The organism is Vibrio sp. 10N.261.54.A5 (genome assembly GCF_041471145.1).
GTDB classification, from domain to species: Bacteria; Pseudomonadota; Gammaproteobacteria; order Enterobacterales; family Vibrionaceae; genus Vibrio; species Vibrio crassostreae_C.
The window spans coordinates 1-40,626 of record NZ_JBFRNU010000061.1 but is presented as its reverse complement, the minus strand read 5'-3'; the positions used below and the strand labels follow the sequence as shown (position 1 = coordinate 40,626).

Genomic DNA, 40,626 nt, shown 5'->3' with positions numbered 1-40,626 from the left:
CGTATTTTAGGACGAGACATTCACTTGCTGTCATTTGCTTACTGTTATTGGAAAGTAAGCGAGCAACAAGATTGTTTACTGCTCTTGTTCGCGCGCAATCGCACGGTAACCAATATCATTGCGGTGGAACATACCATTCCAGCTAACTTGCTTCGTCAACGCGTAAGCGCGCTCTTGAGCCTCAGAAACCGTATTGCCCAGTGCTGTTGCACAAAGTACACGACCGCCGTTTGTCACAACGTCGCCAGCTTCATTATTTGTCGTACCCGCGTGGAAAACCTTTTGGCCTTCAACTTCGCTTGTTGGTAGTGAAATAACGTCACCTTTTGCGTAGTCAGCAGGGTAACCGCCAGCCGCAAGAACAACACCGATAGAAGCGCGTGGATCCCACTTCGATTCTGCTTCGTCGAGCTTCTCGTCGATAGCCATTAGGCAAAGTTCAACAAGGTCTGACTCCATACGCATCATGATAGGTTGCGTTTCAGGGTCGCCAAAGCGGCAGTTGTATTCGATAACTTTAGGTGTGCCGTCAGCATCGATCATTAGGCCAGCGTAAAGGAAACCTGTGTAAGGTGCGCCTTCTGCGTCCATACCACGTACCGTTGGGTAGATAACTTCCTCAAGGATACGGTTGTGGATTTCTGGAGTTACAACCGGCGCAGGAGAGTAAGCACCCATGCCGCCCGTGTTTGGCCCAGTGTCTTTGTCGCCAACACGTTTGTGATCTTGGCTGGTGGCCATAGGAAGCACGCTAGAGCCGTCAACCATTACGATGAAGCTTGCTTCTTCGCCTTCGAGGAACTCTTCGATAACAACGCGGCTGCCTGCTTCGCCAAAGGCGTTGCCCGCTAGCATGTCTTTGATTGCGTCTTCTGCTTCTTCAAGGGTCATCGCAACGATAACGCCTTTACCTGCCGCAAGACCGTCAGCTTTCACTACGATAGGAGCGCCTTGCTCGCGAACGTAAGCGATAGCTGGCTCAATCTCAGTGAAGTTTGAGTAGTAACCTGTTGGGATATCATGACGAGCTAGGAAGTCTTTAGTGAATGCTTTAGAGCCTTCAAGCTGTGCTGCAGCTTGAGTAGGGCCGAAGATTGGCAAACCTACTTCGCGGAATGCATCAACCACACCGATAACCAATGGTGCTTCAGGGCCCACGATAGTCAGCTCGATTTTTTTATCTTGAGCAAACGCGACTAAACCAGCGATGTCTTCAACGCCGATGTTTACGTTCTCTAGTTTTGGCTCAAGTGCAGTACCTGCGTTACCTGGAGCGATGAATACTGTTTCAACGTTTGGGTTTTGTGCTGCTTTCCAACCTAGTGCATGCTCACGACCGCCAGCACCAATAATTAATACATTCATTTTATTTTACCTTTGATAGCTTCATCAGATTACCTATTTCGGCGTCAAACATGCTCACTTATAGTCATAAGCTCCGCGTGTTTTCCTTGAACTAGGCAATCTGATTTTGCTCTAAAAATTAAAATTTCTATTAACGTTGATGAGTAAAACGCCAACATTAATGAACGGTTAAACGAATAAAAAAGGCTCTAGGAAAACCTAGAGCCTATTCTGATTAGTGGCGGAAGTGACGCATGCCCGTAAAGATCATCGCCATGCCGTGTTCGTCTGCTGCTGCGATAACTTCGTCATCACGCATAGAGCCGCCCGGTTGGATAACACACTTGATGCCAGCCTCTGCAGCCGCGTCGATACCGTCACGGAATGGGAAGAATGCATCTGATGCCATCACACAGCCTTCAACCTGTAGACCTTCGTCTGCAGCTTTGATGCCTGCGATTTTCGCAGAGTAAACGCGGCTCATTTGGCCAGCGCCAACACCAATTGTCATGTCGCCTTTCGAGTAAACGATAGCGTTAGATTTAACGTATTTCGCTACTTTCCAGCAGAATAGAGCATCTTTCAATTCTTCAGCTGTAGGTTGGCGCTTAGAAACCACTTTAAGGTCATCTTCAGACACCATGCCTTGGTCGCGGTCTTGAACTAGCAAACCACCGTTAACGCGTTTAACGTCAAAGCCAGTTGTCTTCGTTGTCCACTCACCACACTCAAGTAGGCGAAGGTTTTTCTTAGCCGCTACGATTGCTACTGCTTCAGCAGAAACTGATGGTGCAATGATAACTTCAACGAATTGACGCTCAGTGATAGCCGTTGCTGTTGCAGCGTCTAGCTCACGGTTGAAAGCGATGATGCCGCCAAATGCAGACGTTGGGTCTGTTTTGAATGCACGGTCGTAAGCTTCTAGGATGTCTTCACCTAGTGCAACACCACATGGGTTAGCGTGCTTAACGATCACACATGCTGGCTGGTCGAACTCTTTCACACACTCAAGTGCTGCGTCGGTGTCAGCGATGTTGTTGTAAGAAAGGGCTTTACCTTGAATCTGGCGAGCTGTAGAAACTGATGCTTCTTCAGGGTTTGCTTCAACGTAGAATGCGGCTGCCTGGTGGCTGTTCTCACCGTAGCGCATGTCTTGCTTTTTCTCGAACTGTTGGTTGAACGTGCGGGGGAATTTGCTCTTGTTTTCAGGAGAAGGTTCGTCACCTTCTTTGTTCTCACCGTAAGATGGAACCATAGTGCCGAAGTAGTTTGCGATCATGCCGTCGTAAGAAGCGGTGTGCTCGAATGCTGCGATAGCGAGGTCGAAGCGAGTCTCTAGTGTTAGAGATTTATCGTTCGTGTCCATTTCAGCGACAACGCGCTCGTAGTCGTGTGCGTTAACAACGATCGTTACGTCTTTGTGGTTTTTCGCTGCAGAGCGAACCATTGTAGGGCCGCCGATGTCGATGTTCTCAACAGCATCAGCAAGGGTACAACCTTCTTTAGCAACGGTTTCTGCGAATGGGTATAGGTTTACAACAACCATATCGATAGGGTTGATACCGTGAGTTTCCATCACGTCATCATCTTGGCCACGACGGCCTAGAACACCACCATGAACTTTTGGGTGCAGAGTCTTAACACGGCCATCCATCATTTCTGGGAAACCAGTGTAGTCAGATACTTCTGTAACAGAGATGCCTTTTTCAGCAAGCAGGCGAGCAGTGCCACCGGTAGATAGGATATCTACACCACGGTTAGCAAGAGCTTGTGCAAATTCAACGATACCAGTTTTGTCTGATACGCTGATTAGAGCGCGGCGAATTGGACGAGCGTTATTCATGCTTCCATCTTCCTCAAATTCATGGGGTTAAAATAAAGATATTTGCCAAAAAAGAACTTGTTTCTATCTTCTTAGCGTGGATTATCTTAGATACCAGTAAGAGATAAAATATTGGCCAGTTTTGGTAAAGACCTTTTGGGTTAGTCTTATGATTAAGCTATAAGATAACCAACTCCAAATTTGATGGCGCAGATTCTAACTAATTTATTACAAAAAAGCTCGCGCAATCGTTTGGCATCTCAAAATTAATTATGAAAAGTGCCATTTCAGCCTGAAAAGTAACGATAAGGTTAATTGTGGAATGGACGAAACAGTAGGAAAAAACATGTTTCAGATCGGTGAATTAGCGAAGCGATGCGGTGTGACAGCCGATACCTTGCGATTTTATGAGAAGAATAACCTGATCGCGCCAGCCAGTCGCAGTGACTCGGGTTATCGCCTATATGATGAAAATAACCAGAAACAGGTGACGTTTATTCTCAAATCTAAAGCGTTGGGGCTGAGTTTGGACGAGATTAAAGAATTGCTTGAGATTCGCCTCGAGGCCACACAGCACAGTTGCGCTGAAGTGAAGTCGATTACCTCAGCAAAGCTAGAGATGATTGATGAGAAGATTACCGAGTTAACTAAGATTCGCACCGCACTTAAAAAGATTAATGATGCGTGTTGTGGTCACGTAGACGATGATGCAAGCCATTGTTCGATTCTAGCAGCCTTGGACTCAGCAAACGTCGACAAAGGTCGCTGCTGTCGCACTGGAGAGTAATCAGCGACTATCACGGATCGACAAGCCAAAAAAAAGCCAAACTCAACAATGAGCTTGGCTTTCAATTCAATAAATTACGAAAGAACGATTAGTTCATGCCGTATTTTTTAAGTTTCTTGCGAAGAGTACCGCGGTTAATACCCATCATGGTTGCTGCGCGAGTTTGGTTACCGCGAGTGTACTGCATGATAGTGTCTAGTAGTGGCTGTTCAACTTCAGCTAATACTAATTCGTATAACTCGCTGACTTCTTGACCGTTTAATTGAGCAAGGTAATTTTTCAATGATGCTTTAACTGAGTCACGTAGTGGCTTCTGCGTGATTTGGTCTTGTGATGTAACTGTAGTTACTGTCAATGCTTCTGAAGTCAGATTTTGTTCGAACATATTCGGTCTAGCTCTTCTCGTAATTATGGTGCAACGTTATCAAAAAAACCTTCTAGCGCTTCAAGCTGCAGATCACCTGCTTCGAATGCGTTGAAGGTACGGCGAAACTCACTCGCTTGTTCATGTTCTTTTAGATACCAACCCACATGCTTACGAGCGATGCGAGGGCCTAAAAACTCTCCATAAAATTCATGTAGAGCGTGCACATGACCAAGCATGATGTCTTTCACTTCCGAAATCGGGAGTGGGTCCATCGTGGTGCCGTTTTCCAAATAGTGTAGGATTTCGTTAAAAATCCAAGGACGTCCTTGGGCAGGTCGACCTATCATTAAAGCATCAGCGCCGGTGTACTCCAGCACAAACTTCGCTTTTTCCGGACTATCGATATCACCGTTAGCGATAACCGGAATAGATACTGCTTGTTTCGCTGCTTTAATGTGTTTGTATTCTGCCTCACCTTTGTACATACAAGCGCGAGTTCTTCCATGGAGCGCAAGAGCTTGTATGCCGCAGTCTTCGGCTATTTTCGCGATTTGGACACAGTTTCTATTGTCTGTATCCCAGCCTGTGCGCGTTTTCAACGTTACTGGAACGTCGACAGCATTTACCACCGCTTTCAGAATGTCTTCAATGAGTTCTGGATGCTGCAGTAAGGCTGAGCCCGCAAGCTTCTTATTCACTTTTTTGGCTGGACAACCCATGTTGATATCGATGATTTGCGCACCGTTATCGACATTAAATTGAGCAGCCTCGGCCATAAGCTGTGGATCTGCACCAGCGATTTGTACTGAACGAATGCCCGATTCGCCTTCATGTACCATACGCTGCTGAGACTTTGACGTTTTCCAAACTTTCGGATTGGAGGACATCATTTCACTGACTGCCATCCCCGCACCGTAGCGAAGACACAACTCACGGAATGGTCTATCCGTTACGCCAGCCATAGGAGCGACGATTAGATTGTTCTTAAGTTGATAATTTCCGATTTTCAAAAATGTCATCACAGTTCTGTACCAGCAAGGGCGCGCATTTTACGCATTTTTTCGCTGCGTGAAAAGACTAATATTTGAGCATTTACAATTTGTTTTTGTAATTTGTTTAAATTTCAGTCAATTAGCGCCCAAAGTCTTGTCTAGCCTTGCTTGCGACCTGAGATTCGACACCATTCTTGTTGTTCGATGATCGGATCAATGTGAAGCTCATCACGATAATAAGTGGCAACATCTTCTGCTTGTGTATCTAAAACACCCGACATCGCAAGTACACCATTTGGCTTAACTAGGCCCTTGATGATGCCAGAAAGGTCGCGTAATGGACCCGCAAGAATGTTGGCAACAACAACGTCTGCTAGCAAACCTTCCGGTTGATCTTGTGGCAAGAACACCTCTAGTTGCTCAGCAACGCCATTGCGTTGTGCGTTGTCTTTTGATGCAAGCAGAGCTTGAGGATCAATGTCGATCCCGATAACTTTTGCTGCGCCTAGTTTGATCGCAGCGATCGCTAGGATGCCTGAGCCACAACCGAAGTCGATCACGGTTTTGCCTGCAAGGTCTAAGCCTTCAAGCCACTCAAGACACAATGCCGTTGTCGGGTGAGTACCTGTACCAAATGCAAGGCCAGGGTCTAGCATTACGTTAACAGCGTCAGGTTCAGGGATATCGCGCCAGCTAGGGCATATCCATAAACGCTCACCAAACTTCATTGGGTGGAAGTTGTCCATCCATTCACGCTCCCAATCCTTGTCTTCAATTTGCTCTACTTTATGAGCAAAGTCTGCAGGGAACATGTTGCTTGCTTTAATCTGCGCTAGAACGACACCAGTATCAGTCTCAGCGTCGTAAAGCGCGAGAATGTCAGTATCACCCCAAAGGCGAGTTTCGCCTGGCAGAGGCTCAAATACAGGGGTATCTTGTGCATCCAGGAAAGTTACAGAAAGAGCACCAGTCTCTTCCATTAACATGTCGCCGATTTGTTCGGCATTTTCATTGGTAGCATTAAGCTTGATTTGAATCCAAGGCATGGCTGCATCTTCTATATGAGAAAAATTGGATGGCGAGTCTAGCAGAAAATATGAGCAAATTCACCAAAACCCCACGGAATATAATGGGGATTAAAGATTGATTTTTTCGGCGGTTCAAAAACAAAAATGCTCACCGCAGTGAGCATTTTGACTGTTCTTAAACGAACGGATTATGACAAACCAAGTTTCTTCTCAAGGTAGTGGATGTTTGCACCACCGTGTTGGAAGTTTTCGTCGTTCATAATAGACAGTTGAAGCTCAGTATTAACGTTAATACCTTCAACAATCATTTCACCCAATGCGTTCTTCATACGAGCGATAGCAACATCACGGTTCTCACCGTAAGTGATCAGCTTACCAATCATTGAATCGTAGTGTGGTGGCACTGTGTAACCCGTGTAGATGTGAGATTCCCAACGTACGCCCATGCCGCCTGGTGCGTGGAAACGTTCAATCTTACCTGGTGAAGGTAGGAAACGAACTGGATCTTCAGCATTGATACGACATTCGATTGAGTGGCCACGCAGCTTAATGTCATCCTGAGTGAATGATAGAGGCTGACCAGCTGCAATACGTAGCTGTTCTTTCACTAGGTCGATACCCGTTACCATTTCAGTAATCGTGTGTTCAACCTGGATACGAGTGTTCATTTCGATGAAGTAGAACTCACCGTTCTCGTATAGGAATTCAAATGTACCTGCACCGCGGTAACCGATCTCAATACATGCACGAGTACAACGTTCGCCGATGTACTTACGCATCTCTTCAGTGATACCTGGAGCTGGCGCTTCTTCCACAACTTTCTGGTGACGACGCTGCATTGAACAGTCACGCTCACCTAGGTGGATAGCATTACCTTGGCCATCTGCAAGCACTTGTACTTCAATGTGACGTGGGTTTTCTAGGAATTTCTCCATGTAAACCATGTCGTTGTTGAAGCATGCTTTTGCTTCAGCACGAGTCATCGCGATAGCTTCTGTTAGTTCTGCTTCAGAACGAACAACACGCATACCACGACCGCCGCCGCCGCCAGATGCCTTGATGATAACTGGGAAGCCAATGCGCTTAGCGTGCGCTTTGTTTTTTGCTTCGTCGTCGTCAAGAGGGCCGTCAGAACCTGGTACACAAGGTACGCCAGCTTTTTTCATTGACGTGATAGCTGACACTTTGTCACCCATCATGCGAATGGTTTCAGCTTTAGGACCAACAAAGATAAAGCCACTGCGCTCTACCTGTTCTGCAAAATCTGCATTTTCAGATAGGAATCCGTAGCCAGGGTGAACAGCCACTGCACCTGTCACTTCAGCTGCGCTGATGATACGAGGGATGTTTAGGTAGCTATCGATACCACGAGCTGGACCGATACAAATGGTTTCGTCTGCAAGCAGTACGTGCTTAAGATCACGGTCAGCAGTTGAGTGAACCGCTACCGTTTTAATGCCAAGCTCTTTACATGCACGCAGAATACGTAGTGCAATCTCACCACGGTTCGCGATTACTAATTTATCTAACATAATGAGTGCTCTCTATTATTCGATAATTACTAGAGCTTGGTCGAATTCTACTGGTTGACCGTCTTCAACTAGGATAGCTGTTACAACACCAGATTTATCAGCTTCGATTTGGTTCATCATTTTCATTGCTTCAACGATACATAGCGTTTCGCCAGCCGTTACAGATTGACCAACTTTAACGAATGGTTTTGCGTCTGGGCTTGGAGCGCCGTAGAAAGTACCAACCATTGGAGAAAGAACTTGGTGACCCGCTGGAACTGCAGGAGCCGCTGCTTCTGCTGCTACAGGTGCCGCCGCAGGAGCTGCTGCCGCTACAGGTGCTGGAGCAGCTGCATATTGAACAGGTGCTACAGGTGCAGTGCTGTTACGACTGATTCGTACTGACTCTTCACCTTCAGAGATTTCTAGCTCAGAAATACCAGACTCTTCAACCAATTCGATTAGCTTTTTGATTTTGCGAATATCCATTGTTTCTTTCTCTTTATCTGTTAATTGAACTTACTCTATGACTGAGTAGGTTAGTAATAGTTCGTTGTTTATGTTTACTTTGAGTTGAGCTTGCTGAGCGCAGCGGTCAAAGCAAATTGATAACCTTGGGCACCTAAGCCACAAATCACACCTTCTGCTTTATCAGATAGGTAAGAGTGGTGACGGAATGGTTCACGCGCGTGAACATTCGATAGATGAACCTCAATAAATGGTATGGCAACGCCAAGTAGTGCATCACGCAGTGCCACACTGGTATGTGTAAAGGCTGCTGGGTTGATAATAATAAAATCAACATTTTGATAAGCACTATGGATAGCTTCAATCAGTTCGTACTCACGATTTGACTGTAAGTGAGATAGCTCAACATCGTGTGCTTTCGCTTGCTCGGTCAGTGAGCTAATAATCTGGTCAAGTGTTTGAGAACCGTAGTGTGCGGGCTCTCTAAGGCCTAACAGGTTAAGGTTTGGGCCATTTAAAACTAGAATGCGAAACTTTGTAGACATCGTGGGGCTATCTTCCTTTATCGTGTTTACGAACGTGAATGTTGCCATTTTATTGAAAATTTGCGGTTAATTTCCAGTGAGAAAAACCCAAATTTAAAAATTAGAACCAGATTATAGCTAATTCAGCGCAAATCGCAGCAATTTACTGGTCTAATCTCCTATTGATACAGCTTGGAATTGTTACCAACTTAACAAAAAAGCGTCTTAGCCTTAATTTGGGGCGGGATATTTGAGATCAAGATCAGCCATAAAAAAAACCGCCACATAGGTGACGGTTTAGAAAGTGCTGTTTTAAACAGTGATTAGCTGCTGTGACTGGTTGCTTATGCCAGTTCTGCTTTCTCGGCAATCAGCTTATCAACCACACTTGGGTCGGCCAGTGTCGAGGTATCACCTAGGTTACCTGTATCGCCAGTCGCGATTTTACGCAGGATACGACGCATGATTTTACCCGAACGAGTTTTTGGTAGAGAGTCGGTCCAGTGCAGTACATCTGGCGTTGCAATTGGGCCAATCTCTTTACGTACCCAGTCTTTTACTTCTTTATGAAGCTCTGCGGTTGGGAACTCACCATCATTCAGCGTGATGTAAGCGTAAATCGCTTGGCCTTTAATATCATGAGGGATGCCCACAATCGCGGCTTCTGCAATCTTATCGAACGCGACTAGAGCCGATTCAATCTCAGCAGTACCCATACGGTGACCTGATACGTTAAGTACATCATCGACACGCCCCGTAATCCAGTAGTAACCGTCTTCATCACGACGAGCGCCGTCACTGGTGAAGTACATGCCTTTAAAGGTCGAGAAGTAAGTCTGTTCGAAGCGGTCATGATCGCCATGAACGGTACGCATTTGGCCTGGCCAAGAGTCAAGAATCACTAGGTTGCCGTCTGTTGCACCCTCAATGATGTTACCCATGTTATCAACCAGTGCCGGTTGCACACCGAAGAATGGACGAGTTGCAGAGCCCGGTTTCAGGTCTGTTGCGCCTGGTAGCGGTGCAATCAAGATACCGCCCGTTTCTGTTTGCCACCATGTATCAACAATTGGAGATTGCTCATTACCGATTGTTTTGTAGTACCACTCCCACGCCTCTGGGTTGATAGGTTCACCCACTGAGCCCATGATTCTTAGGCTGTCACGAGAAGTACCTTCAACGGCTTCATTGCCTTTCGCCATCAATGCACGAATAGCCGTTGGCGCCGTATAAAGAATATTAACTTGGTGCTTATCGACCACTTCGCTCATGCGGCTGGTGTTCGGGTAATTTGGCACGCCTTCAAACAGAATCGTTTTTGCGCCATTAGCAAGCGGTCCGTAAACAAGATATGTGTGACCGGTAATCCAACCCACATCGGCTGTACACCAGAAAGTCTCGCCTTCTTGGTAATCGAATACGTATTTGAAGGTCATCGCAGCATAAACAAGGTAGCCACCTGTGGTGTGCATAACGCCTTTAGGTTTACCTGTTGAGCCTGACGTATAAAGGATGAATAGTGGATCTTCTGCGTTCATCTCTTCTGGTGGGCAATCTGCAGATACATTAGCAATAGCATCGTGCCACCACACATCGCGATGTTCGTGCCATGCCACATCACCGCCAGTGCGTTTGAATACAACAACCTTCTCGATGTTTTTCACTTCAGGGTTCGTCAGTGCTTCATCGACATTCTTTTTCAGTGGAACAGCACGGCCGCCACGCACGCCTTCATCGGCAGTGATAACGACTTTAGAATTTGAATCGATAATACGACCAGACAGTGCTTCTGGTGAGAAACCACCAAATACGACTGTGTGAACCGCACCGATACGGGTACACGCCAGCATGGCTACTGCCGCTTCTGGCACCATTGGCATGTATAAACAAACCACATCACCTTTGCGCACGCCTTGCTCTTTTAGAGCATTCGAAAACAGGCACACTTCTTTATGCAGTTCATTAAAAGTTAGAGTTTTATCATCTGCCGGGTCATCGCCTTCCCAGATGATAGCGACTTCATCACCGCGCTCAGCAAGGTGGCGGTCGATACAGTTAGCCGAAACGTTAAGCGTGCCATCTTCAAACCAGCGAATATCAATGTGGCCAGGATCGAAAGAGGTGTTTTTTACTTGTGTGAAAGGTTTGATCCAATCAACGATTTTTCCGTGTTCACCCCAAAAGCCTTCAGGGTCAGAAACAGATTGCTGGTACATGGCTAGGTAAGTGTCATTATCCGCGTGTGTGGTTGATTTAATATTTTCTTTTACCGGATAAACGTGGGCTTCACTCATTGCATCTCTCCTTGTGCCTACATTCCTAATGAACTGGCAACTTCCTTTGTGTTCAGTTTCTAGGTCTATTACAGAACCGTCTTTGTGTTATCACTCTCGGCTAGGACGGCGATTTCCACAATTAGACTTTAGGATGAGACGCTGCTTTTCACTTACAAAATAGCGAGTTAAGTTCAATTTTGAGATGTTGCTCTCTATGTGAAGCGCCAGTGGTTGAATTAAGAATAAGAAGAGTTGAAACGGGGAAGGTCACCATGTTTCAGGCGCACAAAGATCAGCGCAGCGGAGATAGCGTCTTGTAATGCATCATGTTTATTGACCGGGATAGGTAAATCGAGTTGGCGACAGATGGCGTCCATACTGAGATCAAAATAGGCATTGGGCAGCTGTCTTTCGAGTTTGTCTTGATAGAGTTGGCTCACTTCGACTAATCGGTTAGGCAGTGGAAATCCAAGCTGTTTTAAACAGGCGCGGTCGAGAATTTTTTTATCATAGCGGATGTGATAGCCGACTAAAGGACGATTTCCAATGAAGTTCAGTAGCTCGATTAAAGCCTGTTTTTCTTCGATGCCGTGCTTTAGATCTTGATGACGGATACGGTGGATTTTTATTGAATTGCAATCGAGCGATTGGGGGGCGCGCAACCGGACTTCAAAAGGTTGGCTGGTAATGATTCGGTTACCGATGATCTTGGTCGCGGCAATGGTAACTAATTCTGCCTGATTGGGATCTAGGCTGGTGGTTTCACAATCGAGCGATACATATTCATGATCAATAGGCGCGGTAAACAGAGGCTGATAGAGGGAGCCTTTGAGCTTGTGATGCCAGTAATAGCGAACCAACCTATTCATCGTTCAATGCCTAATCCCGTATCTGATAGTGGTAGCCGAGCCATTGCTTGAATTTCTTCACCACGTGCAGGCTATGACGAAGCAGATCCCTGTCTGCTCGTTCCATCAGTTTGACGTTAATCTTGTTGCTGCTGTGCTGCTGAGAAAGCCTTTGGGCTAAGCGCCACTTAAAGAATTGCTTGAGTGCTTCACTGAGATTATCGGCAGTACTTTGCTCTAATACTTTCTTGCTGACCAGCTGCTCAATGCGTTCGAAGGTGTTGTTGACCGTGACACCATGTTCTAGGCAAAGCGCTCTCACACCATGCACGATAGGGAAAATACCGCCTTGTTTGATATCGAGTCCGGACTTAGATTGCTTCACATTACCAAACAGGGTCAGGGGAACTGAGAAGTTCAGCGCCGGGCGGCAGAACTCCGTCAGAATCAATTCTTGTCCGAGCATTAAATCACTGAGGTGCTGCTTTACAGGTTTTAATAACTCTCTATTCCCCGCTACTGCGTGTGCATCTGCCATGATCGCGATATCCATCACGGTGTCTGGCGTGGCTTTTTTTACCCAATGGGTGAGGGTTTGTTTCCACTCTTGTTCTGAATGCACCCATTTCGGATTGTTGACCATTACGTTGCCCGGGCACAGTGGGTAACCCAATTGTTGAAGGGTATGGGTGAGGTCGTTCATGGCACTTTGGCATTGATGCCATTCCAAACCATCTTGAATAATCAGAGCGTTGTCTTGATCGGTTTTGAGAATTTGCTCTCCACGCCCCTCAGAACCCAACACGATTAGGCAGCAATGATTATGCAGTGCAGGTGGGATCACCAACTCAAAAGCCTTCTCTATGATCTGTTCGTTGACCGCAGAAATCAGCTCCATGATAAAGCGTGTGCGAATCCCATTACTGAGCAAGCTCTCGACCAGTTGACGTTGTTTGTTGGATGCCATTGCCAATTCTTCAACGCTGGTGGCGCGCGCAATACGCAAAGTAAGAACGTGGGAGTGTGTGGAGAATGCACTGAGAATCTGTGTCATATCCACCATGCCGACCGCATTTTTACCATCACAAACCATCAACCTTTTTACTCGATTTCTGGTCATGGTAATCATGGCGTTAAATAAGAAATCGCCTTGGTTCACGTGCATCACCGGAAACGTTGCGATCTCACCGACAGGCGCATCCAGTGTGAAATTATCGAGCATCACAGCATGCAATAAATTGGTTCGAGTGACGATTCCATACGACAAGGAACACGATGATCCAAAAGCTTTTGGAACATTATGTTCCAAATGGACTAGGGCCGAGTCTAACCCTTGTTCTTTAAGGGTTTGAGTGACTTGGTTGATCGGTTGGTTTGGTTCAAGTATCAGTGGTGGGTGATAGATAGAGTCATCCACTTTGGTTAATATAAACTCGGCAAGATTCTGTTGCTGCTGGGCGGCTTCTATCAAAGCTTTTCGTGTTGATAGGTTGCTATCAAAGTAGGCAGCGAATTGGCCATTGGCGTGGTAAAGCTCAAGAAAAATATCGGTGGGCAGCAGATAACTTAATGTATCTTCGAGTGCGATATATTGGTGTTTGGTGTGGGGTTCAAACTGGCTGCGGACATCAAAAATATCGTCATTGGCATAGTGTGCGTAAATCTCACCATCACTGCTCGCGCGCTCTTCAACAGCTCCTTTGATCAAAATATGCAGGTGTCGGCTCGGCCTTTCAGCTTCCAGTATCACTTCTTGAGAGCGGTAATACACCACGTCTAATGAAGAGCGAAGCTTCAACTGTTCGGCGTCGGACAGGCTATCGAAGGGCGGGTGCTGCATATTAAATTTGTCAGGCATAAGCATCACAAGAAGAAATGGGAGTCTTTAATCAGTCTGACAAAATACCAGCGAAGCTCCAGACGACTTTAGTCTAAATGCGAGTATGAGTATTGATGAGCGTGAAATCTCTTGTTGAAATGCGATATCCAGACCCATTGAATATGGGAATACTATCCCAGTAATAATTCCCTTTTTCATCGTATGCGAGATAGGCATAATTGGTGCTGCCTTTTTCCGCACACTTTATAGGTCATTTATGTTTAGCCCTTCACCCTATGGCTGGATCTCTCAGTATTTTCTTGGTTTCTTTTTTGCGTATGGCGTGTATTTGCCATTTTGGGCGTTGTGGTTTGAAGACCAAGGCGTGTCTGCTGGTGATATTGGCGTATTGATTGGTATCGGCTTTGCGACTCGTTGTGTGGCCAACTTAGTGATTACGCCGCGTATCCATAAAGTGGAACACTTGATGCCAGCGCTACGCTGTTTGAGTTTCGCTGCGCTGCTGTTTGTCGGTTTCCACTTCTTCACCGGTGGCAGCTTTATACTGATGTTGTTGGCAACGGTACTGTTTAACCTCTGTTGTGGGCCGATCATTCCTCTTTCTGATGCGATGGCTAACCATTACAGTCGTTTGAAAATGCTCGACTACGGCCGAACTCGTCTTTGGGGATCAATTGCCTTTATCGCAGGTTCAACGGTTGTTGGCTATTTGGTGGCACAATTCGGCACTGACATGATTTTGTATACTGCGCTTGCCGGTGTGTTGCTGTCATTGATTCTTGCGATGAGAAACCCCAATGTGATGCCAGTAACACAATCTGAGCAACAAGCGGCGCGACCAAAACTAGGTGAACTGCTGCGTGAGTCGTCAGTGGTAAAGTTTTTAGCCTTGATGGCGCTGCTGCAAGGTAGTCATGCGGCTTACTACAGTTTTAGTGCGATTTATTGGAAAGAAGCGGGTCACTCAGAAGCTATCATCGGTTATTTGTGGAGTTTAGGTGTTGTTGCTGAAGTGGCCGTATTTGCTCTGAGTAAGCGATTATTCTCAGGCTGGTCACTGCGTACTTTGTTTGTCGTCGCGGCTATTGGGGTGATGGCGCGTTGGGGTATTACCGCATCAACCACGGCGATTTTTGCACTGGTGATGGTGCAGTTGCTGCACGGTGTGACATTTGCCATGGCACACATCGCCGCGATTCAATACATCCAATCTGAAGAACAAAACAAGATGGTTGCGCTACAAGCCCTGTATAACGCGATTCCATTAGGTGCCTTTATTGCACTGATGACCACCTTAAGTGGTTGGGGTTATGAGCTTTGGGGCGCAAATATCTTCTGGGGCATGGCTGCAATGGGTGCACTTGCTCTGTTCATTAAGTTGGATGAAAGAAGTTCAGTGGTTGAGATTAATCAATCAGATTCGGAACAGTCAGAATCTCACAGCAAATGCTGATAATTAGAGTCTAAAGCACAGAATTTAAGCGATGCGATTGAGTTAATCACCCATCCTTAGTTAAATGAAACCTCTCCCTTATGGAGAGGTTTTTTTATGGATGAAAAAAGGGTTTTCAATGCAAGGATGGATAGTAATTCCAGTCTCTTTAGCCTACTTGGGCGTGTTATTTCTGATCGCTTGGTATGGAGACAGGCAGGTTCGTTGGCTATCGCGTTGGCGCCCGTGGATCTATAGCCTTTCGATTGCCGTGTATTGTACCTCTTGGACCTTCTATGGAACGGTCGGGCAGGCGAGTAACAACCCTTGGTCTTTTTTACCCATTTACCTCGCCCCGATTCTAGTCTTTACACTAGGCTGGCGGATCTTGGCGCGGCTGATCCTGATTGCGAAGCGGGAACATATCACCTCCATTGCCGACTTTATCGCGGCTCGTTATGGAAAATCTCAGGGCTTAGCGGTGGCGGTGACGGTTATCGCCGTGGTTGGTATCCTTCCTTATATTGCTCTGCAACTGCGTGGTATTACCATGGGGTTGGATATTGTTGCACCCAACCTAGCGGCTGACTTCGGTTATCAGGACTATCATGTGTCTTGGTTTGTGGTCGGTGCTTTGGCTATTTTCACCATGCTGTTTGGTACAAGACACATTGATAACACAGAGCATCACCGTGGCATGATGATGGCGGTGGCGTTTGAATCCATCGTTAAGCTCGCGGCATTCCTGATCGTTGGCCTATTCATCATGTATCTGGCGATGAGCAGCGACAAGATCGACTTGCTTGATGTGGCGGCTTCCACCTACGAATCACCCAATATTCCGACCTTAATTATTCATACCGTTTTGACCATGTTGGCGATTGTCTGTCTGCCACGCCAGTTCCATACCATGGTGGTAGAGAACGAACGTCCTCAAGACCTGCATACCGCTCGTTGGTTGTTTCCGCTTTACCTGATTTTGATGGGACTGTTCGTGCTGCCAATTGCTTGGGCAGGACAAGGACTACTTACTGGTATGCCAGCGGATACCTATGTGATCAGTGTGCCAATGTCAGAAGGCGCTAATCACATTGCCTTGCTGGCTTTCCTTGGTGGTACGTCTGCGGCAAGTGGCATGGTGATAGTGTCGACCATCGCCTTGGCGATCATGGTGTCGAATGATTTAGTGATGCCATTGTTACTGCGCCGTATGCGCCTAACTCAAAGAACCCATCGACACTTTTCTGGCCTGCTATTGGTGATTCGCCGCGGGCTAATTTTACTGCTGTTACTGGGTGCTTGGCTGTTTTATCAGGCGCTCGATACCATCCATTCACTGTCAGCGATTGGCTTTCTTTCCTTTGCTGCGATTGCTCAATTCGCGCCAGCACTTATTGGTGGTTTGTACTGGCGCCCGGGTAACCGCAAGGGCGTGTATGTCGGCTTAATGGTGGGCTCGTTGATTTGGCTGATTACCTTGATGAGCCAAACCAGCATGTTGGCTGGCGACAGTGAAAGTAACCTTTTACTGTGGATTATCACGCCGCCAGAACTGCTCAGTAGCTGGAATATCAGCAGTTCAAACTGGGGCATTGTGCTGAGTATTGTACTTAATACCTTGTGCTATGCCGTGGTTTCGATGACGACTCGCCCAAGCCTAAGTGAGCGCTTACAATCAGCAGCATTTGTTGGCACGCCGCTGCCTGAAAACGAGAATATCAGCCTTTACCAGAACCGAGTGACGGTCGCTGAATTAGAGATGCTGGCGTCGCGTTTTGTGGGCCGTAAGCGTGCGAAAAGTGCTTTACACAGCTATTGGCAACAACACGGGCAGCCGCTGCTTCCTAATCAACAAGCGCCTGCGAGTCTGATTCGACACGCAGAGCGCGTGCTCGCCGGTGTATTCGGTGCTTCATCTGCTAAGTTAGTACTTACTTCTGCTTTGCAGGGAAGAAACATGCAGCTTGAAGAAGTCGCGACCATCGTTGATGAAGCCTCGGAGCTGTACGACTTCAGTCGCGGTTTACTGCAAGGCGCGATTGAACATATTGGCCAAGGCATCGCAGTAATCGACAAACAAATGAGGCTGGTTGCATGGAATCAGCGTTACCTAGAATTGTTTGAATTCCCTGCGGGTTTGATTCAGGTTGGGCGACCCATTTCAGACGTGATTCGTCATAATGCCGAGCAAGGGTTGTGTGGCCCAGGTGACCCGGAAGATCACGTTCGCCGCCGTGTTTATCACCTTGAGCAAGGCACTCGACACACCTCTTCTCGTATTCGTCCTGATGGCCGAGTGATTGAGGTGCAAGGTAACCCAATGCCAAGTGGTGGTTTTGTGATGAGCTTTACCGACATCACGGTATTCCGACAAGCAGAGCAAGCGCTAAAAGATGCCAATGAAAGCTTGGAATCGAGAGTGCATGAGCGAACTCAAGAGCTCGAAAAACTGAATCATCGCTTGGTAAAAGCCACGCAGATTTCGGATCAAGAATCACAATCTAAGAGTCGTTTTCTAGCCGCGGTAAGCCACGATTTGATGCAGCCGCTCAATGCCGCACGTCTATTTGCTTCGTCACTGTCTGAGGTGGCAAAAGAGCAAGAGGTGAAGCAATTGTCATCTCACATCGAGAGTGCACTTGGCGCCGCAGAAGATTTGATTGGTGACTTGCTGGATATCTCTCGATTGGAGTCCGGAAAGTTAGAAACCAACATTCACGCGATTGCCGTGCATGACGTATTAACCAATTTGAACGCGGAATTTAGCGCTCTAGCGAGACAACAGAAAATTGAGTTTAAGATGATTCCGTCGTCATTGTTCATTCATTCAGACCCTAAGCTGTTGAGGCGTGTGATTCAGAACTTTTTGACCAATGCGTTCCGCTATAACCCGGAAGGGAAAGTGGTACTGGGTGCGAGAAGAGTGAATGGACAGGTTCGAATTGATGTGTGGGATAATGGAACCGGTATCGATGAAGACAAGCAACAAGAAATCTTTGAAGAGTTTACTCGTGGCAGCCAAGTACGAGCCGATCAAGGATTGGGGTTAGGGCTGGCTATCTCGAAAGGTATTGCTCATGTGCTTGGCCATCAAATTTCGATGCGCTCATGGCCGGGGCAAGGCAGTGTCTTTTCCATCACCTTAGCTAGAGCGGAAAAAGTGGCTCCAGTTGTGCAAGCTTCGACGCCAATGGCGACCAGCGACATCGAACATCTCAAGATATTGTGTGTCGATAATGAACGAGAAATCTTAGTCGGTATGGAAAACCTGATCGGACGTTGGGGCTGTGAGGTTAAGACGGCGGTTGATTTGGTCGAAAGCTTGCAGTGCCTAGATGAGGGTTGGCTACCTGATGTGATTTTCTCTGATTACCGTTTAGATAATGGCAGAACGGGTCTCGAAGTCCTGCAGCAGTGTCGCTTGCGCCTAGGAGACTCTTTTGAAGGGGTCATCATTAGTGCCGATAGAACCGATGACATGTTGGCAGCGATAAAGGCCAACAGCTTTCGCTTTATTGCCAAGCCAGTGAAGCCACTTAAGTTAAGAGCGGTCTTGAATCGAGTGAGCTAGTTTGGGTTAACAGGCTCGGATTAGTACGTTCGTGAGCGGATAGTGAAAAGGCCTCAGATGAGGCCTTTTTTGTCTCTGTTTTTTTTGCGAACGCCGATTCGCTTGTTAATTCAATAACTAACCAGCAATGCCACCTTGTGTCAGTGTGGTTGGATCAAGCAGTTTACTGAGCTCTTCTCGGCTAAGATCGGTTTCTCTTTCTGCGACATCCAGAATTGGTAAGCCTTCTTTGTAAGCTTTCTTGGCAATATCAGCCGCCTTCAAGTAGCCAATCACAGGGTTAAGTGCGGTCACTAGGATTGGGTTCTTTGACAGTGCCAAATCGAGATTGTCTTGGCGTACCGTGAAGGTCGCGATGGCTTTGTCCGCTAAAGCGACTGAGCTGTTTGCCAATAACTCAATACTTTCCAACACGTTATGAGCAATCACTGGCAGCATCACATTAAGTTGGAAGTTACCTGATTGTCCGGCTACGGTAATGGTGGTGTCGTTGCCAATGACTTGCGCCGCCGCCATAGCTGCAGCTTCTGGAATCACAGGATTTACCTTGCCAGGCATGATCGATGAGCCTGGTTGTAGAGCCTGTAATTCAATTTCCCCTAAGCCAGCCAACGGCCCAGAGTTCATCCAGCGAAGATCGTTTGAGATCTTCATGATCGCAACTGCTGCCGTTTTGAGCTGACCTGACAGCGCAACGATCGCGTCTTGACTGCTGAGGCTAAAAAAGAAGTTTTCACTCGAGCTAAAACTGATCTTTGTCGATTGAGACAGGTTACTCGCAAACTTATCGGCAAAGCGTGGGTCAGCATTGATCCCTGTTCCAACCGCAGTACCACCTTGTGCTAAAGCCTTGATAGCGGGCAGGGTGTTCTCTATTGCTTGCTTAGCGTGTTCTATCTGAAATTTCCAACCACCTAGCTCTTGAGCAAAGGTCATTGGCATCGCATCCATTAGATGAGTTCGGCCGGTCTTCACGACCTCCGCAAGTTCCTGTTGTTTGATGGTGAGTGCTTCAGAAAGGTGAGTTAATGCAGGTAATAGCTTATTTTCAGCCATCAAAGCAACGCTCACTTGAATTGCGGTTGGCACCACATCGTTACTGCTTTGGCCCATGTTGACGTGATCATTGGGGTTCACGTCGCCTTGCAAGCTTCTTGAGGCAAGCGTAGCAATCACTTCATTGGCATTCATGTTGGAACTGGTACCTGAACCGGTTTGGTAGACATCGATAGGGAATTGATCGAGGTGTTTACCCTCAATGATCTCTTGGCTGGCTTCGGCTATCGCGTTGGCAATATCACCTTCCAGTAGACCTAACTGAGCATTGGTATCTGCCGCTGCCTGTTTAATTAACGCCAGTGCTTGAATAAAACTTGTCGGCATCTTGTGAGAGCTAAACGCGAAGTTATCCGCTGCACGCTGAGTTTGTGCTTGGTATAGCGCATCGGCAGGGACTTTCACTTCGCCCATGCTGTCTTTTTCAATCCGAAATTGTAGGGTCATGTTCTATCCTTGTTAGCCAAGTGGGGCTTGGACTTGTTTTAGTGTTTGGCTGAGATTCAAAAAACGCGCTTGGCCTTGAGGTTGCTGGCAGTAGTGGCGCTTCAAATAAAATAGTGGTGAGTGAATAGAGTCTAGGCAGATATGACGAAAGGCGAAACTGCGCTGAGGAGACTCAATCGCTTCAATCAAATGAAAGAAAACTTGGCGTAGATACAGCTCGCACAACAAGATGTTTTCTTGAGCGGCATGCTTTTCATAGTAAGCCGAAAGCGTCAGTGCACACTCGATATACTCTCGAATTACAAACGGCTCATGGCCTTGAACTTGTTCTAATGAAGCAAAGCGATCCTGTGCTTTGTAAAATCTCGAATAGAGAACCTGCTGCTCTTTCATCATCATCTGCATCTCTTTATTGGATGTTAATGATAATTATTATCAAATAAAATTTTAAAAACAACCCTTTGTTTATCTTTTTATAAAGTGAGCAGAAAAAGAAAAAGCCGATACACGAAGTATCGGCTTTCTGGAGTCAGTACCTAATCCCTACAATGTAAGTACTGATTCATTTTTTGCTAAACATCTTTGTTTAATGGTCGTGCTTAGTGGTCGTGAGCTTCACCTGCACCTTTCGGGTAACGGATGTTCTCAACCATATCTTGTACATCTTGTGGTACTTCAGCAGTTACTTTATTTACAGCAATCGATACTACGAAGTTTAGACACATACCTAGCGTACCGATGCCTTCTGGGCTGATACCAAACCACCAGTTTTCAGGTGTGCTTGCTGCTGGGTTAATGAACTTGAAGTAGATGATGTAGCTTGCTGTGAAGGCAATACCTGACAACATACCTGCAATTGCGCCTTCCTTGTTCATCTTCTTGTAGAAGATACCTAGGATAATCGCTGGGAAGAAGGATGCTGCGGCTAAGCCGAAGGCAAACGCTACTACCTGTGCTACAAAGCCTGGTGGGTTAATACCTAAGTAACCGGCACCGACAATCGCGACCATGGCTGCCAGACGAGCGGCTAACAGCTCCTGCTTGTCGGTCATGTTTGGTCTGAAGCCTTTCTTCAACAAGTCATGTGAAATCGACGTTGAGATGACCAATAGTAGACCCGCGGCTGTTGATAGTGCGGCTGCTAGGCCACCGGCTGCAAGCAGTGCTACAACCCAGTTTGGTAGTTTCGCTAGCTCTGGAGAAGCCAGTACGATGATGTCACGGTTAATCTTCATCTCGTTGCGCTCATCGCCCGAGTAGAACATTTTGCCATCGCCGTTCTTATCTTCCCAACCTACTAGGCCAGTGCTTTCCCAGTTTTTGTACCAGCTTGGTGCGTCCGCTGCAGCGACACCTTGCATGTCAGGGCCGTTGATTGTTTCGATCATGTTTACACGAGCGAATGCTGCAACGCCTGGTGCTGTTGTGTATAGCAATGAGATGAACAGTAGTGCCCAACCCGCTGAGATACGAGCATCACGTACTTTTGGTACCGTGAAGAAACGAATGATTACGTGTGGAAGACCCGCAGTACCGACCATTAGAGCCGCACAGATGAAGAATACATCTACCATGCTCTTGTTACCTTCGGTATAGGCGGTAAATCCGAGTTCTTCGGTCAGTCCATCCAGTTTATCAAGAAGGTAAACATCTGTGCCTGATAGCGTAGAGCCCATACCAACTTGTGGAAGTGGGTTACCTGTCATCATGATTGAGGTAAAGATTGCTGGAACAAGGAAGGCGAAAATGAGGACACAGAATTGAGCTACCTGCGTATAAGTGATGCCTTTCATGCCACCTAGTACTGCGTAGAAGAACACAATACCCATACCAATGATGATGCCTAGGTTAATATCAACTTCTAGGAAACGAGAGAATACAACGCCCACACCACGCATCTGGCCTGCAACGTACGTAAACGATACGAAGATTGCACAGAATACCGCTACCATACGTGCCGTTTTCGAGTAGTAACGCTCACCGATGAAATCAGGAACCGTAAACTGACCGAACTTACGTAGGTAAGGTGCTAAACATAGCGCAAGTAGTACATAACCACCTGTCCAACCCATTAGGTAAACCGCACCGTCGTAACCAACGAATGAGATGATACCTGCCATTGAGATGAATGATGCTGCCGACATCCAGTCAGCGGCGGTCGCCATGCCGTTTGCTACTGGGTGTACACCACCGCCAGCAACGTAGAACTCACTAGTAGACCCTGCACGAGCCCAGATTGCGATGCCGATATATACCGCGAAAGTAATACCGACGAGAATAAACGTCCAAGTTTGAATATCCATGTTCTAGCCTCTAGTCTTCCTGTACGTTGTATTTTTTGTCGAGCGCATTCATGCGGACAACGTAAATAAATATCAGCGCCACGAAGGTGTATATCGAACCTTGCTGAGCGAACCAAAATCCTAGCTTGAACCCGCCAAACTGAACGGTATTGAGGGCATCCACAAATAAGATGCCAGCGCCGTAAGACACCGCAAACCAGACCGCGAGCAGTGTTCCCATAATTCCCAAGTTTTCCTTCCAGTAGGCTTGAGCATGTTCCGTAGATTCGAACGCCATTGCCTTCTCCTTTATTCCGTTTTCGTAGAAACTGTTTTTGTGAAACCGTTTTGTAAAATAGCGTGTTAACGTAATGTTACGATTTAGAATGTAGCAAGGATAAGTCAAGGGATCTGTGCAACTTTAGTCGGGATGGTATTAGCGCTAATGTACTGAAATATGGGAGCTAGGAGACATAACCATAGAAAAATGTGATGTTACAATGTTGTTAAATTAGCCAAAGGTCTAACAAAAAGGGATGAATTAGACTGCGAGTCATAAAATTTAACAACTAAATGACCGAGAAACGGTATTTAGCCCTGCTTATGACACGAAGCGAAACATAAGTTTGTTATAGTAACAACGGCACTTTCACCGACCGTGCCTTGCTAAACGGCAGAAGATCAACATGCTTATATCTTGAGTTTTATTCTTTGGGGGAACGAATTGGACGCAATAACTATCAACCACTTATTTTTAACTGGTGCGGTGCTCATCGCCATCAGTGTGCTTTTCTCACAAGTGTCCTCACGATTGGGCGTTCCGATTCTTTTGATCTTTTTATTCGTTGGTATGTTAGCGGGTGAAGATGGACCCGGTAATATTCATTTCGATGATTACTCACTGACCTACTTGGTGAGTAACCTTGCGCTTGCCGTGATTCTGTTGGATGGCGGTATGCGAACCAAGGTGGCGAGCTTCAAGGTCGCTTTCTGGCCTTCGCTCTCGCTGGCGACGATAGGTGTCGCATGTACAGCAACCTTAACCGGATTAATGGCGGCTTGGCTGTTTGACTTGTCATTAATGCAGGGCATCTTGGTCGGGGCGATTGTTGGTTCAACCGATGCGGCAGCGGTATTCTCTTTGCTGAAAGGACAGAGTCTCAATGAGCGTGTTGGCTCAACCCTAGAGATCGAATCGGGCACTAACGACCCAATGGCGGTCTTCCTGACGGTGACCTTAATTGCGCTGTTAGGTAACCCTGACGCTGAGATGGGAATGAACTTCCTACTGCAAAGTTTTGCGATGCAGTTTGGTATCGGTACTCTTGTTGGTATTGGCGGCGGCTGGGTTCTATGGAGCTTAATCAATCGAGTACAATTGGCTGATGGCCTTTATTCCATTCTGGTACTCAGTGGGGGCGTGGCGCTGTTTGCGTTCTCTAACATGCTTGGCGGCAGCGGCATCTTATCGATTTACCTAGTGGGCTTGTTCATTGGTAATCGTCCGACGCGCTCTCGACACTCTATTCTTAATGTTCTTGATGGCATGACGTGGCTAAGCCAGATCGTGATGTTCTTGGTATTGGGTTTATTGGTGACGCCATCAACGTTGATGGACATTGCTCTGCCTGCGCTGGCACTGGCCTTCGGTATGATTTTGTTTGCTCGTCCGCTGTCGGTTTGGTTGGGTTTACTGCCGTTCAGAAGCTTTTCCACCAAAGAACGCTGGTTTGTTTCTTGGGTAGGTTTGCGTGGTGCAGTACCAATCATCTTAGCGGTATTCCCGATGATGGCAGGCCTGCCCAATGCTCAGCTGTATTTCAATATCGCCTTCTTCGTGGTTATGGTTTCGCTGATTGTTCAAGGCGGTAGCTTGATGAAAGTTGCAAGACTCGCTCAAGTGACTTTACCACCGACGCCAACACCGATTTCTCGTACCGGTATGGAGATTTATCCGACCAGTGAGTGGGAGATGTTTGTTTACAAATTGAAAGACGAGAAGTGGTGTGTCGGCGAGCCGCTTAAACGCTTATCTATGCCAGAAGGGACGCGCATTGCGGCAGTGTTTCGACAAGATGCCATGCTTCACCCATCAGGCAGCACCGTGTTAGAGGCGAACGATATCTTATGTGTGCTTGGTCAAGACAAAGATTTGGACAGCTTAAGTTCGTTGTTCAGTGAGGCGCCTCTAGCAGAAGAGGCGGCACGATTCTTTGGTGACTTCTTCTTGGATGTTGAGCTATCAGTTGCGGCAGTGAGTGATTGTTATGGTATTGAACTTGGCTCGGAAGAAGAGCGAGAAATGACGCTAAAACAATTGGTTGCTCAAGAGCTTGGCGCACACTCTGTATTGGGTGATAGCTTTGAGTGGCATGACATCACTTGGGTGGTTGCAGAGATAGATGATCATAAAGTCGTCAGGTTGGGTTTATGTTTACCTAAGACGACTTTAGAAGAGGATATCAGTGAAGCTTAATTGTGGACTTCTTGTAGCAAGATAACCGCTTGAGTACGATTTTTCACATCCAGTTTACGGAAGATGGCCGTCATATGTGCTTTGATGGTCGCTTCCGAAACATTCAATTCATACGCGATTTGCTTGTTAAGCAAGCCGTCAGAAAGCATCCCTAATACCTTGTATTGCTGAGGCGTCAGTGTGGAAATCTTTTCTGCAAGGTCGCTACACGCTGCATTATTGGTGATAAGCCCTTCAGGGAAGAACGGGTCGCCATTCAGCACTTGATTCAGTGCACTCACCAACTCACGCATATCACTCGACTTAGGAATAAAGCCAAACGCACCGTGGCTCTTCACCTGAGTGACCACGCTGGCATCTTCACTGGCAGAAACCACCACAATCGGTAGATCTGGGTATTCAGCGCGCAGTTGAATTAAGCCTGACATGCCATTGGCGCCCGGCATTTTCAGATCGAGCAGTAATAGATCCGGCTCGCCTTCTTTCTTTAGCAGAGTCAGTAAGGCATCGAGAGAATCGGCCTCAAGCAGGTTCGCACCACTGATCGCCATATGAACTGACTGAAACAGGGCGTTGCGAAAGAGAGGGTGGTCATCAGCAATGATGATGGTATAGGTCGAGTCCATGACGTTCATACTTTTAACAATTTAGTTAATATTTATTATCATCCTGATTGAGTATGTGGACAATCTCTATGCATTAAAAGTCTGAACCATATCGACTTTTATCCCCGGAATAAGAAAGCGTTACTCTGAATAGCAAAAAAGCCGCACTGCCATCTCGTTACGGAGGGGCGGTGCGGCTTTCGATTCGGCTTATATTTTAGTGAATATTGCCGTTATAGCTGGTGGTTTTGCATGTGTTTTAAGAATACATCAGCAGGCATAAAACCGGTTACACGAGCATTTGGAACATGGTTACCCTCGCCATCCCAGAACTCAATCGTCGGTAAGCCAAGTACCTGTAATTGTTTAAGCAGTTCAATGTCTTGAGGCATGTTTCTCGTTACATCGGCTTGTAGCAGTACAAAGTCAGAAAGCTTGTTTTCCACATCAGCTTGATGGAAGGTGTACTTCTCGAACTCTTTACACGCCACACACCAATCGGCGTAGAAGTCGAGCATCACAGGCTTACCGAGTTTCTTCGCTTCGATGAGCTGGATTTCTAGCTCTTCAACCGTGTTGATGCGTGCAAATTGGATGTGCTGTTGTTCTACCGTTACGCTCTTCTCCGCAAACCAATAGTTCAATGCAGGCTGTGCCGAAGCAAACAAGCCAAGCATCGCGATGATGCCTACCGCACTCTGCTTCCAGCCGCCGAATGGCAGTGCATTCTTGCTATGGTACAGCCAACCAAAGGCGATGAAGCCAAGGCCAGACCAAAGCACGGTTGCCCACAATTCAGGAATGATGCGCTCTAGCAGGAAGATAGGTGCTGCCAGCAAGATAAAGCCGAATACGATCTTCACCTTGTCCATCCAGCTGCCCGCTTTAGGCAATAGCTTATTACCAAATACCGCAACTAAAATCAGCGGAATACCCATACCCATGGCTAATGCATACAGAGCAATCGCACCGGTAAATAGGTCGCCACTCTGAGCCACATACAGCAGCGCGCCTGACAATGGCGCCGTGGTACAAGGTGAACACACCAAGCCAGAGATAGCGCCCATTGCGAATACGCCCAAGGTATTGCCACCTTGCTGCTTATTGCTTTGATTGTTGAGCCAAGTTTGAATGCTGCTTGGCAGTTGCAGGTTATAAACGCCAAACATCGACATTGCCAACGCCACGAACAGAACACTCAGCGCGATCAGCACGTAAGGGTGCTGCATAGCGGCTTGGAACTGCATGCCTGCTGAAGCAACCACTAAACCTAATAAGGTGTAGGTTAACGCCATGCCTTGCACGTAAATAAAGGACAGCATCAGCGCGCGACCTTGGCTGAGTTTGCCACCACCTAAAACGATACCCGTTAGAATCGGATACATAGGCAGCACACACGGCGTAAAGGCTAAACCAACACCGAGTGCTAAGAATAATAGAGGGGTCCACCAACTGTCACCGAGCTTATCGGCTAAGCCTGCTTCTTTTGAAACAGGGGCATTTGGCTGTTGAGTCGTGTTACTTACAACGTCTGCTTTCGGAGATGTTGGTTGCGTAGAAACATCGGTTTCGTTGCCAGCAGAAGATGAAGCTTGTGAGTCACTACCTTGCGAATTAGCAGAATCTGTTGCTGTGAAAGGTTCAATGTCGATGATACGAGTCTCTGGTGGGTAGCAGAACCCTGCGTCCGCACAGCCTTGATACTTAACGATCAGCTGTGAGCCATCTTGGTAACTCTGCAGAGGAACTTGCACGAATAACGGCTGAGTATAAATGCTCACCTCACCGAAGAATTCATCTTGGTGCGGCTTACCATCTTCTAATTCAACATTACCGATAGCGAGATTTTTCCCGGTGAACGAGAGGCTATGTTGATAGAGGTAGTAGCCCTCTTTTACTTGCCAGTCGAGAAGGACTTTGTCGTCTTGCTGGTAGTAATTGAAAGGGAAAGCTTGGTCTACAGGGACAAAACCATTGTTATTGCCTCCGAAGCTTGGCTCGGCGTTGTCGTTCCCAAATAGCGCCCACGCAGGCTGGGTGAATAGGGAAACACAAACAAAAAGTAATGTGGCAAGTCGTCGCATACTATTTAGTCATCAAAATGGAGTTGAAGGTATCTTAACTCAATCAGACCGTAATAGTTTGCTATTAGTTTCATCGGCAAACAAATATCCCCTAAGGCGGGATAGCGATTTTATTGGGTAATCGAGTGGGGAGCTGCAATTCAACTTGAGTGACTTGCCTTTGTAAAAGAGACATTTAAGCTACACCCAAGCGTGCTTTTACTACTTGTTCGCAAGCATCAATATTCATCGTATCTTTTGGAATAATAAGCACGGTATCATTACCGCCAACGGTGCCGATAATCTCAGTATGTGGGTCGATATCGACTAATCTTGCGACTAATTGAGCACAACCTGGATGAGTTTTTACGATGACCATCGCTTGGTTATGAGTGATGAATTCGATTTGCGATGAGATGGATGCATCGACACGAACCGGTGCACTTTCAACCGTGATGCAGTAAACCTTTTTACCGCAAGCATTCTGAATTTTGACAACACCAAGCTGTGACAAAATACGAGATACGGTCGATTGGCTGATACCGGTATAGCCAATATCGACGAGTTTCTCTCGCAGTTGATTTTGGGTCGAGAAGCTTTGTTGTTGTAGTAAGCGTTTGCACGCTGCAGTCAGTGTTTTATCTTCAGCTGAATACAAGCAACCGTGCTCAGTGATTGGGTTCATGAACAACTCCTTAAGGTCAACATGTGGTTATCGCTTGTCCATAGCGCCGAGCGTACTCCCAAAGCCGTAGAGTACGATTGTTAAATAGGGCTTACCGATGAATCCCGAAATAAAGAGGGAAGGTATGCGTGATGTATGATCGTCTACCCATTGAGTCTACCACTAAAGGATAGTTATCTTTTTGAAGGGGATCACCAAATAAAATTCTAGTTAATTGCTTTTATTTTGGAGCTTTATTCTTTTGTTAAATGGATGTTTATTCCAAGTTTGGCATAAATATCCATCGGTATTAGGGTGCTTTGGAGACCGTGATAATGGCGCTAAGGGTTAGCGAATTTCACTCATGATCTCGCGAGAGAATACTTTTTCACAGTAGTGACATTTTAGCTGCACGTTTTCCTGTTTTAGCTGCACTTTAAAGCTGCTTTCGACAGGTTCACCGTGCGAAATACAGTTGCTATTCGGGCAAGAGTAGACACTGTGGATTTGCTCTGGCAGCACAAGGGTTAGCTTATTAACCACTTTATACTCTTCAATCTGATTGACCGTTGCCTGCGGAGCATAAAGAGCCAATTGGTTGGCTTGTTCCTTGGTCAGGAAGATGTTCTCAATCTTGATTAGATCTTTATGGCCAAGTGCCGATGATGGCAGGTTTAAGCCCATAGTGATGCGCTGTTCTGTCTTGTGTAGCTTAAACAGTTTAAGGATTTTGATACCAAGGTGAGCAGGGATGTGGTCAATCACGCTGCCGTTACGGATCGCTTCTACTTGTAGCTGAGTTTGTTTAACCATGACTGTTTCTCCTGCTTATAAAGTGTCGTTAAGAACTAGGGCCAATAGGGCTTCGCGAGCGTATACACCGTTTTCAGCTTGTTCGAAGTAGTAAGCGTGTGGCGTTTTATCAACGTCGGTGGTGATTTCGTCGACGCGTGGCAGCGGGTGAAGTACCTTCATGTTTTGACGAGCGTCTTTCAATGTATCGGCGGTGAGGATGTAAGCCGATTTCATGTGTGCGTATTCCGACGCATCAAAGCGCTCTTTCTGCACGCGAGTCATGTACAGAACATCCAGTTCCGGCACGACTTCTTCAATGCTGCTGTGAGTGCTGTATTGGATGCCCATCTCTTCCAATTCTTCACAGATGTAATCTGGCATCTCTAAGACTTCTGGCGCGATAAAGAAGAAACGCACGTTATTGAATTTCGATAGTGCTTGGGTCAATGAGTGCACGGTACGGCCATATTTTAGGTCGCCGACGAACGCCACATTGAGGTTATCGAGCGTGCCTTGTGTTTCGTAAATCGAGAACAGGTCCAGCAAGGTTTGCGTCGGGTGCTGGTTAGCACCGTCGCCGCCGTTTACTACCGGCACACCGTTAGAAAATTCAGACGCTAAACGTGCTGCCCCTTCTTGTGGGTGACGCATTACAAAGGCATCGACGTAGGATGAAATAACCTGCACTGAATCGGCAAGTGTTTCGCCTTTCTTCGCCAGTGAGGTGTTACCGCCATTATCAAAGCCAATGACCGTGCCACCAAGGCGCTGGACGGCGGTCTCAAATGAAAGGCGAGTTCGAGTTGAAGGCTCAAAGAAGCAGCTCGCAACGACTTTATTTTTCAGCAACTCTGGGTTTGGCTCGGCCTTGAGTCTTGCTGCTGTGTCGACGATAAGCTCCAGTTCATTACGAGTGAGCTCAGGTATGGAGATGATGTGCTTGTTAAATAACGAATGCGCCATAACGGGTCTTCCTTCTATGCATACAGTCAAATTGCGGACAAAAAAAAGCCCCCTAAAAATAGGAGGCTTCGAAACGATCAATAGAGCAAAATAAAAATGACACCACCGCCACTCTTTGGCGTGTAGTTTGACAATCATGTGCGACAGAATTGCAGTTCATTTTTTGCTCTCTTAAGACAAATTGCGGAGGATTATACTCAGATAAAAACGGCATGCAATACTTTCTGTAAAGTATTCATTTAATGGATTTTTATGCGAAATAACCTCTACATTTTGCTTTGATTTAAGCCCTTGTTGAAACAGAAAATCTCAGGGTTTTTGGGGCGATAATGCCCTCAAGTACATGAAAAAAAATGCGGGCTTTATCCAAGGGCTAAATCCCAAGTTCGCCGCCCGCATTTCCCTGTCATTACACTTAACTTGTCAACGTCTCGCGAACAAGTGAGTGCTTAACTTCTTAGTTGTTTCGATTCTTAGCTGTTTAGGTAATTAACTGCCTAGTGTTGCAACCATTACTGCTTTGATGGTGTGCATGCGGTTTTCAGCTTCATCGAACACGATTGAGTATTCAGACTCGACCACTTCGTCCGTCACTTCTACGCCATCTTTAAGCTGCGGATATTCAGCAGCAAGTTGTTTGCCGACGGTTGTATCTTCGCCGTGGAAAGCCGGTAGGCAGTGCATGAATTTCACATGTGGGTTGCCTGTTGCTTTGAGCATTTCCATGTTCACTTGGTAAGGCATCATTAGGTTAATACGCTCAGCCCATGCTTCTTTTGCTTCGCCCATTGATACCCAAACGTCGGTGTACAGGAAGTCACAACCTTGCACGCCTTCTTGAACATCTTCAGTCAGTGTAATTTTGCCACCTGTGTGCTCTGCGATTTCACGACACTGAGCCAATAGTTCTTCTTGTGGCCAGAACTGTTTTGGAGCAACAAGGCGAATGTCCATGCCCATTTTCGCTGCGCCAACCATCAGAGAGTTACCCATGTTGTTGCGAGCATCACCTAGGTAAGCAAAGCTGATTTCATGCAGTTGTTTACCACGGCCGTATTCCGTCATGGTTAGGAAGTCAGCAAGAATTTGTGTAGGGTGGAATTCGTCAGTCAGACCATTCCATACTGGAACTCCAGCGTAAGCGCCTAGCTCTTCAACAATCTCTTGACCGAAGCCGCGGTATTCAATGCCATCGTACATACGGCCAAGAACGCGAGCGGTATCTTTCATTGATTCTTTGTGGCCAATTTGAGAGCCAGATGGGCCTAAGTAAGACACGCGAGCGCCTTGGTCGAATGCCGCTACTTCGAATGCACAGCGAGTACGAGTTGAGGTTTTCTCAAAGATAAGCGCAATGTTTTTGCCAGTTAGTGTTGGCTGTTCGTAACCGTTGTACTTCGCTTTTTTTAGCTCCATAGAAAGATCTAATAAGTGTTGAATTTCGCGTGGAGTGAAATCTAGTAGTTTTAGGAAGTTACGATTGCGTAGGTTAAAAGCCATGATGTATTCCTTCTTAGATTTAGGCGCTTTCTTGTTACAGGGAAAGAAAATTCAAGAAAGCGCGATTCAATTTTTGTGTATTAATTTCAGTTCAAACGGTGATTCAGTTTTCTCGCAAGGTTTGAAAAGCTCGCGAGTAGATTAATCTTTGGTGATGTTGGTGCCCGCCAAGCCTTGCAGGATTTGCAAACCATCTTCGAGTGCACCAATACCGACGACTTTGCCGCCTTGCTGAATGAATTCGCACGATGCTTCAATTTTTGGCCCCATTGAGCCTGCATCAAATTCGAATTGCGCCAGTTCACTTGGTGTGGTGCTGCGCAGTGCGTGTTGAGTCGGTTTGCCCCAATCCAGGTACACAGCGTCTGCATCGGTCAGAATCAGTAGCGCATCCGCATCCAGTTGTTTCGCTAAGAAAGCCGCAGACATGTCTTTGTCGATAACAGCTTCCACACCGACTAATTTGCCGTTCTCTTTTTTCACTGGGATGCCGCCGCCGCCAGTACAGATCACTAGGTGGCCTGCATCGATAAGCTGAGTGATCGCTTCGTGTTCAACAATGCCGGTAGGGCGTGGGCTTGGTACTACACGGCGGAAATGTTGGCCATCGGGTTTTACGATCCAGTGGAATTTCTCCGCCAATTCACGCGCTTCCGCTTCTTCGTAGATCGGGCCAATCGGCTTCGTTGGATCCGCAAACGCAGGATCATTTGGATCAACCGTCATTTGGGTCAACATGCACGAGATGTTGCGGTTAGGCAGGTAGTTCTTGAACTCTTGCATCAACATGTAGCCGATCATGCCTTGAGTCTCACTGCCCAACACATCCAGCGGGTATGGATTGACTTTCTTGTATTCCAAACCTTGCAGAGCAAGTAAGCCAACTTGTGGGCCATTACCGTGTACTAACACCACGTTGTACACTTTTGCGATTTCAGAGATGGTTTTCACCGCCGTTTCAATATTGCGGCGTTGAACATCGGCTTCTAACGGCTCACCGCGACGAAGTAAGGCATTACCGCCGAGTGCAACAACAACAGTTTGCTTAGTCATAATTGTGTTCTCTCATTTTGGCCAAGCTGAGATTATTTAAGATCATTCAACTTGGCCGTTTTCGTCTTAGTGATTAGATACCATCACGCTCAATTGGGCAGCTCATGCAGCGTGCGCCACCGCGACCGCGGCCAAGTTCATCTCCAGGGATAGGAAGAACTGTGATGCCTGCTTTATCGTATTTTTCATTGGTGTAGGTGTTGCCTTCGTAGCCAATCACAACGCCAGGTTTAACCGTTAGAACGTTGTTTGCATCGTTCCACTGCTCACGTTCTGCATGGAAGTTGTCACCACCGGTCGTGATTAGGTTTAGCTTGTCTACGCCAAGTGCTTTTTCGATAGCTGTTACGAAGTAGCCTTCTTCTTTCACTTTCACTGCGCCAGACTCATCACCAGTTAGGTTCCAGCACTGTACGTCTTTACTCACCACTTCAGGGTAAACAGAGAACGTATCTTCGTTCATGTGCGTCATAACGGTGTCTAAGTGCATGCAAGAGCGGTGTTTTGGTAGCTGCATTGCGATAACTTGTTTCGCTTGACCGTGTTTGAATAGGCTAGATGCTAAGTGCTCAACACCTTGTGCTGTTGTACGCTCAGACATACCGATAAGAACCGTACCGCGACCGATTACAAGAACGTCACCGCCTTCAATGGTTGAGTTGTCGTAGCTGATGTTTTCTTCATCGCCGAAGTACTTAATGAAGTCTTGGCCAGCAAATGTTGGGTGCCAGCGGTAAATAGCGCGAACGTGGTTGGTTTCACGTTGACGAGCAGGTTTCGCCATCGGGTTGATGGATACGCCACCGTATACCCAGCAAGATGTGTCACGAGTAAATAGGTGGTTTGGTAGCGGTTCGATAATGAAGTCGGTTGGTGCGTGCATGCCTTGCATCATTGAAGATGATTTCATTGGCATCTCAGCGTAAGACAGACCACCCGTTAGGATTTTTGCTAGTTCTAGGTTTGGTAAGTCGCCCAAGTAGCAGCGCACATCGTTAGCAAAAGTTTTGCCTAAGCGGTAATCAGAAACTTGATGATTCAAAAGCCAATCTTTCGCTTCTGGCACTGCTAGCGTGTCTGCTAGTAGGTCAGTAAGAAGAAGAACTTCAACACCTTGATCACGCAGCGTTTGAGTAAATGCGTCATGCTCTTTACCAGCACGTTCAACAGCCAGTACGTCATCAAATAGTAAATCGTGACAGTTAGAGGGTGTTAGGTGAGTCAGTGCGCGTCTTGGACGGTGAACTAGAACGCGGCGTAATTGACCTATTTCAGAACCTACATAGAACTTACTCATGATCGTCTCTCTCTTATATATTTGAATTACTTTTATCGCTAAGAGTAATTATTTATTTTCAGTTGAGAAGAATGAATTATTTATTCATATCTCTTGTCTGGAATTAATATTACGCCTGCTAGTCAGGTATTCTTAGAGATCTATCACAAATCGTTTTTTATCCCGCAGCCCTTTAAAATTAAGGGTTTTAACAAACTTTATGCACTTTCAGTTATGAATAATACATTCTAAATAGTTAGCAGTTAGGGAACTTTATGCACGCTTTTTTGACGAAACTTACTAGAATCTAATTTACGAGGGATTATATGCAGAATAGTTTTATTGATAAGAGTGTACTTAGCTTGGAAGTATGCAGTGTTTTTATTTAGATATTTAATTTTGGATGTGGAATTAATTGTTTATTAACAAAGTAAATGCGAATAAAGCTGTTGCGATCACATTTTAAAATCGGCTGTTTAAGTGTGTTTTTTGATAGAAAAGGGCATTAATCCTCGTCTGTTTATTAGGCTATTAATTACTTTAAATATAATTAACGCTAATAAGTGACTAACTATTTGTTTAAACATCATGGTTGAAAATAGAGTGTTATTTCATCAAGAAAATTAGATGTTTAAAAGTAGGATTGATTCTTCTATTGCGAGTGCTTTGAGTTTAGTTGAGCTTGGCTACGAACAGAAGAACCTTGAATATCGCGTGTATGGCTTTGAGGAGCTGTTTCAGTGGCAGAGGGTTACATTGAGAGGGAACAATAAAAAAGCCGCTGTGAGAAGCGGCTTTGGATGAGAAAGGAGTGAAGTGCTGTTAGTTAGATCAGCGCACCAATACTCAGTACAACAATGCAGAACACCATCAATATACCGACTAGTGGCATCACCCATTTAACCCAGCGCACGTAAGGGACACGAGCAATCGCCAAACCACCCATCACCACCGCAGAGGTTGGGGTGATTAGGTTCACCAAGCCAGATGCAGATTGGTACGCAGTGATAACCAAGTCACGACCTACGCCAGCAAAGTCGGCCAGTGGTGCCATGATTGGCATGGTCAGTACCGCTAAGCCAGAGGTCGATGGCACTAAGAACGACAGTAGAATCTCTAAGAAGAACATCACGTTAATGAAGATAACCGAAGAAAGCCCCGTTACCATCTGTTCTGCTGAGAAGAGAATGGTATCGGTGATCATACCGCGGTCCATCACCACTACGATACCACGTGCAATACCTATGATGAGAGCAACGCCAAGTAGGTCGCGGGCACCATCAATGAAGCTGGTGGTAAACTCTTCTTCGCTCATGCGAGCCACAATACCAACGATGATGGTTGCTGCTAAGAACATCGCTGAGATCTCAGCCATCCACCATCCAGCAACGGATACACCATAAATCATTACAGCGAACGAGCCACCAAAAATGGTCAGAATCAGTTTGCGAGTCGCGGTGAATTCAAGTTTTTCGCCGCTCGCATTACCTAAGAAGTGCGCTTTGTTCTCTTCGTATTTGTCGTAGACAATTGATGTTGTTGGATCGGCTTGAACCATTCTTGCGTAACGCATTACGTAGGCAACACAAATACCCCAACCAATAATCAACATCGCAATGCGCAACACGATACCGTCTGTAAATGGAATACCAGAGGCGTTGGCAGCGATCACGGTTGCGAATGGGTTAATCGTTGAACCCAGCACCCCAATACCTGCACCAAGCAGTACGGTCGCAGCGGCAACAAGAGGGTCGAAGCGAGCTGCCATCATTACCGGCACTAGCAATGTATAGAAGGGCAGTGATTCTTCCGCCATGCCGTAGACGGTACCACCTGCGGCAAATAGCGCCATCAGTATTGGTATCATCAACTCTTCTCGCCCTTCTAAGCGGGCGGTGACGCGCTCGATACCGGCATCAATGGCACCCGTTTTGGTTACTAGCCCTAAGAAGCCACCAATGATTAAGATGAACAGCGAAACGTCGATAGCCGCCGCTTCATAGCTATTGTGGTCATAGAAGCCGTCAATAGGCGCGAGCAGTACATCAATCACGCCTTGAGGGTTACCTTCTACCGCTTGATAGGTTCCGGTTACGGGTACTTCTCGGCCTAGCTCTTCATTCATTGCACGGTCGTATTGGCCTGCTGGAACAATCCAGGTAAGCAGTGCGACGAACGCAATCAGAATAAATAGAATGGTGTAGGCAGAAGGGAATTTAAAGTTGGCAAAGAAGCCGCCCTTTTTTTTCTCGCTTGGTATCGTTTGAGTTGTCATGGCTATCTCCTTACATCATCTTAAATAGAAGTGATGTGAATTAGCGACTAATGATTTATAGATTGTAAATACACGGACACTTATAAAGCACTCAACGATATAAAGTTGCTGACTTTAAATTAAGGTTGTTTTTATATTTACTAATCCAAATGAAGTTAGATTTAATTTAGCTGCGGTTATTTTATTCCTTACTCCGGTATTTAAGTTTGGTGCTGTTCACAAAAATAATGGCTAATGAAAGGGCTAAAAAATGGCAGAAAATCGTCAAGGTTTTTTGGTTAGTTAGCTTGGATTAATATTCGTTGTGGATTAACTGGAAGTGGAAGGAGATTGATTTGGTAGGTGTTGTTTATGATTAGGCAGAATAATCTTGGAATTTTATTCAAACTTTATTTTTAGGCGGTTTTTAAAGTTTATAATGGTTATTTGATGCGTATCAAATAACACATTGAGCAGAAAACAAAAAAGGAAGCCGAAGCTTCCTTTTAAATGTTCAATCACCAGCGAATGTTAGATAAACAGACCGCCGAATGCGAAGCCGAGTGCTACCGCAGTACTGATTGTTACCACACCTGGAATGAAGAATGGGTGGTTGAATACGTAGTTACCGATACGCGTTGAGCCTGTGTCATCCATCTCAACCGCTGCTAGTAGCGTAGGGTAAGTTGGAAGTACGAACAGCGCACTTACCGCAGCAAAAGAAGCAACGGCTGTTAGTGGTGCTACGCCAATCGCTAGTGCTGCAGGCATCAGTGCAACTGTTGTTGCGCCTTGAGAGTAAAGCAGCATAGAAGCGAAGAACAGAACAAGAGCCAGCATCCATGGGTAGTCAGCCAGTAGAGCGCCTGCTACGTCTTTGATTTCAGCAACGTGTGCGTTTACAAACGTTGAACCTAACCAAGCCACACCAAGTACACATACACATGCCGTCATACCAGAACGGAACGTTGGTGCTGAAGAAATCTTCGCTGCATCAATCTTAGTGAACATCACGATAGCCGCTGCTGCTGCCAGCATTACAGACATGATCGCTTCGTTACGACCTAGCGCCGGGTTTTCAATTAGGCCAACAGAGCTAGAGATAGCCGCTGCGTAACAAACCACGAAACCAATTGCAGCTAGGAAGATGTACGTTGCTTTCTTCGCTGTAGGTAGAATTTCGCGTTTCTCTTCTGTTGCTAGCTTGATTAGACCTTTCTCTAGACGTTCTTGATAAACAGGATCGTCTTTCAATTCGCTACCCATGTAGTTAGCAACAACCGCACCAACCATACAAGCGATGAAGGTTGTTGGGATACAAACCATCAATAGCGTTAGGTAATCAACACCAAATGGTGCCAACATTGCTGCGAAAGCCACAACTGCAGCCGAGATTGGCGAAGCTGTGATAGCAATTTGAGAAGCGACAACTGCGATAGACAGTGGACGAGAAGGACGAACACCTTGGCCTTTTGCTACTTCTGCAATAACAGGCAACGTAGAGAATGCTGTGTGACCAGTACCCGCCATTAGTGTCATTACAAAGGTCACAATCGGCGCGTAAAAGGTGATGCGTTCAGGGTGTTTACGCAAAAAGTTTTCGGCAATTTGTACCAACCAGTCCATACCGCCAGCAACTTGCATTGCAGCAATTGCGGTGATAACTGACATGATGATCAAGATTACGTCGATCGGGATGAAAGATTGGCTTGTTGGAACGCCAAGAATAAGTGAAAGGGCAATAACACCAGCACCACCGGCAAAACCAATACCGATACCGCCAATTCTGGCCCCCAAAAAGATAAAGAGCAGGACGACAAACAGTTCTACTGCAATCATAAGTAACACCTCATTTAGATTTTATTATGTGAACATTCGCCGCTGGAATGTTCACATAATAGTTCTATGGTTTAGATTCAATTTGGCAAAAGCGCAACCAACGGAAATCCACAAAATAATCATGGTTAACCGTATTGGAGCCTAAAAAAGGGCTCCGTTTGGAACCCTTTCTCGCTAACTTTATTCGTAGCGCTTCGCTTTATACTGAGGATGCATCAAATTTTCAACAGAGAAAATGTCATCAAGTTCTTCTTCGGTTAATAAACCGCGCTCTAGAACCACATCACGAACGCTCTTACCTGTCTCAGCACAGATCTTACCAACAATGTCACCCTCGTGGTGGCCAATGTATGGGTTTAGGTAAGTGACGATACCGATAGAGTTAAATACGTGTGATTCACATACTTCTTTGTTCACCGTAATGCCGTCTACACACTTGTCGCGTAGGTTCACACAAGCGTTTGTTAGGATGTCTAGAGACTCAAACATGCTTTGTGCAATAACAGGTTCCATTACGTTCAGTTGAAGTTGACCACCTTCCGCAGCGAAAGAAACCGTGTTGTCGTTACCTAGAACTTTGAAGCAAACTTGGTTTACTACTTCAGGTACAACTGGGTTTACTTTAGCAGGCATGATTGAAGAACCTGCTTGCAGTTCAGGTAGGTTTAGCTCGTTCAAACCAGTACGTGGACCTGAAGAAAGTAGACGCAAGTCGTTACAGATCTTAGATAGCTTAACTGCTAGACGCTTAAGTGCGCCGTGCGTCATTACGTATGCGCCACAGTCAGACGTTGCTTCGATTAAATCTTCAGCCGCTACACACTCTAGGCCTGTTACTTCTGCTAGGTGTTTCACTGCTAGGCCTTGGTAACCCGGTGCTGCGTTCAGACCTGTACCGATAGCCGTTGCGCCTAGGTTTACTTCAAGCAGTAGTTTTGAAGTGTATTCTAGGTTTTTGATTTCTTCATTGATGGTTACAGCCCAAGCGTGGAACTCTTGGCCAACCGTCATTGGAACTGCGTCTTGAAGCTGAGTACGACCCATCTTCAAAATCGTGTTGAATTCTTGGCTCTTAAGCTCGAATGCACCTTTTAGGTATTCGATCGCATCAATCAGTTTACGAACGCTGTTGTAAACAGAGATACGGAAGCCAGTTGGGTAAGCACAGTTTGTAGATTGGCTGCGGTTTACATGGTCGTTCGGGTTGATGAACTCGTATTGGCCTTTTTCTTTGCCCATAAGTTCAAGAGCCACGTTCGCAACAACTTCGTTTGCGTTCATGTTTACAGAAGTACCAGCACCACCTTGGAAAACGTCCGATGGGAACTGATCCATGCACTTACCCGTGTCTAGAATTAGGTCACAAGCTTGGATGATGTATTTAGCCACTTCGCTTGGAATTACACCTAACTCTTTGTTTGCTAAAGCCGCTGCTTTCTTAGTCATCACCATACCGCGAACGAATTCAGGTACATCTGAGATCGTTACATTTGAGATGTTGAAGTTTTCAACTGCGCGTAGAGTGTGGATGCCGTAGTAAGCATCAGCCGGAACATGACGTTGACCTAATAGATCTTCTTCGAGACGAGTAGCTTGAGGAGCTTCAACTTGAGCTTCTGATTGAGTAGCCATAACAGGATCCTTAGAGAATTATTCTGATTATATAGTTAGTTATTAGCCTATTCTGTGTGCAAATACTCCGTTCGCTAGAATATTGGGCTGATAAATCCGTCCTGACTTATGTGGCACATGATACTGTACTTAGCGCATAAAAATATTAAGTGGATCACCTTTTTCGGTTTTGTTTCGTCAATATTTTGCAAAGTTATTCTTGGTCAATAAACACGCTTATTTACAGGATAAATTTGAGATTGTTAGGGCTTTCAGCGTAAACTGCAAGTAACAAAGGAGGGCGTGTGTTTCCTATCTTATTATTACTATTTATCTTCGTACCCATCATTGAGATTGGGCTATTTATTCAAGTTGGTGGCTTCTTAGGATTGTGGCCAACTATTGCGTTGGTTTTGATCACTGCATTTGTGGGTGCATCGCTGGTTCGTAGCCAAGGCATTCAGACACTTATGTCTGTGCAAGGTCGTTTGCAACAAGGCGAAATGCCAGCACAACAGATTCTTGAAGGCGTGATGCTTGCAGTTGCCGGTGTATTGCTGCTGACTCCGGGTTTTATGACGGACGCACTCGGTATGTTGGTATTATTGCCAGCACCAAGAGCGATGATTGCCAAGAAAATGATGGAAAAAATGGTGGTGACCAACATGTCTGGTGGTTTCCATGCCGGTGGACAAGCTGGTTTTGGCCAGAGCCCATTTGGACAAGACCCATTCAATCGCGATCCATCTGACCAATCAAAAGACGGCAACACCTTTGAAGGTGAGTTTGAGAAGAAAGACGACGACAACGATCGTAACCGCTTAAACTAATTAATTTTTTCTCTCTTTATATAGAGGGAAAACAGAAAAGGCTCTTACCTTTATCCTTCGCAAGAAAGTGATAATGGTAAGAGCCTTTTTTATGGTTCATCG

The 40,626-nt window shown here is 46.2% G+C and carries 31 protein-coding genes; 5 read left to right on the top strand and 26 right to left on the bottom strand.

Annotation, left to right across the window (positions count from 1 at the left end):
* Window positions 1-75 precede the first annotated feature (75 nt).
* Together purD and purH are read right to left on the bottom strand one after the other, a co-directional pair.
* Window positions 76-1,365, bottom strand: coding sequence for a phosphoribosylamine--glycine ligase (gene purD, locus AB4329_RS18875; RefSeq protein ID WP_017062702.1), 1,290 nt, complete (start codon window positions 1,363-1,365; stop codon window positions 76-78).
* 214 nt (window positions 1,366-1,579) lie between these two features.
* Window positions 1,580-3,187 (bottom strand): bifunctional phosphoribosylaminoimidazolecarboxamide formyltransferase/IMP cyclohydrolase, encoded by a 1,608-nt coding sequence (purH, locus tag AB4329_RS18870; protein ID WP_017062703.1) that lies wholly within the window; start codon window positions 3,185-3,187, stop codon window positions 1,580-1,582.
* A gap of 325 nt (window positions 3,188-3,512) precedes the next feature.
* Between purH and zntR the strand changes: the two genes are divergently transcribed.
* Window positions 3,513-3,953, top strand: a complete 441-nt coding sequence (gene zntR, locus AB4329_RS18865) for a Zn(2+)-responsive transcriptional regulator (RefSeq protein WP_017062704.1) — start codon at window positions 3,513-3,515, stop codon at window positions 3,951-3,953.
* An 88-nt stretch (window positions 3,954-4,041) separates the two neighbouring features.
* Here the strand turns inward: zntR and fis are convergent, their stop codons facing one another.
* The 9 genes from fis to AB4329_RS18820 all read right to left on the bottom strand — a co-directional run bounded on the left by fis (window position 4,042) and on the right by AB4329_RS18820 (window position 13,831).
* Window positions 4,042-4,338, bottom strand: coding sequence for a DNA-binding transcriptional regulator Fis (fis, locus tag AB4329_RS18860; RefSeq protein ID WP_004729744.1), 297 nt, complete (start codon window positions 4,336-4,338; stop codon window positions 4,042-4,044).
* 23 nt (window positions 4,339-4,361) lie between these two features.
* Entirely contained in the window at window positions 4,362-5,330 is a 969-nt protein-coding gene (gene dusB / locus AB4329_RS18855; protein WP_032546269.1) for a tRNA dihydrouridine synthase DusB, read from the bottom strand.
* 140 nt (window positions 5,331-5,470) lie between these two features.
* Window positions 5,471-6,358, bottom strand: a complete 888-nt coding sequence (prmA, locus tag AB4329_RS18850; RefSeq protein ID WP_017055901.1) for a 50S ribosomal protein L11 methyltransferase — start codon at window positions 6,356-6,358, stop codon at window positions 5,471-5,473.
* A 170-nt stretch (window positions 6,359-6,528) separates the two neighbouring features.
* Complete coding sequence (gene accC, locus AB4329_RS18845) at window positions 6,529-7,872, bottom strand: acetyl-CoA carboxylase biotin carboxylase subunit (protein ID WP_017062706.1); 1,344 nt, start codon at window positions 7,870-7,872, stop codon at window positions 6,529-6,531.
* 15 nt (window positions 7,873-7,887) lie between these two features.
* Window positions 7,888-8,340, bottom strand: a complete 453-nt coding sequence (accB, locus tag AB4329_RS18840; protein WP_017062707.1) for an acetyl-CoA carboxylase biotin carboxyl carrier protein — start codon at window positions 8,338-8,340, stop codon at window positions 7,888-7,890.
* 74 nt (window positions 8,341-8,414) lie between these two features.
* Window positions 8,415-8,864, bottom strand: coding sequence for a type II 3-dehydroquinate dehydratase (gene aroQ, locus AB4329_RS18835; RefSeq protein WP_010435475.1), 450 nt, complete (start codon window positions 8,862-8,864; stop codon window positions 8,415-8,417).
* Window positions 8,865-9,187: 323 nt separating this feature from the next.
* Window positions 9,188-11,137 carry an acetate--CoA ligase gene (acs, locus tag AB4329_RS18830; protein WP_009844693.1) on the bottom strand — a complete coding sequence of 650 codons (1,950 nt, stop codon included), beginning with the start codon at window positions 11,135-11,137 and terminating at the stop codon, window positions 9,188-9,190.
* A gap of 218 nt (window positions 11,138-11,355) precedes the next feature.
* Window positions 11,356-11,988, bottom strand: a complete 633-nt coding sequence (locus AB4329_RS18825; protein WP_017062708.1) for a 3'-5' exonuclease — start codon at window positions 11,986-11,988, stop codon at window positions 11,356-11,358.
* Window positions 11,989-11,998: 10 nt separating this feature from the next.
* Entirely contained in the window at window positions 11,999-13,831 is a 1,833-nt protein-coding gene (locus AB4329_RS18820) for a DUF294 nucleotidyltransferase-like domain-containing protein (protein WP_372139005.1), read from the bottom strand.
* 232 nt (window positions 13,832-14,063) lie between these two features.
* Here AB4329_RS18820 and AB4329_RS18815 point away from each other — a divergent pair, with 232 nt between their 5' ends.
* Together AB4329_RS18815 and AB4329_RS18810 are read left to right on the top strand one after the other, a co-directional pair.
* Window positions 14,064-15,260 (top strand): 3-phenylpropionate MFS transporter, encoded by a 1,197-nt coding sequence (locus AB4329_RS18815; RefSeq protein ID WP_017062710.1) that lies wholly within the window; start codon window positions 14,064-14,066, stop codon window positions 15,258-15,260.
* Window positions 15,261-15,378: 118 nt separating this feature from the next.
* The gene (locus tag AB4329_RS18810) at window positions 15,379-18,810 is read left to right on the top strand and encodes a PAS domain-containing hybrid sensor histidine kinase/response regulator (protein ID WP_136974344.1); all 3,432 of its coding nucleotides are present in this window, start codon (window positions 15,379-15,381) and stop codon (window positions 18,808-18,810) included.
* 117 nt (window positions 18,811-18,927) lie between these two features.
* On the opposite strand, the gene AB4329_RS18805 is transcribed toward AB4329_RS18810, so the two are convergent.
* From AB4329_RS18805 to AB4329_RS18790, 4 genes are all read right to left on the bottom strand, one after another.
* Window positions 18,928-20,313 carry a lyase family protein gene (locus tag AB4329_RS18805; RefSeq protein WP_017062713.1) on the bottom strand — a complete coding sequence of 462 codons (1,386 nt, stop codon included), beginning with the start codon at window positions 20,311-20,313 and terminating at the stop codon, window positions 18,928-18,930.
* 12 nt (window positions 20,314-20,325) lie between these two features.
* Window positions 20,326-20,712, bottom strand: coding sequence for a hypothetical protein (locus AB4329_RS18800; RefSeq protein WP_017068852.1), 387 nt, complete (start codon window positions 20,710-20,712; stop codon window positions 20,326-20,328).
* Between the two features lie 200 nt (window positions 20,713-20,912).
* On the bottom strand, window positions 20,913-22,616 hold the full coding sequence (locus tag AB4329_RS18795) for a sodium:solute symporter family protein (protein ID WP_017062715.1): 1,704 nt from the start codon (window positions 22,614-22,616) through the stop codon (window positions 20,913-20,915).
* A gap of 10 nt (window positions 22,617-22,626) precedes the next feature.
* On the bottom strand, window positions 22,627-22,893 hold the full coding sequence (locus AB4329_RS18790; RefSeq protein WP_010435433.1) for a DUF4212 domain-containing protein: 267 nt from the start codon (window positions 22,891-22,893) through the stop codon (window positions 22,627-22,629).
* A 426-nt stretch (window positions 22,894-23,319) separates the two neighbouring features.
* Here AB4329_RS18790 and AB4329_RS18785 point away from each other — a divergent pair, with 426 nt between their 5' ends.
* Complete coding sequence (locus AB4329_RS18785) at window positions 23,320-25,071, top strand: potassium/proton antiporter (protein ID WP_136979831.1); 1,752 nt, start codon at window positions 23,320-23,322, stop codon at window positions 25,069-25,071.
* Here AB4329_RS18785 and AB4329_RS18780 read toward each other — a convergent pair.
* The 11 genes from AB4329_RS18780 to aspA form a co-directional block, all read right to left on the bottom strand.
* Entirely contained in the window at window positions 25,068-25,697 is a 630-nt protein-coding gene (locus tag AB4329_RS18780) for a response regulator transcription factor (protein WP_017062717.1), read from the bottom strand. The genes AB4329_RS18785 and AB4329_RS18780 overlap by 4 nt on opposite strands.
* Before the next feature lie 212 nt (window positions 25,698-25,909).
* Window positions 25,910-27,760, bottom strand: coding sequence for a protein-disulfide reductase DsbD (locus AB4329_RS18775; protein WP_372139003.1), 1,851 nt, complete (start codon window positions 27,758-27,760; stop codon window positions 25,910-25,912).
* A gap of 175 nt (window positions 27,761-27,935) precedes the next feature.
* Window positions 27,936-28,424, bottom strand: a complete 489-nt coding sequence (locus tag AB4329_RS18770) for an arginine repressor (RefSeq protein WP_017063664.1) — start codon at window positions 28,422-28,424, stop codon at window positions 27,936-27,938.
* A 327-nt stretch (window positions 28,425-28,751) separates the two neighbouring features.
* Window positions 28,752-29,216: an aspartate carbamoyltransferase regulatory subunit gene (pyrI, locus tag AB4329_RS18765; RefSeq protein ID WP_017062720.1), complete on the bottom strand. Its 465-nt coding sequence runs from the start codon at window positions 29,214-29,216 to the stop codon at window positions 28,752-28,754.
* A gap of 15 nt (window positions 29,217-29,231) precedes the next feature.
* The gene (gene pyrB / locus AB4329_RS18760) at window positions 29,232-30,161 is read right to left on the bottom strand and encodes an aspartate carbamoyltransferase (RefSeq protein ID WP_017062721.1); all 930 of its coding nucleotides are present in this window, start codon (window positions 30,159-30,161) and stop codon (window positions 29,232-29,234) included.
* A gap of 489 nt (window positions 30,162-30,650) precedes the next feature.
* Window positions 30,651-31,661, bottom strand: a complete 1,011-nt coding sequence (locus AB4329_RS18755) for an ornithine carbamoyltransferase (protein ID WP_017062722.1) — start codon at window positions 31,659-31,661, stop codon at window positions 30,651-30,653.
* A gap of 141 nt (window positions 31,662-31,802) precedes the next feature.
* Entirely contained in the window at window positions 31,803-32,714 is a 912-nt protein-coding gene (arcC, locus tag AB4329_RS18750; protein ID WP_019821541.1) for a carbamate kinase, read from the bottom strand.
* A 73-nt stretch (window positions 32,715-32,787) separates the two neighbouring features.
* Window positions 32,788-34,011, bottom strand: a complete 1,224-nt coding sequence (gene arcA / locus AB4329_RS18745) for an arginine deiminase (protein ID WP_017062724.1) — start codon at window positions 34,009-34,011, stop codon at window positions 32,788-32,790.
* A gap of 805 nt (window positions 34,012-34,816) precedes the next feature.
* Complete coding sequence (locus tag AB4329_RS18740) at window positions 34,817-36,265, bottom strand: YfcC family protein (RefSeq protein ID WP_017062726.1); 1,449 nt, start codon at window positions 36,263-36,265, stop codon at window positions 34,817-34,819.
* A 510-nt stretch (window positions 36,266-36,775) separates the two neighbouring features.
* Window positions 36,776-38,083, bottom strand: a complete 1,308-nt coding sequence (locus tag AB4329_RS18735) for an anaerobic C4-dicarboxylate transporter (RefSeq protein ID WP_017061168.1) — start codon at window positions 38,081-38,083, stop codon at window positions 36,776-36,778.
* A gap of 180 nt (window positions 38,084-38,263) precedes the next feature.
* Entirely contained in the window at window positions 38,264-39,715 is a 1,452-nt protein-coding gene (aspA, locus tag AB4329_RS18730; protein WP_019821539.1) for an aspartate ammonia-lyase, read from the bottom strand.
* A 284-nt stretch (window positions 39,716-39,999) separates the two neighbouring features.
* Here aspA and AB4329_RS18725 point away from each other — a divergent pair, with 284 nt between their 5' ends.
* Window positions 40,000-40,524 (top strand): FxsA family protein, encoded by a 525-nt coding sequence (locus tag AB4329_RS18725; RefSeq protein WP_012604974.1) that lies wholly within the window; start codon window positions 40,000-40,002, stop codon window positions 40,522-40,524.
* Window positions 40,525-40,626: the final 102 nt, after the last annotated feature.

Bases quoted from the DNA above. Each gene is read 5' to 3' on its own strand.
- purD (WP_017062702.1), bottom strand. From the start codon at position 1,365: ATGAATGTATTAATTATTGGTGCTGGCGGTCGTGAGCATGCACTAGGT.
- purH (WP_017062703.1), bottom strand. From the start codon at position 3,187: ATGAATAACGCTCGTCCAATTCGCCGCGCTCTAATCAGCGTATCAGAC.
- zntR (WP_017062704.1), top strand. From the start codon at position 3,513: ATGTTTCAGATCGGTGAATTAGCGAAGCGATGCGGTGTGACAGCCGAT.
- fis (WP_004729744.1), bottom strand. From the start codon at position 4,338: ATGTTCGAACAAAATCTGACTTCAGAAGCATTGACAGTAACTACAGTT.
- prmA (WP_017055901.1), bottom strand. From the start codon at position 6,358: ATGCCTTGGATTCAAATCAAGCTTAATGCTACCAATGAAAATGCCGAA.
- accC (WP_017062706.1), bottom strand. From the start codon at position 7,872: ATGTTAGATAAATTAGTAATCGCGAACCGTGGTGAGATTGCACTACGT.
- accB (WP_017062707.1), bottom strand. From the start codon at position 8,340: ATGGATATTCGCAAAATCAAAAAGCTAATCGAATTGGTTGAAGAGTCT.
- aroQ (WP_010435475.1), bottom strand. From the start codon at position 8,864: ATGTCTACAAAGTTTCGCATTCTAGTTTTAAATGGCCCAAACCTTAAC.
- acs (WP_009844693.1), bottom strand. From the start codon at position 11,137: ATGAGTGAAGCCCACGTTTATCCGGTAAAAGAAAATATTAAATCAACC.
- AB4329_RS18825 (WP_017062708.1), bottom strand. From the start codon at position 11,988: ATGAATAGGTTGGTTCGCTATTACTGGCATCACAAGCTCAAAGGCTCC.
- AB4329_RS18820 (WP_372139005.1), bottom strand. From the start codon at position 13,831: ATGCTTATGCCTGACAAATTTAATATGCAGCACCCGCCCTTCGATAGC.
- AB4329_RS18815 (WP_017062710.1), top strand. From the start codon at position 14,064: ATGTTTAGCCCTTCACCCTATGGCTGGATCTCTCAGTATTTTCTTGGT.
- AB4329_RS18810 (WP_136974344.1), top strand. From the start codon at position 15,379: ATGCAAGGATGGATAGTAATTCCAGTCTCTTTAGCCTACTTGGGCGTG.
- AB4329_RS18805 (WP_017062713.1), bottom strand. From the start codon at position 20,313: ATGACCCTACAATTTCGGATTGAAAAAGACAGCATGGGCGAAGTGAAA.
- AB4329_RS18800 (WP_017068852.1), bottom strand. From the start codon at position 20,712: ATGATGATGAAAGAGCAGCAGGTTCTCTATTCGAGATTTTACAAAGCA.
- AB4329_RS18795 (WP_017062715.1), bottom strand. From the start codon at position 22,616: ATGGATATTCAAACTTGGACGTTTATTCTCGTCGGTATTACTTTCGCG.
- AB4329_RS18790 (WP_010435433.1), bottom strand. From the start codon at position 22,893: ATGGCGTTCGAATCTACGGAACATGCTCAAGCCTACTGGAAGGAAAAC.
- AB4329_RS18780 (WP_017062717.1), bottom strand. From the start codon at position 25,697: ATGGACTCGACCTATACCATCATCATTGCTGATGACCACCCTCTCTTT.
- AB4329_RS18775 (WP_372139003.1), bottom strand. From the start codon at position 27,760: ATGCGACGACTTGCCACATTACTTTTTGTTTGTGTTTCCCTATTCACC.
- AB4329_RS18770 (WP_017063664.1), bottom strand. From the start codon at position 28,424: ATGAACCCAATCACTGAGCACGGTTGCTTGTATTCAGCTGAAGATAAA.
- pyrI (WP_017062720.1), bottom strand. From the start codon at position 29,216: ATGGTTAAACAAACTCAGCTACAAGTAGAAGCGATCCGTAACGGCAGC.
- pyrB (WP_017062721.1), bottom strand. From the start codon at position 30,161: ATGGCGCATTCGTTATTTAACAAGCACATCATCTCCATACCTGAGCTC.
- AB4329_RS18755 (WP_017062722.1), bottom strand. From the start codon at position 31,661: ATGGCTTTTAACCTACGCAATCGTAACTTCCTAAAACTACTAGATTTC.
- arcC (WP_019821541.1), bottom strand. From the start codon at position 32,714: ATGACTAAGCAAACTGTTGTTGTTGCACTCGGCGGTAATGCCTTACTT.
- arcA (WP_017062724.1), bottom strand. From the start codon at position 34,011: ATGAGTAAGTTCTATGTAGGTTCTGAAATAGGTCAATTACGCCGCGTT.
- AB4329_RS18740 (WP_017062726.1), bottom strand. From the start codon at position 36,265: ATGACAACTCAAACGATACCAAGCGAGAAAAAAAAGGGCGGCTTCTTT.
- AB4329_RS18735 (WP_017061168.1), bottom strand. From the start codon at position 38,083: ATGATTGCAGTAGAACTGTTTGTCGTCCTGCTCTTTATCTTTTTGGGG.
- aspA (WP_019821539.1), bottom strand. From the start codon at position 39,715: ATGGCTACTCAATCAGAAGCTCAAGTTGAAGCTCCTCAAGCTACTCGT.